A 57,671-nucleotide genomic window follows, 5' to 3' on the forward strand; every position below is an offset into this window, starting at 1 on the left:
TCCATAAGGATAGAGGTTTTGAAAGCCTCGTCTGCCATATGGGTTATGTCATGCAGTAAATGCCTGAACTTAGGAATAAAAACCCTGAATGATTCATGGGGTATTTCAAAATAGTCTTCAAAGTCGCAGCTGAATGTCCACTTACTTACACCGTGATAGATAATCACTGGAATGACTATAGGCAAGTAGCCTGACAGCTTGTTACGTCTATACAGGTTCATCCATTTCTGGACCGAATAGTGAAGAGCTTGAAGCAGTGCATACTTGTCCAGATAACTTTTATGTTCAAAGAGGAAATAGAGTTCTGCAATCTCGTTGCTGTTTTTTAGCCGAACCCTGACAACCACGTCAGTACGGAACTCTTTGAACTCTTGAGCTACAAACCCGCTGATATCTATTTCTATTTCTGACAAATCCAGGTAGGCCTTGATTTCATCTGGTATGTAATAGTTGATGAAATCTCGGACCAGCTCTTCATCCTGGAAAAAAGTCTTGAAGCCTACATCGTGTGGGGATGGAATTTCAAATGACATAGTGGTCTTAAAATATTGTAAGAGGATTGTATACGTGCATGAGGTACAGATATAGTAAGGTTTTAAGGAGCAGGCAAGGGTAAATTGGTTCTTCGACGTTTTATGTGGAATTGCAGCAAAAATCATGAAGTGTCCGGAGGCTCTTTTCGCCCCCTTTATGGGGCACGAGCGCCAAGCCCGTCAAGGCAGTCCCCTTCGGGGTTGGCTTTCGCCATGCCTTGACGGGCTTAGCTTTCTCGTACCTACTTCAATCATGGGCGACGGACGGAGATGCCTCCGACGGGGACTCAGAACAGAGATTGCGCATTGTGCCAGACTTTTTCGTGAATTCCACATGAAACGTCGAAGAGCCATAATTTGTTGCAATTTTCTAAAAAGAATGTATTCATCAATTATGAACTTCGAATGGGACCCATTAAAAAACACAAGCAACCAGATAAAACATGGCATCAGCTTTGAGAAAGCCAGTGCACTATGGGCTGATCCTGATCGCCTGGAAATTGAAGCCCCGTATCCGCTGGAGAACAGGCAAATCATGATCGGTAAAGTCGATGAGTGCATTTGGACAGCGATATATACTTTAAGAGATTCTGCGGTTAGACTCATCTCGTTTACGATCGGGGTCGGACCTAACCATCATACTCAAATATCAGGATAAATTTCCCAAATTAGCCTGTTTTCAGAGCTTAGAAGCCTCTTTTTACCATCAAAAACATCATTGCAAGCCGACAATGGTTCTTTCAAAGCATATAGTCCAGCCTTACTCACTTCATGAACTTTGCGGCCACAAGCATTTCCGCCAAGCCTCACCTTGACCTTTTCTACAAAATCCATGTAGCCCACAGTAACACTTTCAGTCCAGCTGGCTTCTCTGGGAGTGCGCTCATCCACTGCTGCCTGAACCCATCCAGAGTAAACCTGCAAAAAACTATGCCACACATGATCAGGCAGAAAATATCTGTTTGCTCTGGGCATGTTCTCTTACATCTATGTTTTTGGCCCTAAAAAAGGTAACCTAAGGCAATTTTTTGGCCCTGTAGAGGACCTTTACTCAATTAGTTCAATGGTTTGGTTAGGTCCGACCCCATAAAAACATAAAAAGTAATAAGCCATGATGATGGGCAAAACCAGTGCCGAGGCCGGGCAGGAGCTTCTGGACCAGGGCAGATCCATGGACGAGATCAACAGTATTCTGCCCCACAAGGTCTTTCCCGGCAACAAGCCGTCCAACTCCATCTTATTGCCTGAACTTACCCCTGAAAATCTGGGCGCGCTCATCGCCCTTTATGAGCATAAGGTCTTTGTGCAGGGTGTGATCTGGAATATCAATTCCTTTGATCAATGGGGCGTGGAGCTGGGCAAACAGCTGGCCAAAGATATTGAGCCGGAGCTGGAAGACCCCTCACCTGTAAATAACCACGACAGCTCAACCAACGGACTGATTAATACCTGGAAAAAGATGTACTGGCTTTAACAGACCGCTCCCTGGTCTTCTCCTGCACCTGAGTCGGAGATGTCTTTTGCCAGGCACAGAACCCAAATGGGTTTTCCATGTTCGTTGCCAACAGGTTTAACCTGCAACTGATATGCTTTTTTCTCACCGGAGCCTGTAACTGATTTGCTCAAGACCTCCCCCTCTTCTCCACCGGCAAGCACCCTGCGGATAAGGCTAAGCTGCACACCATCTTCATCAGGCAGGAAAAGGTCGCCAAGAGTCTTCCCGAATATTTCTCCGGGCTTCCTTTTCAATTCCCGGGCAAAGGCGGTGTTCACAAAACGGTAAGTTTCATCGCTGTTGAGGATACATATCCGGTCTGTGGAGCTCTGGGCGAGCAAACGGTATAATTTTTGGCTTCGCTCCAGCTCATCCCGAGCCTTCTTCATCTCGGTTATGTCCACAAATGTCAGCACGGCACCCTCAATCACATTGTCCAGAGTACGGTAAGGCAGAATGCGCATGGTGTACCAGGAACCCATGCGGGTCTGAACTTCCACCTCTTTGGAGATCAAAGTGTCCAGCACGGCCTTGATATCTTCCACCAGATGGTCATACCCCACAAGATTGGAAACGATGTGAGCCACGGGTCGTCCTACATCGCTGGGAATCAGGTTGATGATCCTTGTAGCCGAGGGAGTAAATCGCAGGATACGCAGGTCATGATCAATAAAAATAGTGCCAATGCCTGTACCGGCCAGCAGATTATTCATGTCATTGTTGGCCCGGGTCAGTTCGGATACATTGGTTTGCAGTTCGGAATTGACCGTGGACAACTCTTCATTGACTGCCTGCAGTTCCTCTTTAGAAGTTTCAAGTTCTTCATTGGTGGATTGCAATTCTTCATTGACCGACTGCATATCCTCATTGGAGGATCTGAGTTCTTCATTGGAGGTCTGCAGTTCTTCAGTGGAAGTCAGGAGATATTCTTCCTTGGCCCTTAGTTCCTGTTCAAGGGCGGCAATGCGTGCTTCTGCGTCAATCAGGTCCGGCTGCCCTGTTTTTCCCCCATGGTCAAAAGAGGAGTCTTTTTGTCTTGCCGATTGCAGTTCCGAGACCTGTCTCTGTTCCAGAATTACCATATACAGATCAGTCTCTTGCCCGGTGTTTGAACCTGCAGCTATCGGTAAAACGGTCAGGTTGACAAAAATATAGTTACCATTGTTTTTGACCCGCAGGTCAGAATAACTCACCAGTTTTTGGTCCGAAACAACACTGTGCAGGGCGATGGTCAGGTTGTGCTTCAGACCTTCACGGGCCATCTTCAGGATGTTGTTTGTTCCGGCTTCGCCAGTAGCAGGCTCCAGATAAGATCCGGCGCGGCCATGCAGATACAGGATGTCGCCCCGGGAGTTAATGAGGGCCGCAACAGGCGACATCTGTCTCAAAAGGGCCTGTTCGGTCAGTTCACGCAGGGACGGTTTGCCGGGTCTGTCCGTCTTTGACGTAGTCGGAGATAATGGCCAGGCAGTTGATCTTGTGGACGGAGAAAAGAATTTAAGAGCCGCATGGTTGGTTTGGTAATGATCATCCTTACGTTCAAACAATTTTGACTTGCGATCCAGGGGGGCGAATAAATCGTTAAAATCCCCCACAGTCTCCGAAGTGCCAAGGAAAAGAAAACCTCCAGGATTCAGGGAGTAATGGAACAAAGGGATGATTTTTTTTTGCAGCTCCCCACCCATATAGATAAGCAGATTGCGGCAACAAATCAGGTCAAGCCTGGAAAAAGGGGGGTCCTTGATCACGTCCTGTTCGGAAAAAATCACCATATTACGGATTTTTTTGTGAATGCGAAAGGCGCTGCCATCGGGTTCAGCCACAAAAAAACGAGCCAGCCGTTCCCTGGTGATATCCGGAGCAATACTGGCCGGATACAGACCAGCCCTGGCCGTGGCTATAGCCTGGGAGTCAATATCCGTGGCAAAAACCTGAATATCGATACTTTGTTTCAGATTATCCTGATGTTCAGCCAGCAACATGGCCAGAGAATATGCTTCCTCGCCAGAGGAACAACCTACCGACCAGACCCGGATCGGATTTTTCTTTTTTTTCTTTTCGGATTCTCCGGTAAAAAGCCTGGGGATAACCTGTTGTTCCAATGTCTTGAAGGCTTCCTTGTCACGGAAAAAACTGGTCACGCCAATAAGCAGGTCACGAAACAATCCTTTCACTTCTGAAGGGTCCTGCTGCAGGAATTTGACGTATCCATCCATGGATTCGATCTGATGGACAGCCATGCGCCTTTCCACGCGGCGATGAATAGTGCTTGGCTTGTACTGGGAAAAATCATGTCCGGTCTGATCGCGCAATAGAATAAACATTTTTTTCAGGGCATTCTTAGGGGGCTGGACCATGGCGGACTTGGGGATATTGCCGAAGGCTTGGGCCACATAGGCCATGATCTGGGCGGGCATTTTTGCCGGCGGCAATTCATAGTCCACCAGCCCTGTGGCCAGGGCGCTGCGCGGCATGCCGTCATGCTCGGAGGATGCCAGGCTTTGGACCATGACCATGCCGCCCTCGCCCTTAATGGCTCGCACGCCCAGGGCGCCGTCGCTGCCCGTGCCCGAGAGCACCACGCAAATGGCCCGCTCACGTTTATCCTGAGCCAGAGACCTGAAAAAAAAATCAATGGGCAGGCGCTGACCCCGTGGAGCGGATGGTTCCAGCAGCTGCAGTGCGCCGTTTAAAAAGGCCATGTCGCGGCCCGGCGGGATTATATAGGCGCAGTTGGGTCGGACCGTCATTCCGTCCTCGACTTCAAATACCTGCATGCGGGTATAGCGCCTTATGAGTTCGGTAAGGATACTCTTGTGGTCCGGGGCCAGGTGCTGGACCAGGACAAAGGCCATACCAGGATCAATGTCCGCCGGCATGCCGGAAAAAAAGGCTTCAAAAGCAGCAAGTCCCCCGGCTGAGGCGCCGATGCCGACAATGGGAAAGTCCGGGGAAGAATCCTGGTCCGACTGTTTTATATCGGTGGAATCCGGTTCAGTCCTTTTTTCTTTGATGACCTTGGAAGATTTTGGAGGTTTTACCTTATTTTTTTGGGAGGAAGTCATGCCGGTCTCCTTGGACTTTGATCCTTATTAAAAAACGTCACTAATGATCAAGGGCAAGGAGTTTCAATTACATTTTACCGGTTAACAAAGCAAGATCATATCAAAATCCGTGATCTGTTGAGTTTTAAGTGAAAAGTTTTAAGCTGATTGTTGAAGAAATCAACAATCATTTCTGGCACTTGACAGTCAAAAGTTCTCTTAACCATTTGAATTCATTTACCATGATTCTACCTGTTCGTCATTCCGGCGAAAGCCGGAATCCAGTGTCTTTTCAATAGGATAAAAGACTGGATGCCGGATCAAAGCCTGTCCCGGACTTTGATCCGGCATCCGGCATGACCGGGAGAACTTTTGACTCTCAAGTTCTGGAAACAGATCATCCCTTAAGAACCGGAAGTGTAATGAAAAACCTGGATCCCTGGTCAGGGATGCTTTCCGCCCAGATTTGCCCTCCGTGTTTTTCAACAAATTCTCTGCACAGGATCAGCCCCAGGCCTGATCCTTTCCCCCCACTTTTGCCGGAGTGCCATGTTTTGTGGTCAGTGGAAAAAATTTTATCTATTAACTGCTGATCCATGCCGATGCCGTTGTCTTGCACGGAAACTGTGACCATATCATCGCTCTGTGTGGCCTTGATGACTACCGTGCCGTGGGTCTTACTGAATTTTACAGCGTTGGAAATGAGATTTCGCAGTACAGTGTTGAGCATATGAGGATCGGCGAAGATATTAAAACTCTCGGGAACAATGATTTTCAAGGCTACTGATTTCTGATCGGCCATGGTCTGAGTCAAATCCGTATTGTTTTTAACCATATCCTTCAGGTTAATCTCTACTGGTTCCAGTTCAATTTTTCCACATTGAAGGGAGGACCATTCCAGCAGATTTTCGAGCAGGAGAAACAATGTTTCCGCGGAGTTTTTCATTCCTGAAAAAACTTCCTGCAGTTTGTTCGGCGACCACTCAGTAATACCATTGGCCAGCAGCCTGGCAATACCGACAAATCCAACCATGGGTGAGCGCAGATCATGGGCGATTATTGAGAACAGTTTATCCTTTTCACTCAGCACCCGCTGAAGCTTCTCATCAATCTGCTTACGTTTGGAAATATCATTGATCACCACACGGCAACGGTTTGAAGGTTCTTCATCCTTAGCTTGTACTGTACTTCCCCTCAGATGCGTCCAGAGGGTTGTTCCGTCTGCTTTGAGCAGTCGCAGCTCACATTCCTGGGGTTCGCCGGTTTCAAAGAGTTTTTTATGGTGCAGGTAGTAGATATCCTGATCTTGTTTGAGGATGAATTGAGAAAGCGGCTTTTTCGCCAAAAAGCTGCGAGCCAGTCCCAGCAGGGTGGCGGCAGTAAGATTGGCTTCCAGGATCAGCCCCTGTTGGGAAATAGTGCAGTAGCCCACTGGGGCCAGGTCGTAGAGATCAAAATAGCGCTCACGGCTTTCCTCCAGTTCTGCCTGGACTGCGCGCAGTTCCTCGTTCTGCAGCTCCAGCTCGATCTGATGCACCCGCAGTTCATATAGTTTCCGGCTGATGTCTTCAGGAGACAGGACAGTAATGTCTTCAAGCTTAAGAGCATAGTCCTTCGAGGCAATTTCTTTGGCCTGCCGACGCAGATCAGAAACTCCTTCAATGCGATAATCCAAGCCCGTCATGGGATCCTCCTTCATTTACCGGTCCAGTAAAAAGTTCATTGTTAAGTCAGGATATGCATCTCAAAACCGTAACTATTCATCATGCTGTAAGGCCGGCCTGCATCCTGAATTCATTTCTGCCCCGGCAAACTCCCGGCATGAGCCCGCAAGTCAAAACTATAAGGCGCTTAGTACAAATTTTAAACCGACATGTTGTTTCATTTTGAAAGGCTGCCAAGAGGTTTTGCCCACGGAACACACGGAAGGACACCCCAGTGAAATAAGAAGAAATTTCACGGGGCAGGCGGAAGGAAGAAGTGATAATTTATCCGCCAGGGAAAAAGACGCCTAGCGGATAAGGCTTCGCCGCAAGGCGAAAGAATTTATTCCGTGCTTTTCCGTGTGTTCCGCGGGCAGTCTCTTTTGCCCCGAAGAACAATTACTCAAAACTTTTATAAGCCCTGGAATGTCGGCTTGTCTGCAACCAGGGGCAGCTGTTTACAGTTTGCCTTGTGGCGCATGCCCTGAAACATCTTCAGAAGGTTCAATGATGATGTCGCCTTTGCTGATGCAGCTGCGATCCCTGTAAACCTCCAGGGCCCAGCCCTGAAACTTTGCACCGCATTGGGTACATTTTCCCTTGAGCGGCAAATTTACTTTCTGAGCATTGTATTCCATTGTTGATTCAACCTTATCAGTGAGTTTGATCATTAAAAGAGGCCCCTTCCTGGCAACTGACTGCTATGCCTTTGTAAAGTGGGGCCTGCTTCCAGCAGGCCTTCTTTAAAAACAGCCGGCAGGATGCCGGCTCCACTTACAACTTCCATTACGACCAACATGCTGGTTTGAAATTTGTGCTAAGCGCCTACAACACCCTCAATTCACATACCTTCCTAAAATGGTACCCGTAGATGGCCAGGGTGACTGCCAGGGGCAGGGCCCTGGGACGCCGGAACAGGGTCCAGAAGAAGAGCTTCCAGTAGTGGAAGCGTTCTTTGCCCAGGATGCCCAGGCGGATAATTGACCGAATCAGGGCCAGCATGCTTTCCGAGGTGCTCCGGATATGCATCGGGTTTTTGTTGCTTGGAAAATTATACTCCCGAAGAAAGGTCATGACCCGCTGATAATATGCTGCAGGCGAATAAATGTTCTTCAACAGTTCCCTGTATCCTTTTTGCAGTGACTCCAGATTCATGACCGGAATGATATTGGTGGTCCCATCCACATTGTTTCCTGAAAAGCACTCCTGCAGCCGGCCGGACTGCTTGAGCCTGCTGTAGAGCCTGGTGCCTGGAGGGGCCTGGAGCAGACCGACCATGGCTGTAGCTATACCGCTTTCCTGTATGAACTCCACAAGACTGGAGAATATTCCACTGTCATCATTGTCAAAGCCGATAATAAATCCGCCCTGGACCTGGATTCCAAAGCGCTGGATGCGCTTCACGTCCCGGATCAGATCGCGATGGATGTTCTGTCCCTTGCCGCATTCGGCAAGACTGGCCTCGTTGGGGGTTTCAATGCCGATGAACACGTTGTCAAAACCTGCTGCAACCATCATGGTCAGCAGTTCTTCGTCGTCAGCCAGGTTGATGGAAGCCTCGGTGCCAAAGGGCACGCCTTTTTTATCTTCCCTCCAGCGGATCAGGGCAGGCAAAAGCTCGGTCTTGAGCCGACGTTTGTTTCCGATGAGATTGTCATCCACGAAAAAGATTCCGCCCCGCCACCCCTGGGCATAAAGACTGTCCAGCTCGGCGATCATCTGAGGCGCGCTTTTACTTCTCGGAATGCGTCCCAAAAGTGCCGTGATATTGCAGAAGTCGCAATTAAAGGGGCAGCCCCGGGAATACTGAACGCTCATGGTGGCGTACTGCTTCAGTTCCAGCAGGTCCCAGCGGGGAATGGGCGTCTGCCCCATGTCAGCATACTTATCCGAGGAATAAATGCGTTTTGGCCGCCCCTGATCCAGGTCCTTCAAGAATTCGGGCAGGGTCAGCTCGGCCTCGTTGAGCACAAAATAATCCACTTCAGGAAAGTGTTCATGCTCAACCGTGAACAGAGGTCCCCCGGCAACCACTTTCAGGCCCGCTTCCACGCACCTGTTAATTACCTTTCTGGATGATTCGCGCTGCACGGTCATGGCGCTTATGAACGCGTAATCCGCCCAGTCCAGATCTTCCATGGATAACCCCCTGATGTTCATGTCCACCAGACGCAGACTCCAGTTTTTGGGAAGCATGGCTGCTATAGTCACCAGCCCAAGAGGAGGCAGGGAGACCTTCTTGCCCACAAATTTCAGGGCATGCTTGAAGCTCCAAAAAGTGTCCGGAATCTCCGGATAGATGAGCAGGATATTTGGGGTATTTGTTTTAACAGGAGTCATATGCCCTCCTCATGAAAGTATTAGACTAAGTCTTCCTGTTGCTTCCGACAACCAGAAGCACTCCACCGATCACTACCGCTCCAATGCCGGCCCAGATAGGAATATTAACCGTTTCCCTGTCCTGTACAGACAATGAAAGTGGTCCGACACTGGTTTCATGGGTCGCCTTGGTGTAGGTGAAACCGCCGTAGGCCAGTCCCAGGACCCCGGCAAGGATCAGCGCGATTGCGGCAATCTTGATTCCATTCATCTGACATTCTCCCTTTGAGCAAACTGAAATGCAGAGGCTGATAAATGATGGGCCCCTGCACAACTTGCCCCTGTTATTTATTAAAAGACCTTTTCACGTCGCCGACCTTTTCCTGAGCCTTGCCGCCGAGATTCTCGACTTTTCCCTCTGCTTCAAGGTCGGGATTATTAACTGCTTTCCCGATGACTTCCTTGACCTTGCCTTTGGCTTGGTGCATCTTGCCTTCGGCCTCATCCCTTGTACTTGATTTCATGATCTTTTATCCTCTGTGGTTAGTTGGCTTCCATCCGGAAAGAAAGACTTTCCGGATGGAGACTAGTTAATTAAGGTTGAGCTCAACCCTGCGGTTCAGAGCGCGGCCTTCTCTGGTATTATTGTTAAACTTGGGATTAGTCAGGCCATACCCCTTTATTTTAATCCGATCTTTGCTTACTCCTTCCTGGATCAGGAAGTCAGCCACTGACTGAGCCCTTCTCTCGGACAGTTCCATGTTATACTGGGCTGGGCCTGTATAGTCTGTATGTCCTGCTACAATAACTGTTTGGTCAGTTCTGACTATAATCCTGGCGGCTTCCCTGAGGTTTTCCCTGAACTCGGATTTTATTTCGGTCCGGTCAAAGTCGAAGTTGATATTATTGAATACAATCACTTCTTCCACAGGCACAGGTCTGGGTTCAGGTCTGGGTTCAGGTCTGGGCTCAGGCGCAGGAGCAATGACGACTTCCCTTGTGTCAAAAAAGACTTTTTGTATGAAATCGGCCCTGACATTGTCTCCGGCCAGGTCAGCAGCACCAGCAACCGCCGAACACGGGTTCAGCCCGGCCCACTCATCCACGGCCGTCTTTTCTGCCTCAGACTGAGCAAAACTGATGAAATGAAAACAGATCCGATCACCATATCTGTTATACATGTCCTGCATGACGCCTTTGGGATCTGGTCCGAGGTTTGATTCCCCATCGGTCACCACAATTAGGGCTGTCCTGTCCTGAAGACGGGAAACTGGAACATCCAGACTCTCAAACCCGGTACCCATGGGAGTCCGGCGTCCGAAAATTTCAAAATCAACCGGGATGGTGTTAAAAGCATCTTCCAAACCCTGGCGGTTAAAACCGGACACCGGCTGGAACTCTTTATATGGCGCATAGGTATAGACCCCGAAATCGGCATCAAGTTCAGGTACTTCATTGTTTATGGTTACAAGCAGATCCCTGGCGGCCACACTTTTTTTCTTGCCCAGGGCTTCATACTGAAAACCCATGGATCCTGAATTATCAACATGATAAACAAAATTTTCAGCCTTTGGTTCCAGTACCTGCTGAGCATCGGCCGCACTCAAGCTGCCGAAACCGAGCAACAGGCACAGAGTAAAACAACCTGTCAACAAAAATTTTTTCATATATGTATGTCTCCTGTCTCTTTAGTTTCAAGTTTAAAAAAGTTTGATTAAAAGTTCGAGAAAGGTCGGGATCATCTAATCAGTCCGAGAATGCCGAATATGATCAGGTAGACCGCGACGATGTAGTTCAACAGTCTCGGGAAAACGAGGATCAGAATTCCCGCGATTAGAGCAGCTAACGGCTCAGGCGCTATACTTATTCCCATATGTTACCTCCTTGTTTTTACCTGTTAAGTCCGATGTCTCCAGAAAAAAACCATGCAGGGGGCACTCTTGTTCCCGAGTCCAGGCAAAAACCCTGGAAAATGCTTCCTACTTCACTATGAGATCGTTTTTAACAGCCGTGACCCCTTTGACGTCTCTGGTGATTTCAACAGCCCTGTTCACGGCCTGATGCGAATTAACAAATCCGCTCAGTTGGACCGTACCTTTATAGGTTTCAACGCTGATCTGAAAAGACTTGAGAAAATCATCAGCCGCAAGCAGGGATTTGACCTTGGTGGTAATGACCGTATCATCTATGTATTCACCGGTGCTCGACTGTTTGGATGATGATCCGCATCCCGCAAAGGATGCAATGAGCATAATAATTATTACGTAGCCGAAAAAAATATACATTTTTCTCATGACAATAGCTCCTTAGATACCCTGCCTTGTCCGGCAAGGTTGTTGGGTGATCAGGTGATCCTTCGTCCCTGAAGAACCTGAACCACGATAACAATGATGGCGATGACCAGAAGAATATGCAGTACACCACCCAGGGTGTACCCGCTCATCAATCCCAGCAACCACAAAACCAAAAGTATGACAAAGATTGTCCACAGCATAATTTACCTCCTGTACGGCGCGGTTCATTACCATCGAGCTCAATTACTGCTTCTTCATGGGCTCGCCGCAACAAACCAACTCGCCTTCACCTGCTTTCCTGACTTCCACGACATTGCCACATGCTTCACATTTATAAACTTCTTGAACCTTAGTCATTGCTTCCCTCCCGGATTATATGGTTATTTGTATGCATGGGATCTTTTTTTAATCATTCCCAAGCCTCTGCCAAAAAAAATCTACTCTTGCGTCATCTATTCTATTTTACTTATATTAATAATTTTCCAGATCCGCGTCTGTAGGGAAAACACACATTTTTCGTGAGGAATAATCCCGAAAATCAGGAATATGTCACGAATGGACATTGAGGACCGAAAAATCCGCTAGCCGGCATTGCCTGACGAGCCGTTGACCCTGGGTTGAATATCATGTTGAAGATATCCATGCAGGGGGTCGCTTTCCGAATACAAGCCTTTGTCCTTTTTCGGCATTTAATTATTGTAATTTCAGGTGGCCCTGAACAGGTCCTCTACACCATGGGCCATGACCATGAATTCTGGCTGCGGATGCCTTTCAATGATCCGGCTGTATTTGGAAGGTTCAATGATGATGTCGCCTCCGCAGATGCAGACGCGATTCTCGTAAACCTCCAGGGCCCAGCCCTTAATCCTTGCACCGCATTTCATACATTTTCCTTCGGGCTGCATATTTACCTCCTTAATATTGCATTTCATCCCAGGTTCTACCTTCTCTCTGATCGTATATACTCATGGTTCACCTCGTAAATCGGGTTGCTACCGATACCGATTCAGTTCCATTTCCAATGGGTCGAGCCTGCGAGAGATGTCTGCTCTCTCTTCGTGCGTGGTGGACCTGCCTCCTTCCGTCATATGCAGGTAATCACGCCGAATGGAGTCCAGCCTGTATTGAATTTCCCGACCCTCTGCCGAGGGCAAACGCCTGTTGATTCTTGCATCATCAATTTTCATTTGGAGAGCGTTAATCCTGTCCGCGTTCCTTGGTTCTTCAATTCTCAAAGGGCGAACAAGAGTCCTGTCAATTTCATTTCCAAGCCTTTCAAGTCGCACATTGAGCCTGTCCCATTCATCCCGGTGAACGGGTGTGTTTCTCAAATCCGTATAGTCTGTTCGAATGCCTTTCAGTGTCGTCAGAAACATCTGTGACTGGTCAGGAGTGAGCGCGCCGGTTTTCAGCCCGTCTCCAATCTTTTCCTGGATGACGACCATCCTGTTTTCCGCGCTTCGTTCATAATCCGGCCATGTTTGCGGCATGGTCGCGCATCCAGCGAACAATGCGATTACAAAAATCATGAATACTGTCCCTGCAATAGTGTTCTTCATTTTATTGCTCCTTTCTCTAGCCGGTATCCTAAGACAGGCATGATAAAAAATCACCGGAACAGCCGACTCCCGGCTGTTCCGGTTGATCCAGAACGAGGGTTACTGGACGGTCATGTTGTTGACCACATTCTTTACGCCCTTTACATCACTGGCGTATCTTGCGGCCAATTCCTTTTCCGCCGCGTTTTCAGCCTCACCGCTTAGCGTGACCACTCCGTCACTGGTCTCGACCTTGGTGTTCATGCCGCTGGTCGAGCGATGATACAGCAACGCTGCTTTGACCAGGGCGGTGATGGAGGCGTCGTCAATCTTTTCACTTACGGTTTTTTTGACCGGTTCTTTGGCAGCCTTTGCAACTGTCATCTCATTCTTGACTTTTTTAACTCCCTCAACATCCTTGGCGTATTCCGTAGTCAGATCAATTTGGGCCTGGTTGTCAGCTTCACCTTTCAGGGTCACTATTCCGTCCTTGGTGCTCACTTCCGTCATGGCGCTTACGCTGCGATGGAACAGGAGCGTTGATTTCACTTTCAGGGTGATCCACGTATCCGACATCTCAGCGGGGCGTTCACCTTTTAATTCCAGTTCGTTGTTCACACTCTCCACTCCGGGCAGATTCGCCGCGGTCTCCTGAGCCAGTTGTTTGTGGGATTCTTCGGCGACCGTTCCCGATAACGTCACAACACCATCCTTGGACTGGATTTGAACATCTCCGTCCTTGAGGAATGTCTTGAACACGTAAGAATCTTTTGCGGATGAGACGATGCGGTCGTCCGTTACGGACGCGAAACTGATGCTGTTCAATAACACGAGTGAGAGCATGGCAAATGCCACAGCCAAGCGATACATTGAACTTTTCACGATGCATTCTCCTTGTTTTGGTTATCTTCAGCTGAAGGTAACGCATTTATTGAACTTCTAACCGGACACTACTGATGTCAGATATCTGAAAAATCAAGATGTTATAATTGGTTAGTTGAGAATCAATAGCAGAATTATTTGTAGCTGAAGCTAAATATTTCAATCTGTGCATTGGGAAATACGGTCCTGATTTCCTGCTCAAACCGGACTGGATCGAGCACATCATCTGTGTTTGACATCTGTGAGGTCAACTCAGCAAACCCATCAACAGCATTATCAAAATAAACCAGATAAAACACTTCTGAGCCTGAATCCGCTGTAAAGCAGGACCTGGAAACTTTGTCAGGAAAGATCTGGGTTGAGTCTTTATGAAGTGGTCCTTCTAAATATTTAGTAGTCTGGCCTCCAGCATCCTGGTGCAGCAGGTAGGCATAGACGTCTCTGGTTGGGGTGAAGAGGAGCTGGAAGCAGTCTTTGGAGGAAAGAACAGCCCCGGATTCTGCGGTTATGACTGTCTCTGCCTCATCTGAGCGGGTCAGGGGCAATACCTGATACACACGCATTTCAAAGTTTATGTGCATCTGGTCTTCTTGGCGCAAGAGAAATTGGACAGAGATCACAATAAGAAATGCGGCCACTGCTGTGATAAGGACAATTGGGTTGCCAAGCCAGGCTTTCAGTTTCTCCAGCCAGGACTTTGGCTTGTCTTTTCCAACGCTTGAGGCTGGTCTTTGTGGTCGGGACTTTATCTTTTCAACCCCATCTGAATCCTCGACCGAGATAATAGATCTTACCAGGCCAGCCATGTCTGCTTTTCTGTTTCTGGCTTCAGCCTGGACCACATTCAGCTGTTCAATCCAATAATCAAGTGTGGCTTGAACTGCCTCTTCAAGGCTAAGTCTGCCTTGCTGGAGTAGATTCAGCCTTTGAATCACTCTGCCTGCAGGGTTGTCCGGGCTAGATGTTTCCTTGATGCGGTCAAATATTTTTTCACATTGCTCAAGCAGCTTAAAACGCTCTGCTTCATCAATATCAGGGGCAAAAAGAGCTGCGGACAGCCCCAGTGCAAACCTGTCCTGGATTGTCATTGTCGAGCTTTGCAGAAGAGACTGGCTGAGTCTGACCGCCGCTTTCTGTTCTACCATCTCAGGCAGAATTTTATCCAGATTTATTTCTTCCACGAACCTCCAGAGACGAAGCGACCAGTGAGTGTCAAGCAATTTAACGAACTTTCTGGCGATGAGGCTCTGTTTCTGAATATAATTTTTCAGGACCTGATCTTGCTGGATTTCTGCATAAAAAAGGGGAAGTTCGTCTTTGATTTCTCGAGGCAGGTTGTCTGGCTGGTTTATGTTTTCAGCAATAAGAAACAGGGTGTCAGAATCAACCTTGTTGAAAAGATCATACCAGGGGAAAAGGTAATGCTGCTCAGGCCGGATATATTCCAGAGCTTTTCGCCGATATTTGTGAAATGTCGACAAACGAAGCGCTGAAAAGTCATGTGAAAAGAAGAAGGAAGTTACTTGTTTATAACACCTTGTTGTTTTTTGCAGTAATTCTTCTGCCATTTTTTCGTCTTTGGGGGCAAGAAGTCTTTCTGCTGCTTCCATAAAAAAGACTAGGTTGTCCAGCCTGTCAAAGGCTTCAAGGACCGAGGCCTTGTCTGAGTCATCCTCTGTCATGTCCAGGATGTCTGGCTGATTAAGAAAATCTAACGCTTCCAAGGCCTTTTTGATAATCAGATCCAGGTCGTGGCGCAATTCAAGGCCTAACTTTTCATAAGAAAAGACATCTTTCCCCAGGTGTTCTAGGAGCTCCTGCTGCTCAATATGATCCCTAAAGGACAACCGCCCCCATTCCAGAAAGTTGATGGTTGAAATGTGTAATTCATTTGGGATCATGGTTTTTCTCTCTTTCAGAATATGGAAATGCCTGTATATGAAGCAACAATCCTTTGGCCGGACCATGCCTTGTCAATCATAATCATCTCCCAGTGCTTTCAGGACCTTATTGCGGGCACGGCTGATTTTTTTTGCGAAAGGCCGCATTGGTTCAGGCCCATCTTGCCAGCCATGCTTTTCTGAGACAGCCCCTGGACCTGCCATTCATAATGGTCAATGAGATGCGGTTCGGCCATGTCAATTTCATTTCCAAGCCTTTCAAGTCGCACATTAAGCCTGCCCCATTCATCCCGGTGAACAGGTTTGTTTCTTATACGCTTCAAGTTACGTAAGATCGAGTAGATAAAACACCCCATCCACAAACGGCAGATTTAAGAATCAAACTGGGCAATAGTCTTTTTATTAACCGTGTCTGTAGGGAAAACGCACATTTTCGTGAGGAATAATCCTATGAATAGGGACTTTCTCCCAGGTCATGCATTTCCCGGGCGAGGGGAATTAAAGCGTGTGGCGGTTCTAAGGAAGAAGAAACACTCTCCCCGTCGCATGAGATTTTTCCTTGCAAAAAAAGATTGTCCCCGTTTTCCGCGGCTCAATACCTGAAGATCGCGGCTGCTCCGGTTTTGGTCGGCATACGTTCGGTGGGGACGATGATCACGAGTCCGCCCCTCTTCAGGGTTAGCTCCCCAAGGTCGTCGAGCAGGTCGTCAACCTGTGGGTGGGACAAGTCGTCCGGATCAACATCGCCTGTAGCGGCGTTGATCCGGCCGGGAAGTACCCGGTCGGCTTCGATCAACAGGGTGGCGACCCGACCTTCCAGACCGGCCTTGGTGATTAGCGACGGATCGTCGCTGCCGAGTCCCTCGGACCATGCCTTGCCGAACTTTTCAACCAGATGGGCCAAACGCGCCAGGTATCGCGGCTCCACAAGCCGCCAGGCGAGCTTGCGGAGTTCTTCGACGGACGGCAGGGCATCCGGGTGGATATCGATGCTTTCCGGAATTAGAAACGGATTGCGGCTGAGTTCGTGGAACATATGGTGATGCTCAGGCAGGGAAGCCAGGATCAGCGGCAGGCCTGACGCCCGCGAGTGGTACTCCAGGATCGCCTGGTCAACGGCCCGGAAGAAGCGCTGTGCATCGCTGTCCACCTCAGACTCTTTACTGCCGTGGCCATGGTGCATGCCTTGTTCTCCTCCACCTGCACCTCCGTATGATGCGACTGTCTGATGCTGCTCGGTCAGTTCTTCTCCCAGAGCTTCGATCAAAGTCCGCGGAACGCCCTGAGCCGGTTCAATCTCACCCAGAACATCCCGGTTGCCCTCGAACAGCCTTATCGTATGCCTGTTCAATGCGAGAATCTGAAATCGGTCGGCCGACTGCAGAATGCGCAAAAGCGGCTTGATGTGGAAGCTGTCCGCCACAACGGCCAATTCCTGGGTCGGTCGCTGGAGGTTGTAGACCCGGAAAAAGCCTTTCGCGCCCAATATGGCCAGCCCGTCAAGGGTATGTTTCCAAAAGGAGGTGTCAACGGCTAACGCCCAGAAAGGTTTCAGCAGCGGCTGGATTTCGTCATCAGGGAAGCGTTGCTGAAGCGACTCCTCCAGCACCTTTACAAGGTTTTTAAAACGGATCCGATCCTGTTTGTTTTCCGGGTGCCCCCGGTGGGTCGACTGGTAGAGTGAAAGACAGGGGGGTTCGCACTTGCCCCAGATCGTGGACAAATCGTCTTTTCCAAATGTGTGCATTTTATTACCTTTTTAATTATGTGTCTGTTTAAAGAATCCTGACCCAAAGGGCCAGGAATTGAATTAGCCCCTGGAAGGGGCAAGACTGCCTTGCCCCCACAGGAGGCAAGGATTTACGCTGTCCCCGTTTGATTAATTATTGCTCGTACTTCTTTTCTTGCTCTTCTTGATATTTGACATATTTTCTGATTTTTTCTGAATCGAGGCCTACAGTGTCCACACAGTAACCTCGAGCCCAAAAATGATTACCCCAATAGGGTTTTTGCCTGAGCTGCTTGAACTTGTTCAGCACCCTGATGGCTGTTCGTCCTTTGACTGTACCCACAAAATTCGAAATCGATATTTTGGGGGGTACCATTACCAGAAGGTGCACATGGTCCAAAGGGATGCTGAGTTCTAATACCTCAGCTCTTTGATGTTGACAAAATGCCCGGATACAGCTCTCAACTTCTGCTGCCAATCTTCCTTTCAGTATTCGGAACCTGTATTTAGGGGTCCATACGATATGGTATTGGCAAAACCATATTGTATGGGATAGTTTTCGAAAACGGGCCATGGTTTACTTCTGTGTCAGGTTGTGGGGACAACGTGACATCGGGGTACCATGGACCGTTCAACTAGCAAAGCTGTTGAACTCTGACCCGGTCCAAAGGACCGGGATTTCTATGCCGATATTAAAAATGTTGCCCGCGCTGGTTTTTTAGCCATATTCAGTTTACCCCCCCCAGCTAAGGCCGCAATCACGAACCCTGGGCAGGCTTTCGAATTCGCGTGTAAAAGGTGATCCACGTATCCGACATCTCAGCGGGGCGTTCACCTTTTAATTCCAGTTCGTTGTTCACACTTTTCACTCCGGGCAGATTCGCCGCGGTCTCCTGAGCCAGTTGTTTGTGGGATTCTTCGGCGACCGTTCCCGATAACGTCACAACACCATCCTTGGACTGGATTTGAACATCTCCGTCCTTGAGGAATGTCTTGAACACGTAAGAATCTTTTGCGGATGAGACGATGCGGTCGTCCGTTACGGACGCGAAACTGATGCTGTTCAATAACACGAGTGAGAGCATGGCAACTGCCACAGCCAAGCGATACATTGATTTTTTCATGGTGCTTTTCTCCTTGTTTGGTTATGGTTGCAGTTCTTGAAATGTGTTCCGCGTTACACTTGTTTTTTGATTGTCATAGTATTTTCTCCTTGTTTGAAAATGTTATCTCTGCCGAAAACATGCAGAGTAGACTTTTTTTGAGGCAGATTTAAAAACAGCACGGCTTACACAAACGGCAGACTCAGGTGCTTAAACAGACAATACTCTTTTTATTAACCGTGTCTGTAGGGAAAACACACATTTTTCGTGAGGAATAATCACAAAAGGCGGGAATAATTCCCTGGATGGGCGAAAGGATGAATGGACGCGCTCCCCCTTTGTACATTTCGTGCCAGAACTCGCAGGCGGCGGCATGCTTATCCCGTGTGAAAAACGCAATCCAGCAGTATAGTCCAGGGTGGCAGACCCCGTTGATCTGTTCCTTTCAGTGGCTGTTGTCAGGCATAGGGGTTCACCGTGTTCTGATTATTTTGAGCGAATCGGTTTCGTGCATGTCTTGGGGTGATGCATCCTCAACCAAAATCACTCTCTCGTCTTTTTCAACCATTCCTGCCTTGTCCATAAACTGCATGACCCCATCGGCAAAGCCAGTTGTTTCATAGTCAATACAAACAGGATAAACCCCGTAAGACAGAGCCAGAAAATGATTCATTTTTTCATCGCCGCCACAGGAAAGTATCCAGCAGTCAGGTTTGAATCTGGAGATAAGGCAAGCGACGCCCTTGCTTTGCGTGCGGGTCAGTATGAAGCGCACATTTAATGCGTTTGCAGATTCGACGGCATTCAGGGAAACAATATTCTCAACTGTGGTATTGCCGGAACCCGCACCTGTTTTGAAGTATGCGGGCAGATCGGCCAAAGCACTGACAGCTTTTTTTTCCCGCTCTGCGGATGCTGCTATTTTGGTTATCATTTCAACCGTTTCTACAGGATATTTTCCTATAGCCGTCTCTTCGGACAACATCACCGCGTCTGTCCCATCAAAAATCGCATTGGCCACATCGGAGACCTCGGCACGGGTGGGCCTGATATTCTCAGTCATGGATAACAACATCTGCGTCGCTGTTATCACGGGCCGACCCAAAAGATTTGCCTTGTGGGTCAGTTTTTTCTGAACGGCAGGCACGTCTTCTAAAGGGATTTGAACCCCCAAGTCACCGCGTGCAATCATGATGGCATCCGCCGCGGAAAGAATCGCATCGAAATTGTCAAGGGCCTCGGGCCGCTCGATTTTGGCAATCACATACGCTGATTGCCCATCTTTTTGTGCAAAGCCCTTCACCTTGCGTATGTCATCCGCTGTCTCCGCAAATGAAACACCAAATGCATCCACGCCCTCCTGCAGGGCAAATGCGACGAACGCAAGGTCCGTGTCCGACACCGCATCTGCATATATATTTACTCCGGGAAGGGCTAATCCTTTGTAAGACAGGAGTGGACCGCCGATAACCGTTCGGCAGAAAACCTCCTCATCCGACACCCTGTCTACCTGGAGCTGTATGAAGCCGTCATTAAGGAAAATCAGGCTTCCCGGGCTTACACTCTCAGGCAGTCTCTTGTAATCAACAGGTATCTTGTTAGGTGTGCCGATAAGATCTTTAACGGTCAGTATGACCTCCTGCCCTTTTTTTAGAATAAGCGGCTCATCCAGGAGTTTACCGATTCGTATTTTGGGTCCGGGAAGATCCGCCATAATCAGGCAGTGACTTTGAAGCCTTGACGCCACCGCGCGTATCCGACGGATATCCTCCTTGTGCCCCTGCAAGGTTCCATGGGCGAAATTGAGCCGCGCCACATTCATGCCCTGCAGCATTAAGCGCTCCAAGACATCCTCTGAGCGGGAGGCCGGGCCAATGGTGCAGACGATTTTGGTTTTATAAGCCGGCAATCTCATGGCCGCCTCCCTGTTAAATTAAGGTAAATGGGATGGATCAAAGACTTGAAAGCATGTTTTCATACAACCTTTCGGCATCCTCTCTACGGCACAATTCCGTTCCCGGGGTCATGACGGCTGCCGTGCCGGCCGCCACGCCGAACAGGACGGATTCCCTGGGTGTTTTGCCCCGGGCAAGGCTCAAGACAATACCGGCCACCATGCTGTCCCCGGCCCCGACCTTACTGACAATCGGCACGGTCGGCGGCAGGATACGTTCGGAAATCTCGCTGGAAATCATCAAAGCGCCAGCCGCGCCCAGTGAGATGATCAGCATCTCGCAGTAGCCGTTCTTGACCATTTTTTGGGCCTCTGCCTTGATCTGTGATTCCTCTTTGATGTCCTTGCCGACCAATTCCCTGAACTCGCGAATATTGGGCTTGATCAGATACACGCCTTCCTTCAGCACCTTTTCCAGAGCTTCACCCGAAACGTCGATGACCGCTTTTGCGCCCCTGTTCTTTCCGGTACGAACCATCCGTGTATAATAGTCAGTGGGTACGCCCGGAGGAAGGCTTCCGCTGACCACTAAGTAATCGGGAGCCGGTTCTACGAACGACAATTCATCCAGGAACTGTTCCCTTTCTTGTTCTCTCAACTCTGGCCCCGGCATCCCGAAACGATACTGTCGGCCGGTGGATTCCTCCAGAATCACCAGACTCTCCCGGGTCAATCCCGCAATGGGAAACCGGTGATGGTCCAGGTCCTCCTGATCCAGGAGTTCTTGAAGTCTGGCGCCGGTCAGGCCCCCTGCAGGATAAAGGAGGATGGATTCCCCACCCAGTTTTTTGATGGCTCGGGAGACATTCACTCCGCCGCCTCCGGGTTCGAAACGTGGGGGTTTGCAGTACAGCTTTTGCTCGGCTACGACATGAGCAACACTTGAACTCTTGTCGATGGCCGGATTCAAAGTCATTGTCACGATGGTTTTCATGGATAGCCCTTTATCAGAATGTTTAAAAAAATTGTAACTGTTCACCACATATGGAATCTGACTATTCAACGGCAATGGATTCCGGCTTTCGCCGGAATGACGGAAAAGAGCAGCGGCCTGCTTTAACCGTCACCCCGGACCAGATCCGGGGTCCAGGTCTTCTTATTCGAACTTGCTGAATAGTTCCAAAAATTGTAACTGTTCAGCAAATTCCAGGTTGCTCCCTGTACCGAAGGCTGGATAGCGTTAACGCTATCCACTCCACTTACTTACTCGGATTTGCTGAGTAGCTACTTTTACTTTACCTTTTCAAATTTTCGATACACGACTTTTTCGAGTTCCGACAGGGTGAAGACCATCAGGCCGATACCCAGTGGAACCAGCCAATGGCGAAGTTCCAAAGGGGCTGAACCGAACCAGAGATTCATGAACGGCGCATAAACGAAAATGAGTTGGAAGAGGATCAGGACTCCGGAAGCGATCAAGGCGACCTTGTTGCTCAGAAGCCGGGAGGGCAGCCACGCGGCTTCTCGAAGAAAGCGGCTGTTGAACAGGTAGAAAAGTTGGCCGGCCACTAAAGTGTTCACACAGACGGTGCGCACGATTTCTACGTCCATGTCCAGGGACATTTCCACATGGAAAACAGCCAGGGTGGCCCCTCCGATAAGTACGGAGACAAAGCCGATCCGCCAGAGAAAGTAACCGCCCAGAATGGCCGTACCGGGACGGCGCGGAGGACGGGACATCAGGTCTGGTTCGGAAGGTTCAAAGGCCAGGGCCATGGCCAGGGTGATGGCAGTCACCATGTTCACCCAAAGGATTTGGACCGGTGTCAAAGGGAGCACGGCAAAGCCGGCGACGATGGCGGTGAGGACGACCAACCCTTCAGCGCCGTTGGTCGGGAGAAGAAACAAAATCGCCTTGCGCAGGTTGTCATAAATGGTACGGCCTTCTTCCACGGCGTGTTCAATGGTGGCGAAATTGTCGTCCATGAGTACGATCTCCGCGGCCTCCTTGGTTGCCTCGGTGCCCTTGATGCCCATGGCTATACCGACATCGGCCCGTTTCAGAGCCGGAGCGTCGTTGACTCCGTCTCCGGTCATGGCCACCACTTCCTTTTCGGCTTGCAGGGCCGTGACCAGGCGTAACTTGTGTTCAGGGCTGGTGCGGGCAAAAATGTCGTGCTTCATGGCCAGGCGGCGCATTTCCGTATCGCTCGCGGCTTCCAGCTCCGGTCCGGTGATGGCCGCCGTGCCGTTGCCGATCCCCATTTCCTTGCCGATGGCCATGGCCGTGGCCGCATGGTCTCCGGTGATCATCTTCACCCGGATGCCGGCTTCGCGGCAGATCTTGATTGCCGCAATGGCCTCGGTGCGGGGGGGGTCAACAATGCCCACCAGGCCGGCAAAGATCATCTTTTGATCAACGTCTTCCAAAGACAGGGCCTGGCTTTTGGTCAGTCGCACCGAGTCCGAATCTTCACGGGGAAGTTCTTGCCAGGCCGCGGCCAGGATTCTTTGACCCTGAGCGGCCAGTTCCTCCAGCCTGGCTTCCCACATGGCACGGTCCAGGGGCTCGGTGCCGCCGTCAGCGGCAAGCTGGAGCGTGCAACGGTCTAGCAGACGGTCTGGCGCACCTTTGAGCAACAGAAGGATTTTTTCTTCAGGACTTTTATTCAGGGTGGCCATGAACTTGGTTTCGGATTCAAAAGGAAGCTCCGCCAGGCGAATATATGGCGTTGGATCAAATTCAGCCTTGCGGCCCAGAGTGCGCAGCGCTCCTTCCGTGGGCTCGCCGTTCAGTTTCCAGCGACCGTCCTCCTCGAAGATAATTGCGTCATTGCACACGGCCATGATCTCAATAACCTGCAAGAGATCGGAATTGTCTCCGAGTTCGGCGCGTTGTTCGTCCGCCCCTCGGATGTGGCCTTCGGGAATGTAGCCGGTGCCGCTGACGTGGTAGGTTTGGGTCGCGGTCACCACGGCCCTGGCGGTCATCTCGTTGCGGGTCAGGGTGCCGGTCTTGTCCGAACAGATCACCGTCACCGAACCCAGGGTTTCTACGGCGGGCAAGCGGCGGATAATGGCCTTGCGCAGGGCCATGCGCTGCACGCCCAAGGCCAGTGTGATGGACAGAATGGCCGGCAGTCCTTCGGGAATAGCGGCCACGGCAAAGCCGATGGCCGCAAAAAAGAGGTCTTCCATGGGCATGTCATGGAGTAGCCACCCGACAGCAAACATCAGGCCGGCCAGGAAGAGAATGACCACGGACAGCACCTTGCCGAAGTAGGCCATCTGGCGTGTCAACGGAGTAGCCAGTTTTTCCACTTCCTGGATCATTTTGTTGATTCGGCCAAGTTGGGTTTGTAAACCGGTGTGTACGACCACGCCCACGCCGCGTCCGGCCGCCACAAGGCACCCGGAATACGCCATGCTTTTGCGATCCCCCAGGGGGGCGTCCTTAAGCACGGGGTCGGTCTGCTTGGCCGCGGCAACGGATTCGCCGGTCAGTGCGGATTCCTCGATGCGCAGGTTTGTGGTGTTCAACAGCCGTATATCCGCTGGAACCTTGTCCCCGGAGCGCAAACGGACGATGTCTCCTGGAACCAGCAACTCCGCTTCGATGTCATGAAAATCTCCGCCGCGACGGACCTGGGCGTGCAGGGAGAGCATCTTGCGAATGCCGGCCAGGGCCTCTTCGGCCTTGCCCTCCTGGAAAAAACCGATCAACGCGTTGATGACTACCACGCCCAGAATGACGAAGGTGTCTATCCAGTGACCCAGCAGAGCGGTGATGCCGGCCGCGGCCAGCAGGATGTAGATCAGGATGTCATGAAAATGTTTGAAAAAGCGTTTCAGTAATCCATCCGGCTCCGGCTCCGGCAGTTTGTTCGGGCCGAAGCGTTCCAGGCGCTTTTGGGCATCGTCCGGTTCCAGCCCGACAGCCTGGCTTTGCAACGTGTCGAGGCACTCTTGTACCGTGAGGGCATGGGGATGTTTGATGATGGTGTTGTTCGTGTCTGGTTGTGTGGACATGGTGAGGTTCCTAAAAAAGTTACTCTGGCTGCCTGAGGCGATGCCTGGATCAGTTTTTGCAGCTTGTCTAATATTCCCGCTATCGCAAACACAGGAAGTCCAAAGATCACATGGAAGAAAATTTGTAACTGCCGGGTGGACTCATAGTTGGCCAGATGGTCGTCAATATCAGCATGTCAGCACTACTTCCACAGTATGATCTTGTCTGTCATCCACAAGCGCAATGGTCATTTCCTGTTGTACCACCCCGTCCATCGTAACACTCGCCTCTCTGTCCCCGTCAGCCTGTTGTTGTCTGATATTGATATGGTACATGGTTTCCCGAAAGCGGTAACGGATCGTAAAAGCGTCCCACTGTGTGGAGAGGCAGGGTTCGAAAGACAATCTGTTCGCTTCCAGCCTGAAACCCAGCAGGGATTCCATGATCAGGCGGTACATCCACGCGGCTGATCCCGTATACCACGTCCATCCTCCCCTGCCTGTGTGCGGCTTGACAGCGTAAACGTCTGCCGCGACCACGTAGGGTTCGACCTTGTATTTGTTCGCTTCTTCAGGAGAATTTCCGTGATTGACGGGGTTGATCATGGCGAACAGTTCCCAGGCGCGGCGCTTGTCCCCCAGTGCGGCAAAGGCCATGGTCGTCCAGATGGCGGCGTGGGTGTACTGTCCGCCGTTTTCGCGTACTCCAGGGACGTAACCTTTGATATATCCCGGATTCAATGAGGATTTATCAAATGGCGGGTCAAAAAGCTGAATCAGGTTGTCTTCCCGGCGCACCAGGTGCTCGTCCACCGCTTCCATGGCCGTCCGTACACGCTCTTTGCGGCCCATCCCGGACAGGACCGACCAGCTTTGGGCTATTGAATCGATCCGGCATTCCGGACTTTCAGCAGAGCCCATGGGGGTGCCGTCATCAAAATACGCCCGAAGATACCATGCCCCGTCCCAGCCATGTTCCTCAATGTTTCTGCCAAGCTGTGCAGCCTCATCTAGGCATTGTCGGGCAAAGTCCAGATCGCCGCGCAGCTTGGCGACCTCGGCGAATCGGTTCAGCACCTCGCACAGAAAAAAGGCCAGCCACACGCTTTCCCCTTTGCCTTCGTGGCCGACCATGTTCATGCCGTCGTTCCAGTCGCCGGATCCCATCAGGGGCAGTCCGTGCTCACCGAACCTGAGTCCCCTCTGGATTGCACGTACGCAATGCTCATACAAGTCGGCAGTTTCTTCGGACCTGACCGGAAGATCATAATAGGATTCCTCCTTGTGATCCAGCTGGCGGCCGTTGATGAAGTGAATCGATTCGTCCAGCACCCCCGTATCCCCGGTACTCAGGACGTAGCGGCAGGTGGCCAGGGGCAGCCAGAGATAGTCGTCGGAACATTTGGTCCGCACCCCTCTGCCGGTTGGCGGGTGCCACCAGTGCTGAACATCGCCTTCTGGAAACTGGCGGCCGGCGCAGCGGAGTAGATGCGCACGCACAAGACCCGGCTCGGCATGGATCAGGGCCATGGAGTCCTGCAACTGGTCACGGAAGCCAAAGGCGCCTCCGGACTGATAGTAGCCGCTTCGGCCCCAGAACCGGCAGGCAATGGTCTGGTACAAAAGCCAGCCATTGACAAGGAGATCCACGGACTTGTCGGGTGTTTCCACCTGGACGGCGCTCAGGGTGTGATTCCAGTATTGCCATACAGCCTCCAGGGCTTTTCGCGCTGCAGTGGAATCACGATAGCGCCTGGCTAGACGTGCGGCCTCGTCACCGTCTCGCCCGGCGCCGAGGGTGAACACGATCTCGCGGTCTTCACCGTCGTCCAGATCAAAAACAACATGCATGGCCGCGCATGGATCCATTGCGGCTCCGACCCTGCCGGAGAGGCGGGACCGGGTCATGGCCGCGGGGCGGGCCAGGGTTCCATTGCGACCGATAAATTCGGTCCGATCCGCGGTTACCGTTCTGGTGGCGTGATCCACGTTAAAGAAGGCCACCCGTCTGCTGAATTCGGTGTTGTACGGGTTGTTCGCCAGAATCGCGCCGCTTTCAGGGTCGATCTCGGTGCTCACATGCATTCCTGTCTTGGGACGCACATCCCCCAGCACCCACTCGGCAAATCCGCTCACTGAGAGCCGTCGCGGACGGCCGCACCGATTGCGCACCTTGAGCACCGTGAACTTGACCGGCGCGTTCATGGCCACAAAGACCCATACCTCCGAACTGATGCCGCGCTCTGTGTGTTCGAACACCGTGTATCCGAATCCGTGCCGGGTGACGTAGGGAGAAGCGCCTCTGACGGGATGCGGCATGGGAGACCAGAAATGGCCGCGATCTTCGTCGCGCAGGTAAAAGGCCTCCCCGCTTAAATCCATGACAGGATCATTGTGCCATGGGGTGAGGCGAAATTCGTGGGCGTTCTCGCTCCAGGAGTAGGTTGGGCCGTTTTCCGAGACAATGGCGCCGAAATTCGGATTGGCCAGCACGTTGACCCACGGGGCCGGTGTGACCTGCCCGCGACTGGTTGAAATGACGTACTCATGACCATCCGGGGTGAATCCCCCGATTCCGTTGAAGAACAGGAGGTCTTCACGGGGCAGGGCCGCTACAGTGGGCTGCAGGGTGCGAAAAATTCGGGTCGGCTCCAGGGCTGGAATGTTCGGTTGATTAAGATCAACGCGGTTCAGTTGATCCTCGAGGGTTCCCAGGCTGTCGCGAATGACTATGCGGGCCAGGGCCTGAAAGATGATCCGGTCTTCCTCAGAAATTTGATCAGCGTTGCGCACAAACACTTCACCCGGTCGATCTGCCCGCTTGCCATGCACTCCGGCGGCGATAAACCCCATGATCTGGTCGTGCAGAACCTGCCGATAACCGGCATGATCTTCATTGATGATCACCATATCCACGGGCAGCCCTTTGAGTCGCCAGTATGCATGGGCCTGAATGAGCTGGCGGGCCAACTGGATGTTCTCCCGATCCTCGATCCACAGCAGGACAATGGGCAGGTCTCCGGAGATGGAATAGCCCCAGAGGCTGGATTGTCCCCGAAAATTTTTCATGATCAGGCTGGAATGGGGGCGCAGTCCTGAATTGGCGTAGAGAACCGAGGCCGCAAGCCGCCCGTAGAGCTGCGCCTCAGCTTCCGTGGCGTTAATCTGTTGCAGAAGGACCTGGCTATGGGTCCATGCCAGCTCAAAAACACGGTCCACAAGATATCGATCCCGGTATTTGCCCACCAGGCCCGCACAGACATCGCGGGTTTTTGCTGCTCCGGTGAATATGTTTACGGTTGCCGATGCTTGCGGCTCCAGGGTGATTTGACAGCGAATTGCTACGATGGGGTCAAGGACCGGACCTTCGCTGCCGGAAAGGGGAGAGAGGCTCTGCATGGCTTCTGGATCGGCAGGGGTGTTCCCGCGACCGATAAACCGCAACCGGTCGGTCTCATAGGACATCTCACCTATGTCCGCATCGTGGACAGCCATGGTATGAAACATCCACGGCGGTTTCTCGTCTGCAAACCGGGGCCTTCGGGTGGCCATAATTGCGCACTGGGGCCTGATTATCTCGGTCTGAACAAAGAGATTGCTGAAGGCCTGATGCGCTGCGTCGGATGCAGGGGATGCCAGGACGACTTCAGCATAACTGGTTACTTCGATGGTTCTGCGGGTTGTGGATCGGTTGGTAATGGTGACCCGGCGCAGTTCAGTATCATCCTCGGGTGAAACAGCAATTTCGGTATGGGTGTTAATATCCTCGTCCCGGCGGCGGAACTCAACCCGGCCTTCGGAAAATATTGCTTCGTAGTGATCAGGCGACTTAAGCGTAGGCTGGTGCGCCGCGGACCAGAAGACACCGCTGGAAATGTCCCGGATATAGCAGAAAGCCCCCCAATTATCGCATGTTCCGTCTTCACGCCACCTGGTCACGGCCAGATCTTTCCAGCGGCTGTACCCGGCTCCTGCATTGGTGACCATGACATGGTATGTTCCGTTGGACAGGAGCTGCACCTCAGGGATGGGCGTATTGGGAGTTGTGGAGATGCGCAGAGGCTTTTCCTTCAAAGATGCCGACGTCTTCCGTGATTCGGAAAGTTTCGATATTTGCGAATGATATGCCGTGGCCTTGGGCAGCCGTTCCTGAAGCAGCAGTACAGTCGCCTGAAACATGGGATTCGCTTCGAACCGTTTCTGCATGGGTTGGTCCAGCAGCAGATGCGTCAGGGCGAGCAGGCTCATGCCTTGATGGTGGGCCATGTAGGACTGAACCACGGCACTGGTTCGTCCGCGAGGAAGATGACTTGGAGTGTAGTCAATGGCCTCGTATAAGCCGTACCTGCCTTGAAAACCACGGGACGAGAGATCTTCAAGATTGCGACAGGCCGCCTCGGGTGCCACCATGAGCGCCAACGCCGAAGCATGGGGGGTGATGACCAAATCTTCGGCTAACCCTCGTTTCAGGCCGAGGCCGGGCACCCCGAAGGCCTTGTACTGGTAGTTGAACTGACTGTCGGTCATGTTGTAGCCTGATTCCGAAATTCCCCAGGGTACGCCACGTAGCTTGCCGTAGTCGATCTGTCTGGCCACGGCGGCCCTGCAGCTTTGATTAAGAATCGTCTGATCATAGGTGGGCATCAGCAAAAGGGGCATCAGATATTCAAACATGGAACCGCTCCAGGAAAGAAGGACCGACTCTCCGCCGGCAATGGTCAGCAGACGTCCCAGGGCAAACCAGCTTTCCTGAGGAAGTTGCCCCTGGGCAATGGCAACGAAACTGCTTAGTCGCGCTTCCGAAGCCAGCAGGTCGTAGAAGCTTCCGTCCCTGCGCCCCTCGCTGACGTTGTAGCCGATGGCCAGGAGACGGCGGGTGCTGTTGTACAGGAAGTCAAATTCCATGTTCCGGGCAAGTTCCTGGCAACGGTGCGCAAGATTTTCCAGGCGGACGATTCTTCTCCCGGCATTTAGGCTGGATTCGGTGATCAGCTGTTGGATCTTGTCCAGGCGTTGTTTTTCTTCCGGCGTCCCGCTGCTCTGGCGTGATTCCTCTATTAACGACATCACCTCGTTGTCCAGGCCGGCCACCCGGCGAAGTGTGAGGCTTTCCCCGAGGGAGGGAATGTAGTCGACAATCATCCCGGCAAGCGAAGGTTCGGCCCAGGGCGCCAGCACGTTCAGCTCGTCAATCACATCCCGGCACTGTTGCTCAAGGGACCGCGCCCACCACAAGGCGTCGCTCTCAGGGTCGGCTTCGAAGCTCAGGACCACCCCCCCGGCGGATGTGGCCAGCCGGCCGAGGCACGCCTTCAGGTCCCAAAGGGTCGTGTCCGGCGGGGTCTTCTCCGGCGGGGAAGACCGGACAGACTCCATGTCTTTGATAAATTGCGTAAGCTCCGCGGGTATGCTTTCACTCGAGACATCCATGAGTACCAGGGCTGTATCGACAATTCCGTCGAACAGTCGTTCTCTCGTGAGCTTCTCGTCGGGAAGCGCGAGCAACCCTTCCCGCAAGGTCATCAGGCTTGCTGCCAGGTTCCCGCTGTCCACCGACGAAACGAACATGGGCAAAAGCGGATTGAGGGTTTGGGTGTCGTACCAGTTGTAGAAGTGGCCGCGGTACCGTTCCAGCCCATCCATTGCGCCCAGGGCGTTCTCCGTGCGATCCATGAAGCGCCCGTCGGTGATGTAGCCGAAGTCGCGGGCCGACAGATTCGAGAGCAGCGCAAATCCCATGTTGGTGGGCGACGTACGGTGGGCCACCACCTCGCGCGGGGCTTCCTGAAAGTTGTCCGGGGGCAGCCAGTTGTCTTCAGGACCGACGAATTGTTCGAAAAAGGCCCAGGTCTTGCGGGAAAGCTTGCGCAGGAAGACCAATTGATCATCGGTCAACCGGACTCTCCGGGGCCTGATGGGCAGACTGATCCACCAGGCGATGAGGGGTGAGGCAAACCAGAGGATCAGCACCGGCAAGGCTGCGGGCAGGGCCATTGTCCGGGTTTGAAACAGATAAGCTGCCACAATGATTGCCGCGATCGGAGCGATCCACATCCTGCGATACGATGCGCCAAGCATCGACAAACCTGACCCTGTTCGTCCCGTGCCTTGGGCAAGGCCCGGCGGGTTCCATTCCAGAAGCCCCCGGCCGGATACGCCCATCCGCCACATGGTTCGCAGGATGGCGGCGCCATTGGTGGCCGCCTCATACGGCAGGCAGAGCAGCGTGAACGTAGATTGGGCGAGGCATCTCCCGATGACCTGGACCGAGCTTGCGAGGTGATGGCTCATCAGGGCGTGGCCGGTCGTATTGAAGAATCCCATCAGACAGTTGATCAGGGCCGGAACCAGCACGATACCGATGACCGCCGCGGTCCAGAACCAGGGCGAGGCCGAGATGGTCCAGCCGAATAAGAGCAGGAGGGTCAGCGCCATGGGCATGAGGCTGCGCCGGAGATTGTCGAAGATCTTCCACCGGGACAGGAATGAGAGCGCGTTCCTTGTGAATTTCGTCTTCGGGCCGGGAACTCCCGGAAACAGCCATCGCAGGATCTGCCAGTCCCCACGGATCCAGCGTACACAGCGATCCATATCCGCGTCGTAGCGCGCCGGATACTCCTCAATGAGCTGTACATCGCTGATCAGTCCTGATCGGGCATGGCAGCCCTCGATAAGGTCGTGGCTGAGGATCATATTTTCGGGGAAACGATCCTTGAGGACCTGCTCGAAGGCGTCGACGTCGTAAATTCCCTTGCCGATGTACGAACCTTCGCTGAAGAGGTCTTGATAGAGGTCTGAGGTAACCCCGGTGTAGGGATCGATACCAGCGTCAATTCCGTGCATGCGGGCATAGCGCGACCTGTTTGCTCCCGGCAGACTGACCGCCACCCTGGGCTGCAGGATGCCGTATCCGGACACGATGCGCCCCTGGTCCGCATCGTATTGGGGATGGTTCAAGGGATGGGCCATGGCACCCACGAGCTGCCACGCGCTATCCCGCGGAAGGTCCGTGTCCGTGTCCAGGGTGATGACGTATTTTACGCTCTGCAGCACGTCGAGGTTTCCAACAATGTGCGAGAAATTTACATCAGTGCCTTTATGGGAATCCCTTGAATTGCCGCCACGGAGCAGCGCATTAAGCGCGGCCAGCTTGCCACGCTTGCGTTCATGGCCCATCCAGATTTGTTCCTTTGGATTCCATTGGCGAGGTCGATGAAAGAGAAAGAAAATGTCTTCATTGGCCCCGTATGTCGCATTAAGTCTTTGGATTCCTTGCCTGGCCAGCAAAACCAGAGATTCGTCTTCAGGGGTCCTTTCCTCAGAGGCGTCCAGAAAGTCGGTCAGCAGGCCAAAGCGCAGGTTTTCCTCCTGGCCGGCCAGAAACCGGACCTCCAGAGCATCAGTTAATTTCGTGATATGTTCAGAACTGGAAAGCATGGCCGGAACCACGACCAGGGTGGACGATTCCGGAGGAATGCCCTTGGAAAAATCCATGCGGGGGAGTCTATGCGGTTTGGCAAGACGAACAGCAATGAGGTTGATCAGCGCCATGACCACCTGGCTTACCGCCAGCAGAGAGAGCCCGCCCACGAACCAGAGCAGCACTCCGTCCACCCCGTCTGAACGGGTTTTTGCCAGCAGGGCGGCACAAATAATCACCGAGACCAAGGCAATAGAGCCGAGATACAGGAACAAAGGGAACCGGCCACCGGGGCCGCGGATTATATCCAGAACCGTTGACCTGAACTTGACCCGGTCTTTGAGGTCTGCAAGACCCTGGTCAATGAGGTAGAAGCCAACATGACCCTCCCGGCTGTGGCCATCCGCCCGGACGCTGTTTTCCTTAGCTAGCTCAATGGCTGCACGGGCCACGGCCACTTCGTTGAATGCGCTTTTCCTGGCGACTTCCTCTATGATGTGCCGGTATTGGTCACGGGTGTTGAAATGCATCCGGCCATGAATTCCGGCCGGGTCCTGTTGCAGGATGTTCTCAACAGCGCTCAGGGTCTCCACGAATCCTTGCCAGTCGATGACGCTCAGAACGCGCAGGCCCGAGATGCTGTTGCTGATGGAAAGCTGATCAGCAGCCTGTTGTTGATTCTCAGACTGCACCATCTGATCGATGGTCAGGTTGGATTCTGAAAGTTGCTGCTCGATCCAGGCCAGAGGCAGTGAGAATGCGGTACCCTGTCCATGAAGACGCCGAACCAGCTCCGCGACAAAGGAACTGGTCATGGGCGGTGTTGCCCTGGCCATGTCGGCAACAGTGAGGATCAGTCGTTTCTGGTCGTTTTGCGCTGTCTCTATGATGTTATCAGCCCACTGCCCGGCCAGATCGCGATTTGTCCGGTTCACGGCGATTCGAGCGGCAATCCGCCTCAGATTCTCGATCAGAGCCAGGCGCAGCATGATCGGAATGGCCCACAACTCTCCCAGACACAGTGGCGTAACCGTCTGATAGGCAGCGACAAATCCGCTCAGGCTTTCCAGATCCACCCGTCCGTCGCCGTGAGCGATCGTCTCCAGGGCAATGTCGTACACCCGGGGAAGGTCTCTGGACGGGCCGTCCTTCAGACGGGGAAGCTTTTTGGCGTAGCCCTTGGGCAACAGTTTTCTTGCCACCAGAATCTGTTCTTCGATCAGATAGAAGTTATCCAGCAGCCATTCCCCTGCAGGGATAATCACACGGTTGGCCTGCACGACCTCAGTCAACAGATCGCGAACCTCGAAAAGGACCTTCTCGTTCTTGGCAAGCCTGGCCAGCAGTCGCTCCGGGGCTTGCTTCGCGCTCAAAGTATGCAGGTCCGCGAGAATTTTGCCGTGCTCCTCCATCTGGGAGGTGCTGAACAATTCGGAGCGCAGCGGGGCTTCGTCGCCTTTGTTCTCCTGAAAACGGGGATCCCCGCGCAGACGCCCCAGGAATTGCGCTGATTTCTCGATAATTGCCGATGTGGTAAGCGTCATGATAAAAACCACCAGCGCTTACCCAACGCGAATCCCTGATAAAGAGCCAATCACCCCGAAGACATTCAGCAGCCAAATAACCACCGCGATAATAACGACGACATTTAATATTGTTTTAATGGTGGACTGCATCGGTATGTAGTTGTTAATCAGCCACAGAACCACACCTATGACAACCAGAATAATAATTAAATTGATAATGGGCATAGTTTTTCTCCTTTTTCATTTGATGATGGCGCGTCGTTACACCCATGTGTTAGCAATTCGGGCTTGAAAAACGGATTCCGGCCCAGTTGTTTTATTCCCATCCGGGCCTGAGCCATAAGCCGACAACACCCAGCAGCAATAAGACAGACACAATCCACACGCCCATTTTTAGGATGCTCTTCATTTTTCGCCCTTCCTGATCACAATTGAGTATACTGCGCAAAAAAATTGCCAGCCACCTCGTCTATTTTCAATAATACATTTCTGTTTGGCCACGTCTATAGGGGAATTGCTTATTTTTTCCGAGAATAAATCCCGGGAGACAGGAATATCTCCCGGGTGGATATTGAGGAGGGTGTTTTAATGATTTGATCTAAGGGGCTGGAGGAAGGTGTTCTCCTATGGCATGACGCCCCATGGTTACCTGTAAATTACGGGTCTTCACCCTTCCAATGATCGATATCGATCAGACCGATTCGTGCCGCGTAACGAACAAGATCAAGAGGGCTTTTGGCTTGCAGCTTGTGCATGATATTGGTGCGATGGTTCTCAACTGTTTTCGGGCTGATATACAGCCGGTTCCCGACATCTTTGGTGGAAAGGCCTTCCACCAACAAGCGCAGGATTTCTTGTTCGCGGGTCGTCAGGCTCCTGTAATCGGTGTCAGCAACGTACACTTCCTTGTCTGCGGCTTTCAAAATCTTTGAAACCACTGCACGGGAAACCGAGTTGTCAAGGAAAAACTCGCCTTTTACGATGCATCCCAGTGCTTTCAAAAGCCCGTCACCGGCGGATTCCTTGACCAGGTATCCAATGGCTCCGGCCTGAAACGCCTCGATTATATATCCCATTTTGGAATGCATACTGACAATCAGGATATGCGTCTCGGGCAGGACGCTTTTCAGGGTCCTGGTCAGATCGATGCCGCTTTGATCGGGGAGTGATATGTCAACCAGGGCGATATCCGGCCTGCACTCCGATGCCCGCTGCAGTCCCGTTTGCGCGTCGCTCGCCTCTCCCGCCACCTCGAATTCCGGGCTGCGTCCAATGATTGCCTTGATGCCTTCCCTGAAAAGAGGATGATCATCGACAATCAACACTTTTGTTTTCTTAACCATTTTTCCTCCCTAAACACGGCACCTCGATATGGATTTCAGTGCCTCTTCCCGGTTGTGACTGAATTCTCATTTTGCCCCCGAGCAGACTGGCCCTTTCCTGCATGCTGCGAAGGCCCATGCGTTTCTCCCTGATCGAGGCTGAAAGCCGTTTCTCCGGATCAAACCCAATACCGTCATCTTCTATCCTTAAGATAATCGACGGATGGGAGGCCACCATTTTTACCGCAATCCGCTTGGCACGGGCGTGTTTATGGATATTGTTCATGCCTTCCTGGATCAGACGATACAGGTTGATTTCCGTATCAAAATCAAGAAGCAATTCTTGAATCCCCATAAAGCTCATATCCACATCCAGCCCTGTTTTCTCTCTGAAATCATTGCCGAATTGAATAATGGTCTGCATGAATCCGAAATGATCCAAGCCCGGGGGCCGCAATTCATAGGCAAGATCCCGGATATCCGAGACGGTCTCTTGCAGTAAAGAAGAAATCTCCGCGATCTTTTTTCGAGTCTTCGGAAGGTGATCCGGGTTCACATTGCCGAGGCTGTCAAAATCCATTTTCAATGACGCAAGGTTCTGTCCCACCCGGTCGTGGAGTTCACGGGCAATCATCTGGCGCTCGCTTTCCTGTGCCCTGATGAGCTGCTGGGAAAGAGCGTGAATGCTCCGTTCAGCATCCTTTCCCTCCGTGATGTCCTGGACCTGGGCCATATATCCGACCACGGACTCGCCCATACTCATCCCCAATGGGGTGATCAGCACATCCAGATACAAAGTCCCTGTTCTTGATGGATCAAACATGGCTGGGTCCGCGGTTTTCGCATAATCAAGAGCCAGTTCTTCTCGAATCGCGTTGCCTGCCAGCAGTCTTTTTTTAGTCTCGCTGCTCAGCAGAGGGTCGTCAAAGAGCGATTTTCCCATGATTCGAGTTGTATCAGATATCCCGTAAAGTTCAATATAGGATTTGTTCATGCCGTACAAAAGGCCTTGAGCATCATAAACCGCAATACCGATGGGCGACTCCAGAAAAATATTCTTGAGCTGTTCGTCGATCTCCTTCAATACCTGCTCGGATTGTATCTGAGCTGTAATATCCTCAAGAAAGCTCAGGAAGGCCGGCCGGCCCTTCCACTCGATCCGCACCCTCTTGTTCCGAAGCCATCTTGTTTGCCCATCCTTGTCAACCACCCTCAGATTATATGGCTTTGGCTGCATCCGGTCCTGCATTGCCTGCGTATGATATTTCATGACCATTTCTGCATCGTCCGGATGGACAAGATCAACCATGGTCAAGCCGGCCGACTCTTTTTTGGAATATCCTGAAATATCCTCGAATTTAGCATTTGAAAATTCAATTCTGCCGTCCTGAGTAACGACAATACCTTCATTCGCGTTTTCCACAACAATCCGGTATTTTTCTTCAGAATCCTGCAATTTCAGCTCGATCTGTCGGCGCTGAACAATTTCCTCCTTGAGCTCCAGGTTTGCTTCTGTCAATTCACTCGTGCGGGCCTCGACCTGTCGCTCCAACTTCTCGTGAGACACCTTGAGATTCTCCTCAAGACGAATTCGTGCGGTAATGTCAATGACCGCGATGTAAAGCTGGTTGCTGCTATGTTTGCCGTCATCCACGGACACGGTTTGCAGTTGGGCATGGAATTGTGCACCGTTCCTGTTCACAAGCACAAGTTCGCAAACCTGCCTGTCTTCGGACGCAAGCACTCTTTTTCGATGGAAATAGAACGTATCCTGAGAGCTAGGCGCGATGAAACGGGAAAACCGTTGCCGGATCAAACGCGCCCTTTCAAGGCCCAAGAGTTCCGCGCCGGCAAGGTTGACCTCCTTAATCAGGCCTTTCTTGTCCAGGGTGAAGTACCCGATGGGGGCAAAATCGTAGAGTTCAAGGTATCTGTCCCGTGACTGTGCAAGTTCGGCCTGGGCCTGACGCAATTCCTCATTCTGCATCTCCAGTTCAACCTGGTGTACCCGCAGTTCATGAATGAGCTTTTGAGTATCAACATCTGAAAATTCCGGCTGCCCGGCAAAATCTTTGCTTAGCGATTCTTCCGCCCTGCGGCGGAGTTTCTTGTCAGCCTCTTCTCTTTGCAGGTTTTTCTTGGTCATGATTTCATGTCCCTTTTCAAAATTAAAAATCCGGTGAATAAGTATTCTTTGGGGTCGGACCTAACCATCATACTTAAATATCAGGATAAATATCCCAAAACAGCCTATTTTCGGAGCTTAGAAGCCCCCCAATGAAACCCTGCTTTGCAGGAACGCTTTGCGTTGTTTCATAAGGTAAACATTTTACCCTCAAAAACATCATTGTAAGCCGATACAGGTTCTTTCAGTGCGTACATCCCTGACTTGCCTACTTCATGGACCCTGCGGCCGCAAGCTCTGCTGCCAAGCATTTCCTTGACCTTTTCGACAAAATCTTTGCAGCCCACTGCAACACCTTCAGTCCAGTCGATTGGCTTCAAATAACCATTTAATCCATGTGCTACGGTCCTTGGCGAACTTAACAGGCTGTTGAAAATCCTCCAATTGCTGCGTCGCTACAAAAAGTTCAAATTCTTCCGTATGTCTAAATACGCTGCGACCTTGAACTATTTTTGCTCCTTGCACTTGGAATTTTTGAACAGCCTGCCTGATAAGGACTTTTTCAACACGCTGTTAAGCAAAAATTCCTTTTTATGGCATCTATGGGTAATATGCCATACATGATCAGGCAAAAAATATCTGTTGGCTCTGGGCATATTTGCTTACAACTGGTTTTTGAGTATCGAAATGGGCGTTCTAAGGCCAATTTTAAACTATATAGAGGATATTTATACAATCAACTCAATAGCTTGATTAGGTCCGACCCCAAATCTTCCTGGGTGGCAAAATAATTGAGCTGAAATACCTTATCAGTTATCTCTGGTCATAATCCTGGGATTGCACGGACTTTGAGCTGCAGGACTTGGTATCTTGAGCTTCTTTGATCAATTGATCTATTAACAGCAAGCCGGAAATTTCGTCTTCAACTGGTATCCTGCATCCATTTCCCACGACATACCACTGAATGCCAATGTGTATCAGTTTGTAGTCAAAATTTTGTGCCATAAGTAGTTGTCTCTCCCTTCAGCTTGCTCGAAACAGATCTTCAAACATTCCCTCTCCAAAAGAGTTCATATGCCGTGGATAATTGCCAGCTATGTTTACAGTTATGTGGGGCTTTATCCATCATTACAAAACACAATCAATAATACTCCCTGATATACCCGTAAGCCTTATCAAAAAGTTCCTGGTCCTGGTGCAGACGGTATTTGAACAGGGTTTTGCGCAGGGCAAGCTTGACCTCGCGCTCGCCTGCATGGGTGCTTTGCCAGCCATCAAAACGCACGTATTTGACAATCTCGTCAATATCACCCACCACCCGTTCAACAATGATGGGGGTTTCTGAATTTTTGGCTTCTTCAAAAAGCTCTGTCAAAGCAGCCTTGCCCTGCTCTTCTCTTGCTACAGGAGGCTGGGTTCGTTCGGCATTGACCACATCTCTGGCCAGATTCAGCAGTTCTTTGAGAAATTCCACACTGGTCAAAAGACCCTTTTCATGTTTTTCCTTGAGATCTTCCAGCCGTTCACCCAGAGCCCGGAATTTGGGATTATTCAGCCGTTTCCGCAGCCAGCGCGACACTTTGATTTCAATCTCTTTGGCTTTCTTCTTGGGGTCAGGCGTGCCAAGGACAGCTTCCAGCAGGTCAGCGTCCAGAACAAGGGTCTCAAGATCATCTCGTACCGCGTCCACATGGACATGCTGATGGATCAGTTCAATGGTCTTGGCTCCAAGGGCGTGCCAGAGCAGTTTTCCACTGCCTGATGAAGGCCGGACAGAATCATAAACCTGAGACAGCCAGCGGTAGTCTGTCTCAAAAGGACTTAGCACCGGGTCCGGAGAAATTGCTTCCCAGAGCCTGCTGAGATAACTGTAGTCAGCTGCAAAACTGTCCCGAACTTCATTGTTGGGCAGGCAGTCCTGAGCAGCCATAAGGCCTTCATAGCCAGTAACTGTTTTGTCCACTCCTGGAAAATAGGTTAGGCATTTCTGCACGGCCTGGGGCAGTTTGGCCTTGAGCTCATTAATATTGGCCACCACCCGGGTAATGCCCTCTTCATCAAACTGGATGGCCTGGGCAACATCATCAAACACCCCGAGATAATCCACAACAAGCCCGTGAGTTTTGGCAGCACCGTATGGGCGGTTGGTCCGGCATATGGCCTGAAGCAAAGTATGATCGCGCAGAGGCTTGTCCAGATACATGGTCTGCAAAATGGGAGCATCAAATCCGGTAAGAAGCTTTGAAGTAACAATGAGTATCTTCAGGGGATCTGCAGGGTCTCGAAACCGGTCCAAAAGCTTTTCTTCAGCATCCCGGTCCAGCTTGTAATCAGCATATTTATCCTCGCCGCTGTTAACGGTCATGACCACAGCAGACATTTCTGCAGGCAGGTATTCATCCAAGGCATTTTTGTAGAGCACGCAGCTTTCCCGGTCAAAAGCAACCACTTGAGCCCCAAACCCGCTGGGAGCAACCTTTTCCTGAAAATGTTTTGCAATATCCTGACATATTGTCTGGATACGCTCAGGTGATTTGACCAGCACAGCCATTCTGGCTGCTGTTTTGGCCAGCTGATCCCGATCCAGATCGCTCAGGCTGCCGGTCATATCCTTAAAGGCTTCATCAATGGCCTGTTTATCAATATGCAGTTCAAGCAGTCGCGGCTCAAAGTGCAGAGGCTTGGTTGCTCCGTCCCGGATGGAATCTTCAAAACCGTACCTGCTCATGTAGCCTTGCTGATCTTCATCAGCCCCAAAAGCATAAAAGGTGTTACGGTCCGCACGGTTGATTGGCGTGCCTGTCATACCGAACAAAAAAGCATTAGGCAGGGCTTCACGCATTTTACGCCCCAGGTCTCCCTCCTGGGTCCGATGGGCTTCATCCACCATGGCAATGAGATTGCCGCGGTCATTGAGTATCCCATCTGCCTCGCCAAACTTGAATATGGTGGTAATGATGATTTTGCGAACGTCCTGAGCCAGAAGGCGCTGCAAGTCATCTCTGCTTTCAGCCTTGACCAGGTTGGGTGTGTCTGCTGCATAAAAAGTACTGGAAATCTGAGCATCAAGATCAATGCGGTCCACCACGATTATTACTGTGGGGTTTTTCAAAGCCGGGTGCAGACGAAGCTTTCTGGCGGCAAACAACATGAGCAGGGATTTACCTGAACCCTGAAAATGCCAGATCAAACCCTTTTTGGGATTGCCGGCCACAACCCGCTCCACAATCTTGTTGGCTCCGTCATACTGCTGATAACGGGTCACAATCTTGATTCTGCGCTTTTTCTTGTCTGTGGCAAAACAGGTAAAATTGGCCAGCAGATCCAGAAGTACATGAGGCCGGAGCATGGAATCCACTCCCCTTGCCACTTCCCTCATATCCGGGGAAACAATATCTGTTTCAATGCGCCACGGCCCCCAGAGCTCCACAGGCAATCCAATAGAACCGTATCGAAATTCCTTTCCATCAGTGGCAACTGAAAACAGATTGGGCACAAACAGTTCTGGAACATTACGCTCATAATCGTCATGGATCTGGATGGCCCCGTCCAGCCAGCTCTGACTGGAACGCACCGGAGTCTTGGCCTCAATGATAACCAGCGGAATGCCGTTGATGAAAAGCACAAGGTCGGCCCGCTTTTCTGCTGCCCCGGCTCTGAAGGTGTACTGAGTTGTAACCACATAACTGTTACTGCTAAGATTTGAAAAATCCATAAGCCGGATGGTCACGTGTTCACCGTCAGGACCAAAGGGCATGGACCGGCCGCCTGTAAGCCAGAAAGCAAATTCTTCATTGGCCCGGACAAGACCATCACTGCGCACACTCATAATTATAGCCCGCAGTTTATAGAGAACATCATCCGCCAGCTCAGGACGGGCAGCAATTTCAGGATTGAGTCGAATCAATGCCTCCCTCACCCACGGCTCAGCCAGCACCTCTTGGGTTTGCCTGGGCACATCCCCGGGCAGGGCATACTTCCAGCCGGTTCCGTAGGTTTCCTTGGGAGCAACAGCTGTCTTGGCTGAAGTGCCTGGAGTAAATCCGATGAGCCGATCCCGGATAAAGGCTTCAACTGTGTTGGATTCGGTGAAGGTCATGGATTTCCTCCTAGTATATTATCCAAGAATATTTTCATTTTATTCTGAAGAAAGTTCATTCGCACTTCAATCTTGTCTTTGAATGATAGCAGTTGCAGAAAGCTTTCTGATATTCTTTGCTGGATATCCTTTGAAGGAACAGGAATCTTAATTTGGGAAAAAGAGCTTTTATTCACAATCGGCACGGCAGTAGTGGCTCTATTAGCCTCAAGCTGTCGTCCAGACTCGATAAGGCACATAAATAGATACATTGAATCCATATCTTTAGGAACAACAGCATTGATCTGCTGATTGAATGTCATCGACACATTGCACAGAGCAACCTTGCCAATTGTTGATCCAATGCAGACAACCAAAACTGATCCAGCTGGAACAATTACTGAATGCTTAACTCCGTATTCAGTAAGCGCCCTTTGGCATGTTATTAGGTTTGGCTCAATAAAATCCATGTCTCCTGGGGTTGCAAAAGGGATACTATTTCCCCAACATCCTTTTTTAGAAGAGCTTGGCGTTCTTCCTGTAAAGATAGTTGCAACCTCTGAAAGACTCTTAATATTTGATTTATTATGTTTAAACATCTCAATTTTTGAATGAGCAAAAGAACGAACTAATTTCCAAGCATCAATTAGCAGACTATTCATAGATCCATACAAATCATAACTTGCCCCCAAAACCTCCGCAATCCTTCTCTGCTCATCCAGCGGCGGCAGGGCGAATTCATACCACGCAAGATCAGAAAAATTTACGTAAGGATTTACTGAACCTTTAGACTGCTTGATGGAATGGTCATGAAAGGACTCGGTCTGCATAATGAAAGGCAATAGTTCAGGCAGCAGTACGCTTGGGTCTTTAGGCTCTAAAACAAACGTCGTATTAGCAGTAATCCCTTCAAAATCAGCCAGCGCAACCTTGCGCAAATATGTTCTCCGTGAGCCGTAAAGCACATGCCCCGGTTTAAAGCGCATATGAAAAGCCGGACCAAGGTATCCATCCCCAATGATCCCCCAACGCCTTATTTTCAAGTCGTCAGTATCCATATGCTCACCAGCTACATAGCACTCTATATCTGTTTCCTCCGGGTTTACACGGTCACGAACCTGCCTGACTACATCCCCAAAAGCAACCTTAGTCCACCCCTTCTTCAGCTTATCCGGCATTATCAGTCTCCTCATCAACAATGCCGTCCAGCATATCCACAAGCTCATCCATTTGCTTCCAGAAATCCCGGCCCTCTGCTTCAAATTTTGTCCAGGCTTTTTTCAGATCCATGTCATTTCCATCATTGTTGTTATTTATCACCGGCCTTACATAACGGGGGATGGACAGGTTGGCGTCTTTGGAAAGTATGTCTTCCACAGAAGCAACCCTTGCAAAGCCCGGTTCATCCTCAAAAGACTGGTAAGCATTGAGAATGCGCTCCTGGTGTTCATCTTTCAGAAAACTCTGGGCCCGTTCCCGGGCCACTTCCTTGACAGCATCAATAAACAGGACTTTTCCCTGACGCTCCTTTGGCTTACTGGTGCGGCAGACCACAACACAGGCTTCCATGGGTGAATTGTAAAAAAGATTAGGGCCAAGACCCAATACGCACTCCAGAAGATCATGCTCCACCAGTTTGCGCCTCATATCAACTTCTTCATTGCGGAAAAGTATTCCGTGGGGAAAAAGGATGGCGCAGCGCCCAGTCTTAGAGTCCAGGCTTCTCAGGATATGCTGGAAAAAAGCATAATCAGCCCGGCCCTGGGGCGGGGTTCCCAGAAAATTTCTGCCCCAGACATCATTTTGCCATGCTTCCCGGTTCCATTTCTTGATGGAATATGGAGGATTGGCCAGAACCACATCAAAGGTGCGCAGCCGGTCTTCACGGGTAAAAGCTGGAGTGCTTAAGGTATTGCCGGCCACGATATGGAAGTCCTCAACCCCGTGCAGCACCAGATTCATGCGGGCAATGGCTGCGGTAATATGAATCAGTTCCTGACCATAAAGCCCCAGGGTCCGGACATCACCTCTCCTGCGCTTTACTTCAGACAAACAGGAAATAAGCATCCCGCCTGTTCCAACAGTGGGGTCATACACTGATTCGCCGGATTGTGGCTCCAGCATCCGGGTCATGAGGTGAACCAAAGTCCGGTTGGTGTAGAATTCCTGGGCTGTATGACCGCTGTCATCAGCAAATTGTTTGATGAGATATTCATAGGCATTGCCCAGTTCATCCTCTGGCACTGCGCTCAAGCTCAAGGTATGTCTGGAAAAATGCTCAATAAGGTTTTTCAGGGTGGAATCAGGCAGATGGGCCTTGTCAGTCCAGGGAGCGTTTCCAAACACCCCGGCCAGACGCTCAGGATTGGCAGCCTCTATGCTCCTGAAGGCATTGAGCAGTGTCCGGCCCACATCCTGAGAAACAGAGCGAACATCTGACCAGTGAGCTCCAGCAGGAATGGTAAAACGATCATCAGCAGTCGCCTTGGCAAACTCTGAATCATGGGTTTCAGTTAGACTGACATTGTATTCCTCATCCCACACATCAGAGAGGCGCTTGAAAAAAAGAAGCGGAAAAATATACTGCTTGTAATCCCCTGCATCCACCAATCCCCTGAGGAGCTTGGCCGCTCCCCAGAGATAGGATTCAAGTTCACGCTGGGAGAGATGGGTGCTCAATTCAACCACCCTCCTTTATTCAATACTTCGCGCAGTTTATCCTCAGCTTCTCTGGCCCTGGTCAGGGCATCTTTGAAAGCAGCGACAGCCTCAGGCAAAGGCGGGATATCTTCGCCAATGGGCGGCAGAACATACCTGGAAATATTCAGGGTCCAGTCCTCAGTCTTAATCTCATCCAAGGGAACAACCTTGGCCCTGTCCTTAACATCTTCAAAAGATTTAACCCATGATACAATCTCATTCACATGTTCAGAATCGAGAAAGTTCTGAGCCCGGCCTTTGCGCATCAGGCTGGAGGCATCCACTACCAAAACTTTACCTTTACGCTCGCTTGGCTTGTTGCGCCGAATAATGAGTACGGCAGGAGCCAGTCCTGTACCGTAAAATATATTGGGAGCCAGACCGATTACCGCCTCAACCAGATCCTGCCTAAGAATCTTCTGTCTTATCTTACCTTCTGCTCCTTTGCGAAACAGTGCGCCCTGGGGCAAGACAACTGCCATGCGGCCTGTTGGAGTGGCCATGGAAGCAACCATGTGCTGCACCCAGGCAAAATCCCCGTAACTTTTGGGAGGCAGGCCGTATAAAGCTCTGCCCCATGGATCTGACTCCCAGACCTCAATTCCCCATTCTTTGAGGGAGAATGGCGGATTTGCAATTACGCAGTCAAATGTGGCTAAGCTGCCCGTGCTGGAGTCAGTAAAGGCGGGGTTGCGAAGAGTGTCTTCCCTGACAATCTTGAAATCTTCAATACCGTGCAGGACAAGGTTCATGCGGGCAATGGAGGCTGTAGTCAGGTTTTTCTCCTGTCCATAAATTTTGCCAAAAAACCTTCTGGGATCGCCGCCATTCTGCTGAACATGCTCAATGGCCCCCAAAAGCATGCCCCCAGTACCGCAGGCCGGATCATAAATACTTTCACCTTCCCTGGGATCAAGGATATTGACCATCATGCGCACAACACTGCGAGGTGTATAAAACTCGCCCGCTTTTTTGCGCCTGGTTATATCTGCGAACTTGCCAATGAGGTATTCGTAGGCATCACCAAGGATATCTGAACTGACTGCCTGATTGCCAAGAGAAACCTGGGAAAGGCCTTCAATTAGATCCTTGAGAATTTCATCAGACAAAACTTCACGGTTCCCCCAGTCAGGAGAGCCAAATACCCGGTACAAGGTTTCAGGATTGGCCAGCTCTATTTCGCGCATGGCATGAGAAAGGGCCGCCCCGACATTGACAGGCGTCTCGCGAACATCCCGCCAGTGGCAACCTTCTGGTATGGTAAAACGGTGGATCTCAGGAAAATCAACCGGCGCAACCTCGCCAAACATCTCTGCTGCCTGGGCTGTTTCTTCATCCCAGACATCACAGATACGCTTGAAAAATAAAAGGGGCAGGATATAGGCTTTCCAGTCTGTGCGGTCCACTGCGCTTCCACGCAAAACCTCAGCACAATTCCAAAGGTGTGATTTCAGGGATTGAAGGTCAAGAGGCACTATTGTTCCTTATTGGGTGGGTCAGGAGTTTGTTGAAAACTAAATATGAATGAGTTTGGTGCAAAAAAGGATTTTGCACCAGATAGATGGCAAAGGACTATAAAAACAATGAATTGCAAATTCGCCCTTGTGCCCTAAATGCGGCAAAAGACTTTTTGCGCTGACATTTGAGTAGGTTTTATTGAGGCAATTTATGTAAGCAATAAATAGCGGCTCGGAATATGACTATCTCGGCTTCAAAACTGTCAGCAGTATGTATAAAAATCTTTATGCTCATGTATTTATTTTAAAAATACTTGATTCTTTATCTCATTTTTTAAATCCGCTGAGTGATTTTACAATGTATTTAAGAATTTTTTTTGATATATTCATACTGTCATTACTAATTTGATAAAGAGCTATTTTACTGAATCTTTCCTTAATTACTTTCTCCCCGTCAGTAATATATTTATTACGCAAATCATGTTCTTTATGCATAAATAATTCCTATATTCACTATATGTTGATTCCCAATAATTCACAGGCTCTATTTCCATCTAAAGGTGCTAATCTAAAGTTGCTGATATCTGCAACACCCTTTATGGCACTTATTGTTGATTCTACAACTTTTGTTGTAGCAATAAGATTTAATACATCTATTTGATTGGCAGCATTTTGTCTTATTATCTCCAAATGTGCAACAAGCTTTTGAGCTTCTTTAGCTCTTTCATTAAGTTTCGAAATTTCCTGACCAATTTTTTTCCATCTCTCTTTGACTTTGGTCCGTGCTTCTTTTCTATAGTTTATATCATCCAGCGTATTCAATCTTAGAGACTCTGGGGCCTCATCAAGAGATTTTTCTAATTCTAAATCTTTTCTTTCACCTTGCTCAAGGTCTTCAAAAACCTCTTTTCTAATTGTTTTAAAATCATCTATACCCTGCAAACCAAACTTATTTAAAAAATTTGCAGCAAAATTTGTGAGCTCATATACAAGCACAGCATTCTTAAAATACAACTTCAACTGATTATTGCTTTCATTTGCAGCAGAAGCATCGTTTATTTGATCCAAAATATCTTCATTAATTTGTTTAAAAACATCAATAACCACTGTAAGTGTTTGAAAAGATCCGCTTAGCTTTTTTTGTGCTAAAATAAGATTTTCTATTCTATTTTTGTCAAACTTGCTTAAGTCTAACTTAGCAATTTTATCATCAATTGACTTATACTGATCTTCCTCGATATAAAAAGCTGTTGCGTAAATAATTTTTTCTACATTTGCACTATAATCTAACACCTTATTTTTTATTTCACTATTTATATGCTCACTTGCAACAAGGTTATCACTTAATATTTCAATATTTTTAAGCTCAGTCTTTTTTTGTGTATCTGTCAAATAATCAATTTGAGAGATCAACTCATTTTTAATCAATTCCGTTCCTTGTAACAAAAACTTTTCTCTAATAGATTTATTATCATTACTATCTTGATTAATTAAAATACTGTTATCATTGTTCATTTCTAAATTCCTTTAGGTTGTTTCATGTCTATTATTTCCTGTAAAAATTGGTACAAAATCTTTGAAAATAAATTTAAAAAAATTCTTGTCCCTCTGTGCCTCCAACTGATCTTAAACCATAGCAAGATATACTCATGGTTCGTTTTTTTTTCAATCAAATCCCATTAAGTTGTCAAGTAATCTTTGTTCTGCTGTTGAAATCAAATGGTTTATTCTTTTTCCAATAGATAAGCTTAAACAAATTTATGTCGTACATTCTGTGATCTATTTGGACATTTTTTACTCCCATTCACTATACCAAATATAGCTCCTCGCACCTAAATTATCAAAAATGATAAGAAACTTAAAGCCTGAAATAGAAATCTTTGATTTTCTGGGCCATGAGCTTTCTTCTTTCCTTTAAAAAATCTTCATAATGATCAATGGTCATCTTATCCATATCCTCTGGGATACAGTGAAGCTTGAAATTAACTGCCAGCTGATCTCTGTCGGTAATGGCTCCATAGGCTGCGTTACCATTCGAACACTGCTCCAGGAGGCATGAAAAGTACCTTGATGGTTCCTGCGCACCAATGGAAATGTTGATTTCACTTTGCATCATAACATAATTGGCGATCTGATTGTATTTTCCTTTGGTTAGTCCATGTTTTTTCAGGTACTTTTTTGGGAAGAGATGGTGAACATCCCCTCTGTGGGTAATCAGGTCACGCACGGTTATATCTCTGGACAAAAAGCCTTTGTCGTTGTCAAAGACTTGGGATGCCAGATAAACTTTGAAATAGGGACTGCTGGCAACAGAAGTTCTCATCTGCTGGGGAAGGCCTGACTTCCAGAATGCGTCGGATAGTTCTGCCTCTTCTATTGAGTCCAGTGTGTTGCGAACACCGTTTTCATGGATCAGTTTGACATCATAGTCCATAGCAGATTCAGGAGAGGATGAATATCGCCCTGTAAGTACAGACATCACAAACCATCTGCGGACACACGATTCTATTTCTGGAGCAGGACGCTGGTTGCTGCGCATTACAAGATATATGGCATAAGCCATATTCAGGGTATTTTGAGAGCGAATAAGCGTGCTGTCTACAAATCCGGCTGAACGGATAATCATGAGAAACCTTTTGAAATGGTTCTCATGCATGAAATTGAAAATCCCTTTTTCAAGAGATGCAAAGGAGCTTTGAGCTATTGCCTCTTCAAAGTCTCTTGTCTCAAAATTTCTTCCAGACAAAAGAGCTACAAGATCTTCCAAGCGTCCTCTTCTGAACTCTGAGATAAAAGCAACTCTTAGTGCGTCTGTATAGGATGGCTCATAAAGGTCATCATTTTCATTCCGAAGCCAAGCCATCTTTCGAAAATAATCGGTACTGCTAAAATCCTTGTCCACTTGAGCGATTTGGTCATAAAATTCAGGCGCAGCTAATAAATGACAAAAATAATCAATACATTTCCTGAGATTATTACCGCCATATATTTCATTTGCAGCTATCTTGGACATAGCAAAGTCCGCTTGACTTAGAACCACCCCAGACGAGTTGATACGAATAAATATTTCTGTGACTGTTTCAATATCCAAATCTGAATTAAGTTCGATGAGACCAATATGGTTGTTCACAATGCCTTTTAGAAGTGAAAGGCTCTCGTAAACATCATCCTGTTTGTTTCCTGGATTTCTTTCACAATAATCATTCACCAGTTGCAACATTTTGGCATTGGGAGATAACACCTCGGAAATATCATGAATCCATTGCTTGTCCTTTCCAATGGCAGGATTGAATACTTCAAAACGCTTCTCTGCTGGATGGAAAGATATCTTGATCCTTGTTTTCCTGTAATTCTTATCAACAACCTGCATTCCCAAAATCGCTGCCATAAGAGCAGTAACCCGCTGCTGACCGTCAATTAAGATTCTTTTTCCATCAGATGTGCTTCCATCTTTCAGCCTGACTGCAGGATTCCTCCAGGCGATAAGATAGCCCACAGGATACCCTGAATAAAGGGAATCAATAAATTCGCGGACTTTTGTAGCAGACCAGACAAAAGGACGCTGTATCTCAGGGATGGCTATGTCTTTTGATTCTACCCAGGTAAGCAGGGTTTGGATGGTGTATTGGTTTACTGAGTACTTTTGGATGGTCAAAGTTTTGCTCCGGAAAATTGTGGTTGCAAACAGAATCAAAAAGGGAGTTCAACTATATTGAATATTCGAGCATTATCCTGTTTTCTTCAGAATTCACTATCGATTTTATTTCAGGCATTTTCTTTTGTAGTACTATGGAGTTTTCATTATGTTCACCAGCAATGATTGCCCTGTACTCTCTGTTAGCCCACTCTTTGTATTTGTTAATTATCATCTCATATTTCTTTTGTGATTCCTTTTTTATAAAGTCGCCAAATTCGATTTTTTCAAGCTGATAATAACCTTGAGACTCAATAAAAAAGGCCTTGGGTACAAGGTTAAGTGTAACGTTTATATAATCAATGACAATTTCTTTGTGTTCTGGAGAAAAATTATCAGATATATGTATAATGTTATCCAAAAAAAATAAATATTGATTCCTTAAATCTGAAAGTGAAGAAAGCTTTATTATTAAAATATCATTATTATCAACATCATTATTTGAATGATATCTCATTGCAATTAATTCTCGAGTAGATTCTACTGCCCCAAAGTATGCTGTCGTTTTTTCCAAATAATAAACTAAATTTTGTGATAAAAACTCTTGTTTAACAACTTTTTGCAAGTTATTTATTGACTTTTGTATCTTATCCAATTTTTTACATATATACATAGTAGATATAACTACAGCACCAATAATTGCTACAGAAGATAAGCCAATAGATCCTGCAATTAAAGCTTGTCCACCTTGAATTTGTTTGGCAATACTAATCAAGTCTTGCCCATTCCCAACTGAAATCTTTTGGAAAGGAATATGTTTAACAATCTTATAATTATCTAGCACATCCCTTGCTACACCATTCCTGATAATTACTTCTCCTGTTTTTATCTTCTTTATCAAATCATTTGATAAAGAAGACCAGTCAATTACATATAAGTCATCCATTATATGAACCCTTCTTTCTTTCCTAAAAGTTTGTAGCGCATATAACATATATGCAATGTGGCAGGCATAATTACTCGGTAAGCAGGGCCACTTACCAGGGGTAATGCTAATAAAGCTGTGATAGCCCAACCGATAGGCCCGGCAAACATGGCAACACCTCTTACTAGGGCAGCATTTGCTCCTAAGGCCAAACCTCTACCCAAGATTGCTCTTGCTACAGCATTTGCAACAATTACTGCCAACTTGTATGCAAGAAAGCCATTTAACTTAATTGCCGTCTGCAAGGCTGCCATAATGACAGGTGGAGCTAATATTTGAACATCTAAGTTAAAATCCTTAACAAATTCTGCTCGTTGCCTTTCATCCATTTCTTCCAGTGACTTTTCTACTACCTTCATTAAAAGTTCATTTTCTATCTCTAAAGTTTTAGAATTATCATTACATTTCAAGCTAAATTTGCTGCATACTCGTGATAAAATTTTTCTGTATAAGACACCTTTACCTCTGAAAAGATTTACAAAAGTATCTCCTCCAAAATGTTGCACTTCGGCTGCAATCAAGTCCCATATTTCACTATAGTCAGTGCAAGACTTAAACCGTTGTTCTTGAGTCAAGCTTTCTGTAAAACGTTGATTTCCACTTTTGGTCTTAGTCAAAATATCTACAAGCACCGATAGATCATCATGTTCGCAGTACTGCAGAAAATCTAGATCAGGATCAATTCTATATCGTAACCCCATAAAACTCCTCCATCTTATAGCTTATCACTGTTTGTAGTTACAGATACTCATATTAATTCAGCGATAATAACGTATTTCGCAAATTTACAAGATGAATTTTATCTTCAACACTAATATCACCAGTCAATGAATGTATTAAAAGAATAATAAGATTATTTTGGACCTTATGCAGCTTAGAAACGAGGCTACTATTTAATTTTTTACTATATTGAATACAGTATTCCTGCAAAGACTCTGCATAGACAAGCATCTTTTCGCTGATATGTTCAGAAACAGAATTCAAGTTGCGTTCTGTTATATCTTCACTATAATCTTTAAATCTATTGACAATATCTTCGGCGTAAGAATCACCCAAAAAATATTGATCTGACACTTCCTCCAGTACGTTGACTATGCTAAAATGATTAAGATTTATATCGAGGGTAAATGATGGGATAAATTCATCATCTGAGAACGTGCTGAATATTTTAATTCTATCTATTGTTTTTTTTGATTCATAATTGGCGAACTCGTACAACGATTTACATCTTTTTGTTATAGCATCATGCACTCTATCTTGATACTTTATCACTATAGGCCTTGCTTTATCATCCTTGCTGGAAAAGGGATTGATTGAGTCAATGAAGGAAATGTTGTTTTTAAGATCTGCTTCGAGCAGCTGAGTAATTGTGCCAATATCAACTTTTGCATTATAGCGTGTTTTGTCAAAGTAAAAATCATCCACTTTAAGAACAAGCTCTTCAATTTCAGACAAGCTAAACTTCTGAAAACTTAGCATGAACACAGTAGTGAGTAATACTTTTTTCATAAAAAATTCAAGCACATCCAGTGCAGGCGAGCTTTCTTTGATTTTGCCAACCAGGGACTTCAAGGCGCTAAAGGTAAATATTGCTACAAGTCGGTCACTGAGATCCTGTTCTTGAAAAAGCTTATTAACCTGTTTTACTTGCTTATTTATTTCAGATATTAACACCTTAGAGTCAGTACGCTCATTACACAATGCATCAATCTTATTCAAAATGACTATTATTTTTGCGTCCGAACCCTTCAGAGCCTGTAGAAACTCTAAGTCGTCCTTCTTAAATCCACTGCTTGTATCAACTACCCAGAACAAAACATCTATGGCGGTTAACAGATGACTCAGATCATCATGAGAAAAGGTCTGACCAAATCCGGGCACATCAAGAAGGTTCATATAATTCAGATAGTCATAATCTGCTCGAACCATTTCAATATTCAAGCTGGGATCAAGATCAGGACAATGATCTCTATATAAGGCAGTCACTTTCTGGGTTGTTTCACCAAGTCCCATTTTAAACTGATCTTTTGTTCCCAGAAGAGCATTTAAAAAAGTAGACTTGCCAGTTGAGTTTTCACCAAAAACCGCAACACTGGGCTTGAATTCATCAAAGCTATGTCCGCCCATAAACTGATCCAGTTGCTGGCTCATATCTTGAGCGGCCCTGCTTAACTGTCCAAATTGAATGGTGTTTGGCTCACTCATAGCAGACTGGATGAAATCAATTATATTCCTGAAGAAGCTCATCAATCACACCCCTAATCTCTTGTTGATATTTTTTATAGAAATCAGCTTTTTCCTTTTTCGCCTGAATTTCCAGTGAACCCTGCTCTTTGAGTTTTTCCAGGCTTACAAGCTCAGCACGTATCTTACCAAGATCAGCATGTTCATATTCCTGCATGAGTATCAGCTTATGATCTCGCAATGCATCTGTTATTATTGATTCGCATTTTGACAGGATTATTGAAGTCTGCTCTTCCACATTTGACTTAATAAACCAGCCACCAAAAGCATCGACAAGCTTTCGGACATTGTCTTGAACAACAGTAGCCAAAGGTCCTGCTACTTTACCGTACTTGGGGACGTGTGATGCTATCAGGGGAATATATGAAATTATATCATCAATATTTCTCAGGGCAGACAGCAGTAAATATCTGAATTGATCGAAATGAGGCCTGAAATCATCAGTTGAAATTGAACTAACCTCAATATACTTGGAAATATCATCAATGGCAGCCTTAACCAGTCCAGGCACTTCTGTTTCAAGCTTATCAAGCATAAACTCTGTATTGGGAACATCTGTAACGCACCTGTTAATTTCCTCAACAAGTTCTTGAAATCTCGAAGCTACCTTTGCTTGAATACTTTGAATTGACTCGTTCAGCTCCTTTTCGAGACGTTCCTTTTTTTCAATTAAACCTTTAAGCTCTATATCGTGCGCCTGTATTTTCCTTTCCAGCTCTTCGCTGCTTAAGCTTTCGTTTTCTATTAAAGCGTTAATTTGAGCATCTGCAAGCTTGGAGATATTTCTGAAAGACCTTTGAACCCTTTCAGAAAAGACCCTTTTTTTATCTAATGCATTAATGTATGTATTGAGACTTTTTTCAAAAAATTCAGCCTTGCTCTTGGCTATCCTCTCCGAATCACCTTCCAGAATGCCAGCCAAAAACTTAAGGGCTGAAACAGGAAAAACATCGTATTGATTCATTATTTCTCTGGGCAGGATGCTGTCCAGACTCTGATTTTCGTCCAATGAGTCAATCTTATTCAACACTATAAAAATCTTGTCCTTATGAGATAGTACTACCTTGCTCTGGAAAAACAGCTCTTCTTCTTTGGTCATTCCTTTGGAAGAATCCAGAACAAAGACAACAGCGTCTGCAAGAGGGACATAGCTCAAAGACCTTCCTTCCCGTTGACCGGAAATATCGTCAATACCTGGAGAATCAATAAACCTTATCCCCCTGTGCTTAAAGTCCTTGAGTTCAATACTGAGATGGGTGACATTATCATCTTTACCAGCGTCAATAATTCTCTGCTGTGTCAAATTGTAGTTGGAAAAAGAACCATCATTGGAATGAACTGTCAGGATATCCTCAGGTCCATATTTGATAGTTGTAATCAGGGATGTTGTTGCCCCAAGGCCTGCGGGTAAAAGATTTTTTTTGATTAGACAGTTAAGCAGCGTAGATTTGCCATTGGCCACTGTTCCACAAAATATTATTTCAATATCTGTTTTTTTTGATAGATGCTTAATGTTATCTAAAAAATACTGAATGTCATCGTTGTTCAGGATCTCCAGCTTATTTACCAAGTGCATAATGCTCATTATTTCCCCCAGTCTGAATTTTTGAAAGTCTTTCCTGAAAAATATTGATCTCGTCCATCTGCCTTTTCAACTTCTCTATCTGCTTCTCTTTTTCTTCAGGTTTTTCAATGGTATCCAAAATTGTTTTAAGTCTTATCTGAGCAGCATGAGATGCCTGCATTATTGCTGTTTTGATTAGATTCAACTGGTCGAGAATACTGGTCATTCTCTTTTCCAAATCTTCTCTCATACCAGATGCAATCTTATCAGAAACTTCATCAGCGATCTTTTTATTGGAATCGGTAGAAGATCCTAACAACGTTAAAACAATAGTTAAAACTGCGCCAACAATCAGGCCAATACCAGGAATCATAAAAGCCAGCCTTGTAGCTATAACCTGGGCTGCTACTCCTCCAATCGCCCCGCCAGCAACCCCTACAAGCAAATCTTTCGCAACCCCTAAATCATCAGCATAAGATGAATTTGGATTGAATTCATACTCTCCAGACAAGTTTTTCTGAAAAATATCTAAACGTTCGATATTATCTATATTGTAACCTTCAAATTCATTAATTTTATCGTTAATCAGATCGATAACAGTGTTAATTTTGTTTTGGCTTTCAATGTAAGATGAAAAAATTGAATTTATATAGTTTGAAACGCTGCTGTTCATGTCTGATTTGGAATCATTTATTGCTCCTACAATACACTTCTCATATTTTCCTTTTAAACCAAAAATTATGGCTTTATCAAAAAAACCAATATCACTATCCAATCTATTCTTAATTTTATCCTTAAGAATAGATTTTATAGTTTCAACTATTCCATGAATGCTATATGTAGTTGTTGACAAGCTCTTGTTAATATCATGCAAACTGCTTATTTTATGATTAAAAAATGATTTCAATTCTTCATTTCTTTGAACTAAATCATTTTTAATTTTTTCTATTTGCTTAAGGTTATTTTCACTTTCCTTTTTTCCAATACTCAAAACATTTGCAATTTGATCCATACAGCTGTTTGCAGACTTTATTCTTGTACACAATATTTCGCTCTTATTTTTAATTATATGATCCCAGAAATCATCTTGAAACTCCTTAAATCCAGATTCAATAATCTTTTCCTTGTTGTTCAATATATAACCACTAAGCGCTTTCAATGATGATAAATGATAGTGCCTGATTTCATCCGGATTAATTTTAGCACTTTCTGCAACATTGATAATTGCTTTTTGGGTAACATCATGTATCTGTTTCTCCACCTCTTCATTGGACATTACCACTCGCATGTCATCATTTATTACTGTATCCATCTTGTTAAAGACCACAAATCTCTTGGAAGATTCTATCCTGTTGATTACTTGTCGCACAAACCTATCTTCGCCTTTCTTCATCCCAGAATGAATATCAAGTAACATGATTGTCCCATCACTCTCTTCAACAGCCCTTTCTATGATATCAAACACAATACCCTCATCTAATGAACCGAATCCTGGGGTATCGTAAACTGTAATGCCCTTCTTAAGCATAGGGTGGCGGACGCCTACATTCACAACATTTTTATTATATTTACCTGTTTTATCTTCTATATTTCTTCTTTCAGACTGATTTAATTCCACAAGGCATCTTTTTAGTTCATCTATGCTTTCACATTCAATAGCTTTGCTTCCATCTTCATAGAAATATTTGTCACTGTAATTAATCTTAAAAAGTCTTGCGGTAACAGCACCAACCCCACTATGAAGGACATCACCACCGAATATCAGGGCATTGAGAAAAGTTGACTTACCACTTGACACTTCTGCCACAATTGAAATTGTAATATTTGGATTTCCAAACTTTTTAGAGAGCCCCTGTAGCTTATGTTTACAATTACTTTCGCTGAGTGGACTTACGACTTGCTCAATATCGCTGGAAAGAATATCATTCACAATATCAAGAGCTTTGATACATTTTTGCTCATAATTTTTAGACTGACTATTATAATAGTCCAAGCTATCAATCGACATATTGACTCCTTTTGCAAGTTAAAAAAGTGCATTATCTCTAAAGCCACGACCAGACATCTTAGTACAAAAAAATTATGCAGTAATACTAACCTTTTCTTGATCCGTATTCATGGCAATAACTTGTTTTTTGCACCCAGCATTAAAACTGTTTCTATAGACTTTCATCCTTGAACCCCAAAAACTTAGAAGGCTCCCCATAACTGGTAACCAGAAGTGTCTTCCTTGCTCTGGTTGCAGCTACATAGAGCAGTGACCGCTCCATGACCTCGTTGTCTCGGGCAATAAACTCATCGCTGGTCGCAAAATGCTCACTGTCATAAGGCACAATGGTCTTGTTCACCGAGGCTATGATCATATGATCAAATTCCAAACCCTTGACCCTGTGCATGGTGGCCAATCGGAGCCCTTTCTTTTCTGAGCTGATGGCATCACCTGGTAAAATCTTGATGACATCAATATTTAAATCTTCGAGTCTTTCCTTGTATTGTTCCAGTATTTTGTTGGTACGAACAGCAAGGCAGACACAGCTCAAGTCTTCACCTGCCTGTTCAAGTGCCTGGATATGCTTCAGGATATGAGTAATTTCATCTTCAAAGGTGGGCAGGTTATGGACTGCCGGCTGGAGCCCATGCATCATGGACAAGTACCCATTACTTTCTTTCTGTGCTTCACCCAGGCTCTCACCGGGGATGCTGCTAATGATACTTTCCGCCCAGATCCGGTTTTCTTCAGTTGTCCGGTAATTTATCCTTAGCTTTTTTCCCCTGCCGCGAATATTAATCCCGCATCTACCAAGCACTGCTTTACGGCGATATATTCTCTGGTGAGCATCTCCGGCTATGAACAGATCATTTGCACTTTCTGGAACTAATTGCCTGAGAAGTCTGAAGGCCAGAGGCCCCATGTCTTGAGCCTCATCAACTATTGCAGCACTGTACTTTACCAGGCCGGGATTGTTTTCAAGCATGACCAGGGCGTCATGCATGGCATCATCTGGTTCTTTGAGCATGTTGTCATTCAAAAGCAGCCTGTACTCCTCAAAAACAGCCCATAGAGCCACTCGCTCTTTGCGGCTTATCCTTATGCCTCGTCCGGTCCTGTCTGTATCTAAGTATTGCTGCAGGGTAGTAATACCTTCAGACTGAATAAGGTGTTCCCACTCCTCACGAAAAAATGATTTATCAAATCTGATTGATAAATCACCTGAGGCACGCTTCAGAGCTTTTTCCCAGAAAACGAGGTGTCTGCCATCATAGGAAATATCGAATTCATATCCGTTCTGACGCAGAAAGAGATTGACCCACCTATCTAAGTTGACCACTTCAATCTTGCTAAAACCATCTGCTGAACAAATCTTTTCCAGATTAAATTCAAGATCTGCTGCCAGATTTCTGGTGAATGTGGTGAAAAGTATCTTATCGCTGTTTTGATTAAATATATTTTCTGCCAGCCACTTGGCCCGGTGCAGGGCAGCAACGGTTTTGCCTGTTCCGGCTCCTCCCATTGCCCGAACCGGTCCGTTCCAGGAACGCTCCACCAGCATTCTCTGGGCAGGGTGAAGGAATACTCTCCATTTTTCCAGGGGAGCCTCAAGCATGGCCATCAACTCCTTATCATCTGCAACTACTCGGAAACGGCGCTTTGAATCAGGATGTTCCAGGGCTTGAGCAATGTCCTGCCGGTCTATATTGGAAGGCTGATCATAATTAATAAGCTCGTTGAAAACCTCTTCCACAGAAAACCCTTCAGCAAGAAAATAAAGCGCCTCGTATGCTTCATGGGGCAAACCTGACGACATTGCCTCCAGCTGCTTCATTGTTCTAATATTTCTGATTTTGGGAAGGAGCTCCTCGGGAACTCCCATTTTTTTCAGATGTCGATCATGTACGCCATCAAAAAGGCAAGGCTCACTTAAGTCAAAGGTATCTTCTTGTGGTTCGGCTTCAAAAACGCTTTCATATATCTGAATACTTCCTGTTTCGGGATTGATTGTGCACTTTTTATTTCTGGCCCAGCTGTATGCGTCATCATGCTGATCAACCCACAACAAAACATAAACATTTCCTTTTGCAGGTTTGAGCACTATTCCTCTGTAAGCATCATCAATCCGCACTGAACGGTAGTTGGAATCAGCAGCCACATTAATTTTTTCATAGTTGATACCC

General features: G+C 48.0%; 44 protein-coding genes and 1 pseudogene (1 of these 45 running past the window's edge). 2 read left to right on the forward strand and 43 right to left on the reverse strand.

All coding sequences use genetic code 11. The annotated features are described in order from the left end of the window. Nucleotides 1-533 (reverse strand): Rpn family recombination-promoting nuclease/putative transposase (locus LZ23_RS05210; protein ID WP_045212212.1); only part of this gene is annotated, 533 nt, incomplete at its 3' end. A gap of 394 nt (nucleotides 534-927) precedes the next feature. On the opposite strand from LZ23_RS05210, the gene LZ23_RS25470 reads away from it, so the two are divergent. Beyond that, nucleotides 928-1,191 (forward strand): BrnT family toxin, encoded by a 264-nt coding sequence (locus LZ23_RS25470; RefSeq protein WP_045212273.1) that lies wholly within the window; start codon nucleotides 928-930, stop codon nucleotides 1,189-1,191. Here LZ23_RS25470 and LZ23_RS05220 read toward each other — a convergent pair. After that, on the reverse strand, nucleotides 1,176-1,508 hold the full coding sequence (locus LZ23_RS05220) for a hypothetical protein (RefSeq protein WP_045212214.1): 333 nt from the start codon (nucleotides 1,506-1,508) through the stop codon (nucleotides 1,176-1,178). The two genes, LZ23_RS25470 and LZ23_RS05220, sit on opposite strands and share 16 nt — an antisense overlap. 136 nt (nucleotides 1,509-1,644) lie before the next feature. On the opposite strand from LZ23_RS05220, the gene LZ23_RS05225 reads away from it, so the two are divergent. Further along, nucleotides 1,645-2,007, forward strand: coding sequence for a phosphoglucose isomerase-related protein (locus tag LZ23_RS05225; RefSeq protein WP_045212215.1), 363 nt, complete (start codon nucleotides 1,645-1,647; stop codon nucleotides 2,005-2,007). Here LZ23_RS05225 and LZ23_RS05230 read toward each other — a convergent pair. The 41 genes and pseudogenes from LZ23_RS05230 to LZ23_RS05420 form a co-directional block, all read right to left on the reverse strand. Next, on the reverse strand, nucleotides 2,004-5,093 hold the full coding sequence (locus LZ23_RS05230; RefSeq protein WP_052507133.1) for a CheR family methyltransferase: 3,090 nt from the start codon (nucleotides 5,091-5,093) through the stop codon (nucleotides 2,004-2,006). The genes LZ23_RS05225 and LZ23_RS05230 overlap by 4 nt on opposite strands. 376 nt (nucleotides 5,094-5,469) lie before the next feature. Continuing rightward, nucleotides 5,470-6,756 carry a PAS domain-containing sensor histidine kinase gene (locus LZ23_RS05235; RefSeq protein ID WP_045212217.1) on the reverse strand — a complete coding sequence of 429 codons (1,287 nt, stop codon included), beginning with the start codon at nucleotides 6,754-6,756 and terminating at the stop codon, nucleotides 5,470-5,472. Nucleotides 6,757-7,233: 477 nt separating this feature from the next. Beyond that, complete coding sequence (locus LZ23_RS05245) at nucleotides 7,234-7,446, reverse strand: hypothetical protein (RefSeq protein WP_045212220.1); 213 nt, start codon at nucleotides 7,444-7,446, stop codon at nucleotides 7,234-7,236. 154 nt (nucleotides 7,447-7,600) lie between these two features. Next, nucleotides 7,601-9,115 (reverse strand): B12-binding domain-containing radical SAM protein, encoded by a 1,515-nt coding sequence (locus LZ23_RS05250; protein ID WP_045212221.1) that lies wholly within the window; start codon nucleotides 9,113-9,115, stop codon nucleotides 7,601-7,603. A gap of 25 nt (nucleotides 9,116-9,140) precedes the next feature. Beyond that, nucleotides 9,141-9,365 (reverse strand): hypothetical protein, encoded by a 225-nt coding sequence (locus LZ23_RS05255; RefSeq protein WP_045212223.1) that lies wholly within the window; start codon nucleotides 9,363-9,365, stop codon nucleotides 9,141-9,143. A gap of 73 nt (nucleotides 9,366-9,438) precedes the next feature. Continuing rightward, a complete protein-coding gene (locus LZ23_RS05260; protein ID WP_045212224.1) occupies nucleotides 9,439-9,618 on the reverse strand; it encodes a CsbD family protein in 180 nt (59 codons plus the stop codon). A 66-nt stretch (nucleotides 9,619-9,684) separates the two neighbouring features. After that, complete coding sequence (locus tag LZ23_RS05265) at nucleotides 9,685-10,761, reverse strand: OmpA family protein (RefSeq protein ID WP_045212226.1); 1,077 nt, start codon at nucleotides 10,759-10,761, stop codon at nucleotides 9,685-9,687. Between the two features lie 71 nt (nucleotides 10,762-10,832). Further along, nucleotides 10,833-10,967 (reverse strand): DUF3096 domain-containing protein, encoded by a 135-nt coding sequence (locus tag LZ23_RS23270; RefSeq protein WP_084590901.1) that lies wholly within the window; start codon nucleotides 10,965-10,967, stop codon nucleotides 10,833-10,835. Between the two features lie 106 nt (nucleotides 10,968-11,073). Beyond that, a complete protein-coding gene (locus tag LZ23_RS05270) occupies nucleotides 11,074-11,388 on the reverse strand; it encodes a BON domain-containing protein (protein ID WP_045212228.1) in 315 nt (104 codons plus the stop codon). Nucleotides 11,389-11,438: 50 nt separating this feature from the next. Then, entirely contained in the window at nucleotides 11,439-11,588 is a 150-nt protein-coding gene (locus LZ23_RS23900) for a lmo0937 family membrane protein (RefSeq protein WP_157493109.1), read from the reverse strand. 52 nt (nucleotides 11,589-11,640) lie between these two features. Beyond that, nucleotides 11,641-11,745 (reverse strand): annotated as a pseudogene (locus LZ23_RS05275) (desulfoferrodoxin FeS4 iron-binding domain-containing protein); the annotation flags it as partial. Between the two features lie 347 nt (nucleotides 11,746-12,092). After that, a complete protein-coding gene (locus tag LZ23_RS05280) occupies nucleotides 12,093-12,293 on the reverse strand; it encodes a hypothetical protein (protein WP_045212231.1) in 201 nt (66 codons plus the stop codon). 87 nt (nucleotides 12,294-12,380) lie between these two features. After that, a complete protein-coding gene (locus LZ23_RS05285) occupies nucleotides 12,381-12,947 on the reverse strand; it encodes a P-loop NTPase family protein (protein ID WP_045212233.1) in 567 nt (188 codons plus the stop codon). 99 nt (nucleotides 12,948-13,046) lie between these two features. After that, nucleotides 13,047-13,808: a BON domain-containing protein gene (locus tag LZ23_RS05290; RefSeq protein WP_052507134.1), complete on the reverse strand. Its 762-nt coding sequence runs from the start codon at nucleotides 13,806-13,808 to the stop codon at nucleotides 13,047-13,049. A gap of 134 nt (nucleotides 13,809-13,942) precedes the next feature. Then, nucleotides 13,943-15,709 (reverse strand): type III-E CRISPR-associated protein Csx30, encoded by a 1,767-nt coding sequence (gene csx30, locus LZ23_RS05295; RefSeq protein WP_045212235.1) that lies wholly within the window; start codon nucleotides 15,707-15,709, stop codon nucleotides 13,943-13,945. 98 nt (nucleotides 15,710-15,807) lie between these two features. Further along, nucleotides 15,808-16,032, reverse strand: a complete 225-nt coding sequence (locus LZ23_RS05300) for a hypothetical protein (RefSeq protein ID WP_045212236.1) — start codon at nucleotides 16,030-16,032, stop codon at nucleotides 15,808-15,810. A gap of 269 nt (nucleotides 16,033-16,301) precedes the next feature. Then, entirely contained in the window at nucleotides 16,302-17,456 is a 1,155-nt protein-coding gene (locus LZ23_RS05305) for a baeRF3 domain-containing protein (RefSeq protein ID WP_045212238.1), read from the reverse strand. A gap of 136 nt (nucleotides 17,457-17,592) precedes the next feature. Beyond that, a complete protein-coding gene (gene tnpA, locus LZ23_RS05310) occupies nucleotides 17,593-18,012 on the reverse strand; it encodes an IS200/IS605 family transposase (RefSeq protein ID WP_045212240.1) in 420 nt (139 codons plus the stop codon). A gap of 184 nt (nucleotides 18,013-18,196) precedes the next feature. Then, nucleotides 18,197-18,562, reverse strand: a complete 366-nt coding sequence (locus LZ23_RS05315) for a BON domain-containing protein (RefSeq protein WP_052507135.1) — start codon at nucleotides 18,560-18,562, stop codon at nucleotides 18,197-18,199. A gap of 451 nt (nucleotides 18,563-19,013) precedes the next feature. Beyond that, nucleotides 19,014-20,456 carry a pyruvate kinase gene (gene pyk, locus LZ23_RS05320; protein ID WP_045212242.1) on the reverse strand — a complete coding sequence of 481 codons (1,443 nt, stop codon included), beginning with the start codon at nucleotides 20,454-20,456 and terminating at the stop codon, nucleotides 19,014-19,016. Between the two features lie 37 nt (nucleotides 20,457-20,493). Then, a complete protein-coding gene (locus LZ23_RS05325; protein ID WP_045212243.1) occupies nucleotides 20,494-21,429 on the reverse strand; it encodes a 1-phosphofructokinase family hexose kinase in 936 nt (311 codons plus the stop codon). A gap of 296 nt (nucleotides 21,430-21,725) precedes the next feature. Then, nucleotides 21,726-24,464: a cation-transporting P-type ATPase gene (locus LZ23_RS05330; RefSeq protein WP_045212245.1), complete on the reverse strand. Its 2,739-nt coding sequence runs from the start codon at nucleotides 24,462-24,464 to the stop codon at nucleotides 21,726-21,728. A 168-nt stretch (nucleotides 24,465-24,632) separates the two neighbouring features. Next, entirely contained in the window at nucleotides 24,633-33,407 is an 8,775-nt protein-coding gene (locus LZ23_RS05335) for a glycoside hydrolase family 94 protein (protein WP_052507136.1), read from the reverse strand. A gap of 18 nt (nucleotides 33,408-33,425) precedes the next feature. Next, a complete protein-coding gene (locus tag LZ23_RS05340) occupies nucleotides 33,426-33,614 on the reverse strand; it encodes a Thivi_2564 family membrane protein (RefSeq protein WP_045212247.1) in 189 nt (62 codons plus the stop codon). 431 nt (nucleotides 33,615-34,045) lie between these two features. Then, nucleotides 34,046-34,732: a response regulator gene (locus tag LZ23_RS05345; protein ID WP_045212249.1), complete on the reverse strand. Its 687-nt coding sequence runs from the start codon at nucleotides 34,730-34,732 to the stop codon at nucleotides 34,046-34,048. Continuing rightward, the gene (locus LZ23_RS22340; RefSeq protein ID WP_052507137.1) at nucleotides 34,725-36,857 is read right to left on the reverse strand and encodes a PAS domain-containing sensor histidine kinase; all 2,133 of its coding nucleotides are present in this window, start codon (nucleotides 36,855-36,857) and stop codon (nucleotides 34,725-34,727) included. The genes LZ23_RS05345 and LZ23_RS22340 overlap by 8 nt, the downstream gene beginning before the upstream one ends. Nucleotides 36,858-37,024: 167 nt before the next feature. Beyond that, nucleotides 37,025-37,216 carry a hypothetical protein gene (locus tag LZ23_RS05355; RefSeq protein WP_045212251.1) on the reverse strand — a complete coding sequence of 64 codons (192 nt, stop codon included), beginning with the start codon at nucleotides 37,214-37,216 and terminating at the stop codon, nucleotides 37,025-37,027. Nucleotides 37,217-37,649: 433 nt separating this feature from the next. Continuing rightward, entirely contained in the window at nucleotides 37,650-37,841 is a 192-nt protein-coding gene (locus LZ23_RS05360; RefSeq protein ID WP_045212253.1) for a hypothetical protein, read from the reverse strand. 136 nt (nucleotides 37,842-37,977) lie between these two features. Then, complete coding sequence (locus tag LZ23_RS05365; RefSeq protein ID WP_045212255.1) at nucleotides 37,978-40,935, reverse strand: type I restriction endonuclease subunit R; 2,958 nt, start codon at nucleotides 40,933-40,935, stop codon at nucleotides 37,978-37,980. Continuing rightward, entirely contained in the window at nucleotides 40,932-42,092 is a 1,161-nt protein-coding gene (locus tag LZ23_RS22345) for a restriction endonuclease subunit S (protein ID WP_052507138.1), read from the reverse strand. The genes LZ23_RS05365 and LZ23_RS22345 overlap by 4 nt, the downstream gene beginning before the upstream one ends. After that, nucleotides 42,082-43,602 carry a type I restriction-modification system subunit M gene (locus LZ23_RS05375; protein WP_232300416.1) on the reverse strand — a complete coding sequence of 507 codons (1,521 nt, stop codon included), beginning with the start codon at nucleotides 43,600-43,602 and terminating at the stop codon, nucleotides 42,082-42,084. The genes LZ23_RS22345 and LZ23_RS05375 overlap by 11 nt, the downstream gene beginning before the upstream one ends. After that, nucleotides 43,590-45,089: a type I restriction-modification system subunit M gene (locus LZ23_RS05380; protein WP_232300422.1), complete on the reverse strand. Its 1,500-nt coding sequence runs from the start codon at nucleotides 45,087-45,089 to the stop codon at nucleotides 43,590-43,592. The genes LZ23_RS05375 and LZ23_RS05380 overlap by 13 nt, the downstream gene beginning before the upstream one ends. A gap of 309 nt (nucleotides 45,090-45,398) precedes the next feature. Then, nucleotides 45,399-45,566 carry a hypothetical protein gene (locus LZ23_RS23910; RefSeq protein WP_157493111.1) on the reverse strand — a complete coding sequence of 56 codons (168 nt, stop codon included), beginning with the start codon at nucleotides 45,564-45,566 and terminating at the stop codon, nucleotides 45,399-45,401. Nucleotides 45,567-45,584: 18 nt separating this feature from the next. Next, nucleotides 45,585-46,586, reverse strand: coding sequence for a hypothetical protein (locus tag LZ23_RS05385; RefSeq protein ID WP_045212260.1), 1,002 nt, complete (start codon nucleotides 46,584-46,586; stop codon nucleotides 45,585-45,587). A 343-nt stretch (nucleotides 46,587-46,929) separates the two neighbouring features. Beyond that, complete coding sequence (locus tag LZ23_RS05390; protein ID WP_045212261.1) at nucleotides 46,930-48,726, reverse strand: GmrSD restriction endonuclease domain-containing protein; 1,797 nt, start codon at nucleotides 48,724-48,726, stop codon at nucleotides 46,930-46,932. 52 nt (nucleotides 48,727-48,778) lie between these two features. After that, nucleotides 48,779-49,651, reverse strand: coding sequence for a hypothetical protein (locus LZ23_RS05395; protein ID WP_045212263.1), 873 nt, complete (start codon nucleotides 49,649-49,651; stop codon nucleotides 48,779-48,781). Further along, complete coding sequence (locus tag LZ23_RS05400) at nucleotides 49,651-50,391, reverse strand: YaaW family protein (RefSeq protein ID WP_045212264.1); 741 nt, start codon at nucleotides 50,389-50,391, stop codon at nucleotides 49,651-49,653. Before LZ23_RS05400 ends, LZ23_RS05395 begins: the two co-directional genes overlap by 1 nt. A 52-nt stretch (nucleotides 50,392-50,443) precedes the next feature. Next, nucleotides 50,444-51,841 carry a GTPase gene (locus tag LZ23_RS05405; protein ID WP_198145908.1) on the reverse strand — a complete coding sequence of 466 codons (1,398 nt, stop codon included), beginning with the start codon at nucleotides 51,839-51,841 and terminating at the stop codon, nucleotides 50,444-50,446. Between the two features lie 70 nt (nucleotides 51,842-51,911). Beyond that, a complete protein-coding gene (locus tag LZ23_RS05410; RefSeq protein ID WP_045212268.1) occupies nucleotides 51,912-53,519 on the reverse strand; it encodes a dynamin family protein in 1,608 nt (535 codons plus the stop codon). Continuing rightward, a complete protein-coding gene (locus LZ23_RS05415; protein ID WP_045212270.1) occupies nucleotides 53,494-55,506 on the reverse strand; it encodes a dynamin family protein in 2,013 nt (670 codons plus the stop codon). Before LZ23_RS05415 ends, LZ23_RS05410 begins: the two co-directional genes overlap by 26 nt. Nucleotides 55,507-55,657: 151 nt before the next feature. After that, on the reverse strand, nucleotides 55,658-57,671 hold the 3' portion of the coding sequence (locus tag LZ23_RS05420) for a 3'-5' exonuclease (protein WP_045212271.1). The gene runs 128 nt beyond the window's last position; the window shows 2,014 of its 2,142 coding nt (coding positions 129-2,142); the start codon falls outside the window, past its right edge; its stop codon occupies nucleotides 55,658-55,660.

It is taken from the genome of Desulfonatronovibrio magnus, from assembly GCF_000934755.1.
Taxonomy (GTDB): Bacteria; Desulfobacterota; Desulfovibrionia; order Desulfovibrionales; family Desulfonatronovibrionaceae; genus Desulfonatronovibrio; species Desulfonatronovibrio magnus.

Excerpts from the sequence above, each read along its gene's own strand:
- LZ23_RS25470 (WP_045212273.1), top strand. The coding sequence starts at position 928 with ATGAACTTCGAATGGGACCCATTAAAAAACACAAGCAACCAGATAAAA.
- LZ23_RS05220 (WP_045212214.1), bottom strand. The coding sequence starts at position 1,508 with ATGCCCAGAGCAAACAGATATTTTCTGCCTGATCATGTGTGGCATAGT.
- LZ23_RS05225 (WP_045212215.1), top strand. The coding sequence starts at position 1,645 with ATGATGATGGGCAAAACCAGTGCCGAGGCCGGGCAGGAGCTTCTGGAC.
- LZ23_RS05230 (WP_052507133.1), bottom strand. The coding sequence starts at position 5,093 with ATGACTTCCTCCCAAAAAAATAAGGTAAAACCTCCAAAATCTTCCAAG.
- LZ23_RS05235 (WP_045212217.1), bottom strand. The coding sequence starts at position 6,756 with ATGACGGGCTTGGATTATCGCATTGAAGGAGTTTCTGATCTGCGTCGG.
- LZ23_RS05245 (WP_045212220.1), bottom strand. The coding sequence starts at position 7,446 with ATGATCAAACTCACTGATAAGGTTGAATCAACAATGGAATACAATGCT.
- LZ23_RS05250 (WP_045212221.1), bottom strand. The coding sequence starts at position 9,115 with ATGACTCCTGTTAAAACAAATACCCCAAATATCCTGCTCATCTATCCG.
- LZ23_RS05255 (WP_045212223.1), bottom strand. The coding sequence starts at position 9,365 with ATGAATGGAATCAAGATTGCCGCAATCGCGCTGATCCTTGCCGGGGTC.
- LZ23_RS05260 (WP_045212224.1), bottom strand. The coding sequence starts at position 9,618 with ATGAAATCAAGTACAAGGGATGAGGCCGAAGGCAAGATGCACCAAGCC.
- LZ23_RS05265 (WP_045212226.1), bottom strand. The coding sequence starts at position 10,761 with ATGAAAAAATTTTTGTTGACAGGTTGTTTTACTCTGTGCCTGTTGCTC.
- LZ23_RS23270 (WP_084590901.1), bottom strand. The coding sequence starts at position 10,967 with ATGGGAATAAGTATAGCGCCTGAGCCGTTAGCTGCTCTAATCGCGGGA.
- LZ23_RS05270 (WP_045212228.1), bottom strand. The coding sequence starts at position 11,388 with ATGAGAAAAATGTATATTTTTTTCGGCTACGTAATAATTATTATGCTC.
- LZ23_RS23900 (WP_157493109.1), bottom strand. The coding sequence starts at position 11,588 with ATGCTGTGGACAATCTTTGTCATACTTTTGGTTTTGTGGTTGCTGGGA.
- LZ23_RS05280 (WP_045212231.1), bottom strand. The coding sequence starts at position 12,293 with ATGCAGCCCGAAGGAAAATGTATGAAATGCGGTGCAAGGATTAAGGGC.
- LZ23_RS05285 (WP_045212233.1), bottom strand. The coding sequence starts at position 12,947 with ATGAAGAACACTATTGCAGGGACAGTATTCATGATTTTTGTAATCGCA.
- csx30 (WP_045212235.1), bottom strand. The coding sequence starts at position 15,709 with ATGATCCCAAATGAATTACACATTTCAACCATCAACTTTCTGGAATGG.
- LZ23_RS05305 (WP_045212238.1), bottom strand. The coding sequence starts at position 17,456 with ATGCACACATTTGGAAAAGACGATTTGTCCACGATCTGGGGCAAGTGC.
- tnpA (WP_045212240.1), bottom strand. The coding sequence starts at position 18,012 with ATGGCCCGTTTTCGAAAACTATCCCATACAATATGGTTTTGCCAATAC.
- LZ23_RS05315 (WP_052507135.1), bottom strand. The coding sequence starts at position 18,562 with ATGAAAAAATCAATGTATCGCTTGGCTGTGGCAGTTGCCATGCTCTCA.
- pyk (WP_045212242.1), bottom strand. The coding sequence starts at position 20,456 with ATGAGATTGCCGGCTTATAAAACCAAAATCGTCTGCACCATTGGCCCG.
- LZ23_RS05325 (WP_045212243.1), bottom strand. The coding sequence starts at position 21,429 with ATGAAAACCATCGTGACAATGACTTTGAATCCGGCCATCGACAAGAGT.
- LZ23_RS05330 (WP_045212245.1), bottom strand. The coding sequence starts at position 24,464 with ATGTCCACACAACCAGACACGAACAACACCATCATCAAACATCCCCAT.
- LZ23_RS05335 (WP_052507136.1), bottom strand. The coding sequence starts at position 33,407 with ATGACGCTTACCACATCGGCAATTATCGAGAAATCAGCGCAATTCCTG.
- LZ23_RS05340 (WP_045212247.1), bottom strand. The coding sequence starts at position 33,614 with ATGCCCATTATCAATTTAATTATTATTCTGGTTGTCATAGGTGTGGTT.
- LZ23_RS05345 (WP_045212249.1), bottom strand. The coding sequence starts at position 34,732 with ATGGTTAAGAAAACAAAAGTGTTGATTGTCGATGATCATCCTCTTTTC.
- LZ23_RS22340 (WP_052507137.1), bottom strand. The coding sequence starts at position 36,857 with ATGACCAAGAAAAACCTGCAAAGAGAAGAGGCTGACAAGAAACTCCGC.
- LZ23_RS05360 (WP_045212253.1), bottom strand. The coding sequence starts at position 37,841 with ATGGCACAAAATTTTGACTACAAACTGATACACATTGGCATTCAGTGG.
- LZ23_RS05365 (WP_045212255.1), bottom strand. The coding sequence starts at position 40,935 with ATGACCTTCACCGAATCCAACACAGTTGAAGCCTTTATCCGGGATCGG.
- LZ23_RS22345 (WP_052507138.1), bottom strand. The coding sequence starts at position 42,092 with ATGCCGGATAAGCTGAAGAAGGGGTGGACTAAGGTTGCTTTTGGGGAT.
- LZ23_RS23910 (WP_157493111.1), bottom strand. The coding sequence starts at position 45,566 with ATGCATAAAGAACATGATTTGCGTAATAAATATATTACTGACGGGGAG.
- LZ23_RS05385 (WP_045212260.1), bottom strand. The coding sequence starts at position 46,586 with ATGAACAATGATAACAGTATTTTAATTAATCAAGATAGTAATGATAAT.
- LZ23_RS05395 (WP_045212263.1), bottom strand. The coding sequence starts at position 49,651 with ATGGATGACTTATATGTAATTGACTGGTCTTCTTTATCAAATGATTTG.
- LZ23_RS05400 (WP_045212264.1), bottom strand. The coding sequence starts at position 50,391 with ATGGGGTTACGATATAGAATTGATCCTGATCTAGATTTTCTGCAGTAC.
- LZ23_RS05405 (WP_198145908.1), bottom strand. The coding sequence starts at position 51,841 with ATGAGCCAGCAACTGGATCAGTTTATGGGCGGACATAGCTTTGATGAA.
- LZ23_RS05410 (WP_045212268.1), bottom strand. The coding sequence starts at position 53,519 with ATGAGCATTATGCACTTGGTAAATAAGCTGGAGATCCTGAACAACGAT.
- LZ23_RS05415 (WP_045212270.1), bottom strand. The coding sequence starts at position 55,506 with ATGTCGATTGATAGCTTGGACTATTATAATAGTCAGTCTAAAAATTAT.